The organism is Paenibacillus polysaccharolyticus (genome assembly GCF_900102085.1).
Lineage (GTDB): Bacteria > Bacillota > Bacilli > Paenibacillales > Paenibacillaceae > Paenibacillus > Paenibacillus polysaccharolyticus.
This window is the reverse complement of the sequence record NZ_FMVM01000011.1, coordinates 1-57197: the sequence shown is the minus strand read 5'-3', so window position 1 is coordinate 57197 and position 57197 is coordinate 1. Positions and strand designations below refer to the sequence as shown.

66 protein-coding genes are annotated in these 57197 nt (G+C 42.8%); 11 read left to right on the top strand and 55 right to left on the bottom strand.

The window, feature by feature from the left end; all coding sequences use genetic code 11:
• Positions 1–234 precede the first annotated feature (234 nt).
• Both BLQ13_RS16185 and BLQ13_RS16180 read right to left on the bottom strand, forming a co-directional pair.
• Positions 235–3843, bottom strand: coding sequence for an S-layer homology domain-containing protein (locus BLQ13_RS16185; protein WP_090921906.1), 3609 nt, complete (start codon positions 3841–3843; stop codon positions 235–237).
• Between the two features lie 299 nt (positions 3844–4142).
• The gene (locus tag BLQ13_RS16180; protein WP_090921904.1) at positions 4143–5870 is read right to left on the bottom strand and encodes a helix-turn-helix domain-containing protein; all 1728 of its coding nucleotides are present in this window, start codon (positions 5868–5870) and stop codon (positions 4143–4145) included.
• A 303-nt stretch (positions 5871–6173) separates the two neighbouring features.
• Here BLQ13_RS16180 and BLQ13_RS16175 point away from each other — a divergent pair, with 303 nt between their 5' ends.
• The 4 genes from BLQ13_RS16175 to BLQ13_RS16160 all read left to right on the top strand — a co-directional run bounded on the left by BLQ13_RS16175 (position 6174) and on the right by BLQ13_RS16160 (position 8922).
• The gene (locus BLQ13_RS16175) at positions 6174–6302 is read left to right on the top strand and encodes an epipeptide YydF family RiPP (RefSeq protein ID WP_090921902.1); all 129 of its coding nucleotides are present in this window, start codon (positions 6174–6176) and stop codon (positions 6300–6302) included.
• Positions 6303–6576: 274 nt separating this feature from the next.
• Entirely contained in the window at positions 6577–7524 is a 948-nt protein-coding gene (locus BLQ13_RS16170) for a YydG family radical SAM peptide epimerase (protein ID WP_090921900.1), read from the top strand.
• Positions 7521–8267, top strand: a complete 747-nt coding sequence (locus BLQ13_RS16165; RefSeq protein WP_090921897.1) for a hypothetical protein — start codon at positions 7521–7523, stop codon at positions 8265–8267. Before BLQ13_RS16170 ends, BLQ13_RS16165 begins: the two co-directional genes overlap by 4 nt.
• A 19-nt stretch (positions 8268–8286) precedes the next feature.
• Entirely contained in the window at positions 8287–8922 is a 636-nt protein-coding gene (locus BLQ13_RS16160; RefSeq protein WP_090921895.1) for an ATP-binding cassette domain-containing protein, read from the top strand.
• Between the two features lie 980 nt (positions 8923–9902).
• Here BLQ13_RS16160 and BLQ13_RS16150 read toward each other — a convergent pair.
• The 4 genes from BLQ13_RS16150 to BLQ13_RS16135 form a co-directional block, all read right to left on the bottom strand.
• Positions 9903–10679 carry a (2Fe-2S)-binding protein gene (locus BLQ13_RS16150; protein ID WP_090921893.1) on the bottom strand — a complete coding sequence of 259 codons (777 nt, stop codon included), beginning with the start codon at positions 10677–10679 and terminating at the stop codon, positions 9903–9905.
• 1 nt (position 10680) lies between these two features.
• Positions 10681–11721 carry an ABC transporter substrate-binding protein gene (locus BLQ13_RS16145; RefSeq protein WP_090921891.1) on the bottom strand — a complete coding sequence of 347 codons (1041 nt, stop codon included), beginning with the start codon at positions 11719–11721 and terminating at the stop codon, positions 10681–10683.
• A gap of 163 nt (positions 11722–11884) precedes the next feature.
• Entirely contained in the window at positions 11885–12163 is a 279-nt protein-coding gene (locus tag BLQ13_RS16140) for a hypothetical protein (protein WP_090921889.1), read from the bottom strand.
• Positions 12164–12189: 26 nt separating this feature from the next.
• A complete protein-coding gene (locus BLQ13_RS16135) occupies positions 12190–12759 on the bottom strand; it encodes a TetR/AcrR family transcriptional regulator (RefSeq protein WP_090921887.1) in 570 nt (189 codons plus the stop codon).
• Between the two features lie 177 nt (positions 12760–12936).
• On the opposite strand from BLQ13_RS16135, the gene BLQ13_RS16130 reads away from it, so the two are divergent.
• Together BLQ13_RS16130 and BLQ13_RS16125 are read left to right on the top strand one after the other, a co-directional pair.
• Entirely contained in the window at positions 12937–13638 is a 702-nt protein-coding gene (locus BLQ13_RS16130; RefSeq protein WP_090921885.1) for an NAD(P)-dependent oxidoreductase, read from the top strand.
• A gap of 127 nt (positions 13639–13765) precedes the next feature.
• Positions 13766–14134 carry a hypothetical protein gene (locus BLQ13_RS16125; RefSeq protein ID WP_090921883.1) on the top strand — a complete coding sequence of 123 codons (369 nt, stop codon included), beginning with the start codon at positions 13766–13768 and terminating at the stop codon, positions 14132–14134.
• Positions 14135–14302: 168 nt separating this feature from the next.
• On the opposite strand, the gene BLQ13_RS16120 is transcribed toward BLQ13_RS16125, so the two are convergent.
• The 11 genes from BLQ13_RS16120 to BLQ13_RS16070 form a co-directional block, all read right to left on the bottom strand.
• A complete protein-coding gene (locus tag BLQ13_RS16120; RefSeq protein ID WP_090921881.1) occupies positions 14303–14797 on the bottom strand; it encodes a DinB family protein in 495 nt (164 codons plus the stop codon).
• Positions 14798–14863: 66 nt separating this feature from the next.
• A complete protein-coding gene (locus tag BLQ13_RS16115; protein ID WP_090921879.1) occupies positions 14864–15874 on the bottom strand; it encodes an LLM class flavin-dependent oxidoreductase in 1011 nt (336 codons plus the stop codon).
• Between the two features lie 52 nt (positions 15875–15926).
• Positions 15927–16679 carry an amino acid ABC transporter ATP-binding protein gene (locus tag BLQ13_RS16110; protein WP_090921877.1) on the bottom strand — a complete coding sequence of 251 codons (753 nt, stop codon included), beginning with the start codon at positions 16677–16679 and terminating at the stop codon, positions 15927–15929.
• Complete coding sequence (locus tag BLQ13_RS16105) at positions 16676–17386, bottom strand: amino acid ABC transporter permease (protein WP_090921875.1); 711 nt, start codon at positions 17384–17386, stop codon at positions 16676–16678. The genes BLQ13_RS16110 and BLQ13_RS16105 overlap by 4 nt, the downstream gene beginning before the upstream one ends.
• A complete protein-coding gene (locus tag BLQ13_RS16100) occupies positions 17383–18078 on the bottom strand; it encodes an amino acid ABC transporter permease (protein WP_090921873.1) in 696 nt (231 codons plus the stop codon). The genes BLQ13_RS16105 and BLQ13_RS16100 overlap by 4 nt, the downstream gene beginning before the upstream one ends.
• 27 nt (positions 18079–18105) lie before the next feature.
• Positions 18106–18933: a transporter substrate-binding domain-containing protein gene (locus BLQ13_RS16095; protein WP_090921871.1), complete on the bottom strand. Its 828-nt coding sequence runs from the start codon at positions 18931–18933 to the stop codon at positions 18106–18108.
• 463 nt (positions 18934–19396) lie between these two features.
• Positions 19397–19978 carry a chloramphenicol phosphotransferase CPT family protein gene (locus BLQ13_RS16090; RefSeq protein ID WP_090921869.1) on the bottom strand — a complete coding sequence of 194 codons (582 nt, stop codon included), beginning with the start codon at positions 19976–19978 and terminating at the stop codon, positions 19397–19399.
• Positions 19979–20011: 33 nt separating this feature from the next.
• Positions 20012–20698: a hypothetical protein gene (locus BLQ13_RS16085; RefSeq protein WP_090921867.1), complete on the bottom strand. Its 687-nt coding sequence runs from the start codon at positions 20696–20698 to the stop codon at positions 20012–20014.
• On the bottom strand, positions 20695–21228 hold the full coding sequence (locus BLQ13_RS16080; RefSeq protein ID WP_090921865.1) for a hypothetical protein: 534 nt from the start codon (positions 21226–21228) through the stop codon (positions 20695–20697). The genes BLQ13_RS16085 and BLQ13_RS16080 overlap by 4 nt, the downstream gene beginning before the upstream one ends.
• A 33-nt stretch (positions 21229–21261) precedes the next feature.
• Positions 21262–21987: a hypothetical protein gene (locus tag BLQ13_RS16075; RefSeq protein WP_090921863.1), complete on the bottom strand. Its 726-nt coding sequence runs from the start codon at positions 21985–21987 to the stop codon at positions 21262–21264.
• Between the two features lie 119 nt (positions 21988–22106).
• Entirely contained in the window at positions 22107–22673 is a 567-nt protein-coding gene (locus BLQ13_RS16070; protein ID WP_090921862.1) for a histidine phosphatase family protein, read from the bottom strand.
• 132 nt (positions 22674–22805) lie between these two features.
• Between BLQ13_RS16070 and BLQ13_RS16065 the strand changes: the two genes are divergently transcribed.
• Entirely contained in the window at positions 22806–23420 is a 615-nt protein-coding gene (locus tag BLQ13_RS16065) for a hypothetical protein (protein ID WP_090921861.1), read from the top strand.
• A 125-nt stretch (positions 23421–23545) separates the two neighbouring features.
• Here the strand turns inward: BLQ13_RS16065 and BLQ13_RS16060 are convergent, their stop codons facing one another.
• The 37 genes from BLQ13_RS16060 to BLQ13_RS15880 all read right to left on the bottom strand — a co-directional run bounded on the left by BLQ13_RS16060 (position 23546) and on the right by BLQ13_RS15880 (position 53375).
• A complete protein-coding gene (locus BLQ13_RS16060) occupies positions 23546–24025 on the bottom strand; it encodes a hypothetical protein (RefSeq protein ID WP_090921859.1) in 480 nt (159 codons plus the stop codon).
• A gap of 86 nt (positions 24026–24111) precedes the next feature.
• A complete protein-coding gene (locus tag BLQ13_RS16055; protein WP_090921858.1) occupies positions 24112–24675 on the bottom strand; it encodes a hypothetical protein in 564 nt (187 codons plus the stop codon).
• Positions 24676–24703: 28 nt separating this feature from the next.
• Complete coding sequence (locus BLQ13_RS16050) at positions 24704–25366, bottom strand: hypothetical protein (protein ID WP_090921856.1); 663 nt, start codon at positions 25364–25366, stop codon at positions 24704–24706.
• A 343-nt stretch (positions 25367–25709) separates the two neighbouring features.
• Positions 25710–25970: a hypothetical protein gene (locus BLQ13_RS16045; RefSeq protein ID WP_090921854.1), complete on the bottom strand. Its 261-nt coding sequence runs from the start codon at positions 25968–25970 to the stop codon at positions 25710–25712.
• A gap of 33 nt (positions 25971–26003) precedes the next feature.
• Complete coding sequence (locus BLQ13_RS16040) at positions 26004–26801, bottom strand: hypothetical protein (RefSeq protein ID WP_090921852.1); 798 nt, start codon at positions 26799–26801, stop codon at positions 26004–26006.
• Positions 26802–26875: 74 nt separating this feature from the next.
• Positions 26876–27313 (bottom strand): GNAT family N-acetyltransferase, encoded by a 438-nt coding sequence (locus BLQ13_RS16035; RefSeq protein WP_090921850.1) that lies wholly within the window; start codon positions 27311–27313, stop codon positions 26876–26878.
• 64 nt (positions 27314–27377) lie between these two features.
• On the bottom strand, positions 27378–27689 hold the full coding sequence (locus tag BLQ13_RS16030) for a hypothetical protein (protein WP_090921848.1): 312 nt from the start codon (positions 27687–27689) through the stop codon (positions 27378–27380).
• Positions 27690–27869: 180 nt separating this feature from the next.
• The gene (locus BLQ13_RS16025; protein ID WP_090921846.1) at positions 27870–28379 is read right to left on the bottom strand and encodes a hypothetical protein; all 510 of its coding nucleotides are present in this window, start codon (positions 28377–28379) and stop codon (positions 27870–27872) included.
• Between the two features lie 24 nt (positions 28380–28403).
• A complete protein-coding gene (locus tag BLQ13_RS16020; protein ID WP_090921844.1) occupies positions 28404–28832 on the bottom strand; it encodes an argonaute/piwi family protein in 429 nt (142 codons plus the stop codon).
• Positions 28813–29286, bottom strand: a complete 474-nt coding sequence (locus BLQ13_RS16015) for a CDI toxin immunity protein (protein WP_139168908.1) — start codon at positions 29284–29286, stop codon at positions 28813–28815. The genes BLQ13_RS16020 and BLQ13_RS16015 overlap by 20 nt, the downstream gene beginning before the upstream one ends.
• Before the next feature lie 25 nt (positions 29287–29311).
• Positions 29312–29899 (bottom strand): GNAT family N-acetyltransferase, encoded by a 588-nt coding sequence (locus BLQ13_RS16010; protein WP_090921840.1) that lies wholly within the window; start codon positions 29897–29899, stop codon positions 29312–29314.
• A gap of 35 nt (positions 29900–29934) precedes the next feature.
• Positions 29935–30690 carry a hypothetical protein gene (locus tag BLQ13_RS16005; protein ID WP_090921839.1) on the bottom strand — a complete coding sequence of 252 codons (756 nt, stop codon included), beginning with the start codon at positions 30688–30690 and terminating at the stop codon, positions 29935–29937.
• 146 nt (positions 30691–30836) lie between these two features.
• Entirely contained in the window at positions 30837–31412 is a 576-nt protein-coding gene (locus tag BLQ13_RS16000; RefSeq protein ID WP_090921837.1) for a dihydrofolate reductase family protein, read from the bottom strand.
• A 144-nt stretch (positions 31413–31556) separates the two neighbouring features.
• Positions 31557–32018: an SRPBCC family protein gene (locus BLQ13_RS15995; protein ID WP_090921835.1), complete on the bottom strand. Its 462-nt coding sequence runs from the start codon at positions 32016–32018 to the stop codon at positions 31557–31559.
• A gap of 85 nt (positions 32019–32103) precedes the next feature.
• Complete coding sequence (locus BLQ13_RS15990) at positions 32104–32409, bottom strand: DUF2834 domain-containing protein (protein WP_276326749.1); 306 nt, start codon at positions 32407–32409, stop codon at positions 32104–32106.
• Between the two features lie 95 nt (positions 32410–32504).
• On the bottom strand, positions 32505–32828 hold the full coding sequence (locus BLQ13_RS15985) for a hypothetical protein (RefSeq protein WP_090921831.1): 324 nt from the start codon (positions 32826–32828) through the stop codon (positions 32505–32507).
• Between the two features lie 34 nt (positions 32829–32862).
• Positions 32863–33444, bottom strand: coding sequence for a DJ-1/PfpI family protein (locus BLQ13_RS15980; RefSeq protein WP_090921830.1), 582 nt, complete (start codon positions 33442–33444; stop codon positions 32863–32865).
• Between the two features lie 115 nt (positions 33445–33559).
• Positions 33560–34054, bottom strand: coding sequence for a GNAT family N-acetyltransferase (locus tag BLQ13_RS15975; protein WP_167375760.1), 495 nt, complete (start codon positions 34052–34054; stop codon positions 33560–33562).
• 68 nt (positions 34055–34122) lie between these two features.
• Positions 34123–34542: a DUF7674 family protein gene (locus tag BLQ13_RS15970; RefSeq protein WP_090921826.1), complete on the bottom strand. Its 420-nt coding sequence runs from the start codon at positions 34540–34542 to the stop codon at positions 34123–34125.
• Positions 34535–34954: a hypothetical protein gene (locus BLQ13_RS15965; protein WP_244159339.1), complete on the bottom strand. Its 420-nt coding sequence runs from the start codon at positions 34952–34954 to the stop codon at positions 34535–34537. Before BLQ13_RS15965 ends, BLQ13_RS15970 begins: the two co-directional genes overlap by 8 nt.
• Before the next feature lie 16 nt (positions 34955–34970).
• On the bottom strand, positions 34971–35738 hold the full coding sequence (locus BLQ13_RS15960; protein WP_090921824.1) for a nucleotidyltransferase domain-containing protein: 768 nt from the start codon (positions 35736–35738) through the stop codon (positions 34971–34973).
• Positions 35739–35812: 74 nt separating this feature from the next.
• Complete coding sequence (locus BLQ13_RS15955; protein ID WP_090921822.1) at positions 35813–36235, bottom strand: GNAT family N-acetyltransferase; 423 nt, start codon at positions 36233–36235, stop codon at positions 35813–35815.
• A gap of 45 nt (positions 36236–36280) precedes the next feature.
• On the bottom strand, positions 36281–36769 hold the full coding sequence (locus BLQ13_RS28320; protein WP_139168907.1) for a hypothetical protein: 489 nt from the start codon (positions 36767–36769) through the stop codon (positions 36281–36283).
• Positions 36770–36862: 93 nt separating this feature from the next.
• Positions 36863–36979, bottom strand: coding sequence for a hypothetical protein (locus BLQ13_RS29190; protein ID WP_420848945.1), 117 nt, complete (start codon positions 36977–36979; stop codon positions 36863–36865).
• Between the two features lie 313 nt (positions 36980–37292).
• Positions 37293–38084, bottom strand: coding sequence for a GNAT family N-acetyltransferase (locus BLQ13_RS15940; protein ID WP_090921816.1), 792 nt, complete (start codon positions 38082–38084; stop codon positions 37293–37295).
• 152 nt (positions 38085–38236) lie between these two features.
• Positions 38237–39034, bottom strand: a complete 798-nt coding sequence (locus BLQ13_RS15935) for a phosphotransferase (RefSeq protein WP_090921814.1) — start codon at positions 39032–39034, stop codon at positions 38237–38239.
• A gap of 280 nt (positions 39035–39314) precedes the next feature.
• Positions 39315–39809: a DUF6933 domain-containing protein gene (locus tag BLQ13_RS15930; RefSeq protein ID WP_090921812.1), complete on the bottom strand. Its 495-nt coding sequence runs from the start codon at positions 39807–39809 to the stop codon at positions 39315–39317.
• 226 nt (positions 39810–40035) lie between these two features.
• Positions 40036–40338, bottom strand: coding sequence for a hypothetical protein (locus tag BLQ13_RS15925; RefSeq protein ID WP_090921810.1), 303 nt, complete (start codon positions 40336–40338; stop codon positions 40036–40038).
• Between the two features lie 176 nt (positions 40339–40514).
• Positions 40515–41114: a GIY-YIG nuclease family protein gene (locus BLQ13_RS15920; protein ID WP_090921808.1), complete on the bottom strand. Its 600-nt coding sequence runs from the start codon at positions 41112–41114 to the stop codon at positions 40515–40517.
• A gap of 169 nt (positions 41115–41283) precedes the next feature.
• Complete coding sequence (locus tag BLQ13_RS15915; protein WP_244159338.1) at positions 41284–41652, bottom strand: hypothetical protein; 369 nt, start codon at positions 41650–41652, stop codon at positions 41284–41286.
• 157 nt (positions 41653–41809) lie between these two features.
• Positions 41810–42619: a tyrosine-type recombinase/integrase gene (locus BLQ13_RS15910; RefSeq protein WP_090921804.1), complete on the bottom strand. Its 810-nt coding sequence runs from the start codon at positions 42617–42619 to the stop codon at positions 41810–41812.
• Positions 42604–42897: a hypothetical protein gene (locus BLQ13_RS15905; protein WP_090921802.1), complete on the bottom strand. Its 294-nt coding sequence runs from the start codon at positions 42895–42897 to the stop codon at positions 42604–42606. The genes BLQ13_RS15910 and BLQ13_RS15905 overlap by 16 nt, the downstream gene beginning before the upstream one ends.
• A 132-nt stretch (positions 42898–43029) precedes the next feature.
• Complete coding sequence (locus tag BLQ13_RS15900; protein WP_090921800.1) at positions 43030–45072, bottom strand: B12-binding domain-containing radical SAM protein; 2043 nt, start codon at positions 45070–45072, stop codon at positions 43030–43032.
• A gap of 1113 nt (positions 45073–46185) precedes the next feature.
• The gene (gene recQ / locus BLQ13_RS15895) at positions 46186–48066 is read right to left on the bottom strand and encodes a DNA helicase RecQ (protein ID WP_090921798.1); all 1881 of its coding nucleotides are present in this window, start codon (positions 48064–48066) and stop codon (positions 46186–46188) included.
• Between the two features lie 298 nt (positions 48067–48364).
• Entirely contained in the window at positions 48365–49207 is an 843-nt protein-coding gene (locus tag BLQ13_RS15890) for an Rpn family recombination-promoting nuclease/putative transposase (RefSeq protein WP_090921796.1), read from the bottom strand.
• Between the two features lie 95 nt (positions 49208–49302).
• Complete coding sequence (locus tag BLQ13_RS15885; protein ID WP_090921794.1) at positions 49303–51210, bottom strand: ABC transporter ATP-binding protein; 1908 nt, start codon at positions 51208–51210, stop codon at positions 49303–49305.
• Between the two features lie 302 nt (positions 51211–51512).
• Positions 51513–53375: an ABC transporter ATP-binding protein gene (locus BLQ13_RS15880; protein ID WP_090921792.1), complete on the bottom strand. Its 1863-nt coding sequence runs from the start codon at positions 53373–53375 to the stop codon at positions 51513–51515.
• Positions 53376–53496: 121 nt separating this feature from the next.
• Here BLQ13_RS15880 and BLQ13_RS15875 point away from each other — a divergent pair, with 121 nt between their 5' ends.
• Positions 53497–54390, top strand: a complete 894-nt coding sequence (locus tag BLQ13_RS15875) for an AraC family transcriptional regulator (RefSeq protein WP_090921790.1) — start codon at positions 53497–53499, stop codon at positions 54388–54390.
• A 16-nt stretch (positions 54391–54406) separates the two neighbouring features.
• A complete protein-coding gene (locus tag BLQ13_RS15870) occupies positions 54407–54931 on the top strand; it encodes a DUF5412 family protein (RefSeq protein ID WP_090921788.1) in 525 nt (174 codons plus the stop codon).
• 208 nt (positions 54932–55139) lie between these two features.
• Here the strand turns inward: BLQ13_RS15870 and BLQ13_RS15865 are convergent, their stop codons facing one another.
• Entirely contained in the window at positions 55140–56225 is a 1086-nt protein-coding gene (locus BLQ13_RS15865; RefSeq protein ID WP_090921786.1) for a glycosyltransferase family 2 protein, read from the bottom strand.
• Positions 56226–56455: 230 nt separating this feature from the next.
• Here BLQ13_RS15865 and BLQ13_RS15860 point away from each other — a divergent pair, with 230 nt between their 5' ends.
• Both BLQ13_RS15860 and BLQ13_RS29185 read left to right on the top strand, forming a co-directional pair.
• Positions 56456–56773, top strand: coding sequence for a transposase (locus BLQ13_RS15860; RefSeq protein ID WP_090921784.1), 318 nt, complete (start codon positions 56456–56458; stop codon positions 56771–56773).
• A 47-nt stretch (positions 56774–56820) separates the two neighbouring features.
• On the top strand, positions 56821–57197 hold a 377-nt coding region (locus tag BLQ13_RS29185; RefSeq protein WP_139168905.1), incomplete at its 3' end, for an IS3 family transposase.

Sequence of the window (57197 nt, the reverse complement as noted above, 5' to 3'; positions counted from 1 at the left end):
ATATGATGTTAAGTGATGTTCCTCTTTTGCAAAGCATCCCTATCGAGCATAGTGCAGTTGGATTTTATTAAACCATAACTCATATGGTCTAACTTCCTAGTTCTTTTTTGAAATTTGTACACATAAAAATCCCCCTTCACTGTAGCAGGTTCTAGCTATACACCTGTTACAATGAAGGGGGATAAATGTTTGTTTTATATCTGCTCAGCTTAGAAGCTATGAGCTATTTCATGGTTAACCCAGCAATTGATCTATCGTTGGATTCTCTCTCAGCATGCGCATAATCACCGTTAAGGCTTCCGCCCTCGTGAGATTGGCGTCCGGTTCAAACTGATTCTGGCTCTTGCCCTCCAGTATACCCGCTTTTGCAGCCGTTTCAATGATCTCCTTCGCCCAATGCTTGGGTGCTACGTCAACGAATGTTGCTGCATCGCCAGATACACTATTCTGAAAAATCAGGATTTTTGAGATCATAGCAACCATCTCGGCTCGTGTAATCCTGTAATCAGCGTGGAACGTTCCGTCAGAGTACCCGTTGATAACTCCATTGGAAGCAAGAATTTCTATAGAGTCTCGCGCCCAAGAGTTTTGAATATCCCGTAACTCTAACATTCCGCTTCCTGAGCGCAGAGCAAATGCTTTAACCAGAAGTGTGCTGAACTCTGCCCTTGTAATAGAAGCATCCGGTTTGAATCTGCCGTCTGGGTAGCCATTGATTATACCTATCTTGCTAGCGGACAAAATATCTTTGGAAGCCCAGTGGGACGCTACATCCTGGAACGTTACAGAATTACCGGCCAATGACTTTTGTATAAAAGCTACGAGCCGATCGGTTTCAACAAGAGCTTGAAAATGCTTGGTCTCCTTAGCAGGAGGTATTGAAGGTTCCGTTTTAGCCGGAGTACTATTATCGATTGAAGTGCTTGTATTGGTTGAACTGCTCGGAGAAGATCCTGACCCCGAAACTGGCATGCCAGTTACTGTTATGTTGATATCTACCGATTGGGTTCCATACACAGCACTGACGACAGTACTGCCCGCTGTCTTACCTGTAACCCTCCCACTGCTAACACTAGCAATTGACGGATTACGAACAGTCCAGGTTACCCATGAGGTCACATCTTTTTGCGACTGATCTGAGAAAACAGCTGTAATCGCTACAGAAACCGTTTGTCCGGTCGATACGCTCAACGTATTCGTATCCGTCTTTAAACTGTTTAATCCCTGCAAGGTAATGCTCTTTGTTGCGATGCCGCTCATTTTGTTGACGTCGCTTACGGTAAAGCTGATTGTGCGCGTCGTCATATTCGTAGAAACTTGTGTGTTACTGTAAGTAACTGCTTGCAATGCGTTCTGCCACTGCGCCAACGTTGCGGTTCCACCTGCGGACGTCAGCGTCAGAACACCCATGAGAGCATCATAACTCGCCGTAATATTCCCCATGCTCGCTCCATCATTGGTGTAAGCCAATACGTCTTTTCCCGCGTCCAAGTGGCTCACGATGCTAACCGTTGCACTGGCCAAGGTTGCATTATCCAAATCGGATACCGCCAGACCGCCGTCAATAGCAACCGGAGTCGAAGTTCCAAAGATGTAATTGGTCGAACCATCACTCGTGGTCACAATAGGTGTCTGGTTGGTAGCCATCACCATCACAGTTCGTGTCGCTGGATTGCTCACATTGTCGTCATCCGTCACCATGAAGCTTACTACACGTGTCGCCGCATTTGGCTTGATCGCCGTATTGGTATAAGTAATCGATCTCAAGGCAGCTTGCCACTGCGCCAATGTTGCAGTTCCGCCCGATGATGTCAGCGTCAGCACACCCGTAGATGCATTATAACTGGCTGTAATATTCCCCATGCTCAGCCCGTCATTGATGAAACCGAGCACATCTTCTCCAACATGAAGATTACCTGTAATCGCCACTGTTGCGTTTGCAAGAGTAGTGCTGCTATCTGCTGTTACCGTTATGCCAGAGTCGATATCGACCGAAGTTGAGGGTGCATTATCCCCAGCCACAAATGAAGCCGAACCACTGCTTGTAGTGAGCGTCGGAGGCGTGATCACCGTCACTTCCACAGGATGTGTAGCAGCAACGCTTGCCTTTGTTCCGTCGCTTACGATATAGCTAATATTGCGTTGCCCTGGCGTGGCGCTCGTGCTTGAGAACGAAATTCCCCTCAACGCTCTCTGCCACTGCGCCAACGTTGCGGTCCCGCCTGATGATATCAGCGTCAGTACGCCAGTAGATGCATTATAACTCGCCGTAATATTTCCCATGCTAGCCCCATCATTGGTGTATGCCAATACGTCTTTTCCCGCGTCGAAATTGCTCATAATACTAACCGTTGCGCTAGCCAAGGTTGCATTATCTAGGTCGGATACCGTTAGACCGCTGTCAATATCCGCCGGAGTCGAAGCTCCAGAGATGTAATTCGTCGAACCACCACTTGTGGTCACGATTGGTGACTGGTTGGTTGCTGTGACCGTTACAGCTCTTGTCGCTGTATTGCTTGTGTTAACCCCATCTGTCACATTGAAGCTAACCGTACGTTCGGCCGTGTTCGGCGTGATCGCCGCACTAGTATAAGCAATTGATCTCAGGGCGTTCTGCCACTGCACCCCCGTTGCTGTAGAGCCTGCGGATGTCAATGTCAGCACGCCAGTAAAGGCATTATAACTAGCGACAATATTTCCCTTGTTAGACCCGTTATTAATTAACAATAGCAGATCTTCTCCAACTTGAAGATTGCCTGTAATCGCCACTGTTGCGCTTGAAAGAGCAGTGTTGCTATCTGCTGTTACCGTTATGCCAGAGTCAATAACGACCGGAGTTGAGGGTGTATTATCCCCAGCCACAAATGAAGCCGAACCGCTACTTGTAGTCAGACTAAGAAGCATATTCACCGTTACTTCCACTGAACGTGTAACTGCAACGCTGGTCTTCATTCCATCATTTACGGAATAACTAACGATACGCTGCCCTGACGTAGCACTTGTACTTGAGAATGAAATGCTTCTCAACGCACTCTGCCACTGGGCCAACGTTGCGGTTGCGCCTGATGATGTCAGCGTCATCACGCCAGTAGATGAATTATAACTCGCCACGATATTTCCCATGCTCGCCCCATCATTAGTGTATGCCAATACGTCTTTTCCCGCGTCGAAGTTGCTCGTGATGCTAACCGTTGCGCTGGCCAAGGTTGCATTGTCTAGGTCTGATACCATTAGACCGCTGTCGATCGCCAACGGAGTCGAAGCTCCGGAGATGTAATTCGTCGAACCACCACTTGTGGTCACGATTGGTGTCTGGTCGGTAGCTGTCACCGTTATAATTCGTGTTGCCGTGTTACTTGTATCCACACCGTCCGTCACCGTAAAGCTAACCGTACGTGTCGCCGTATTTGGCGTAATCGCTGCATTGCTATAAGTAATTGATCTCAGAGCGTTCTGCCACTGCGCCAACGTTGCGGTTGCGCCTGATGATGTCAGCGTCAGCACGCCAGTACCTGCATTATAACTGGCTGTAATATTCCCCATATTCTGTCCGTAATTAATGAACATCAGCATATCTTCTCCAGCATGAAAATTACCTGTAATCGCTACTGTTGCGCTTGCAAGGGTATTGATGCTATCCGCGGTTACCGTTATGCCAGAGTCGATCGCAACCGGAGTTGAGGAAGCATTATCTCCAGCCACGAATGAAGCAGTACCTCCAGTTAAAGTTAATAAGGGACCCGTTGCTGCAAAGGTTGTCGGCGTAATATAATTACCGAATCCCGTCTGAAAAGTTAACGCAATGGTGACCAGGACTAACATTTTTCGTAATAAGCTCTTCATCGACTACTCTCCCTATCGTTTAGATTTAATCCTGAATCTCACTATTGCTGAAACATAAACATTAATTAACACCCGAATTAGTTGAACCCCTTATAAAACCTTTACTACATAGACAAAATCCATTTTGCGACATTATCGAAAAGAATTCCTGTGCTTTAAGAACTATCTTTAGAACTTTCGCCCTATTCCGACTCATTAAAACCAAAAAAAACAGGTCACTTATCCTCTTTACGGAGAAAAAAAATGACCTGTCTATAGTCTTAAGAATAGCTATTTGAACCTTGATTAGGGTAAATGCTTTATGTAAACCCCAACAACGCTTTTTCCACCTGATCCACAATTCCATTGATCCCCATCGGTCCATAACAACCAATCCATGTCGCTGCATCCACCGAATGTACTCGCTGCTCCTCTTCCCCACCAAGCATCTCCAAAACCCGCTGCTCTGTTGCCGATATCCCATCCTGCATAAGTTCATTACTCAGCAGAAAGTAGTGACTTGCCTGCACTGCGGGTAATCTCTCAACCGAAATATGATAGGCCGTATCGGAGGTGTCAGCCACAAACAATGGTGCAGGCAGACCTAGATCACGGTACAGCACAGCACCTGTACGATGAGCGGCGGAATGGACACGAACGAGCGAGTCTAACGGACGGATCAGGGCCACACTTTTGCCTGCCAATACTGTAGCTAGTTCCTCAGCCAGCAAAGCCGTTCTGCGAAGATAGTCGGCATTAATCTGCTTGGCCTCTGCTCGCTTGCCTGTCAGTTCACCGAACAGACTAAGGATCGTCTGCCAGTTTTCGTTACGTTTGAACATGAGCACTGGAGCGATCCCACTTAATCGTTCAAGATACTGCTCATGTACCTCGGTGCAGATGATTAGATCCGGTGCAAGTCGTTCCACCGCAGGCAGATCGGGATATTCATATGTCCCCAGTAATTCGGTGTGCTTGAGTCCTGCCTGAAGGGGTTGGGGAAAAGATAACACGCTGCTTCCAAGTCCGACACTCCCTACCGGAGACAAACCCAGCGCAAGCAAATGATCCGCATACTGCACATCAAGGACAGCGATACGCTGCGGTGTTTCAGTGATGATGTATTCCCCTTGCATATGGCAGATGACCGGGCCTTGGGCTGATTCATAGGATGAAGCTGTGCGGTTTTGCAGTAGGGCATTCTCATAATCTGCATCGGTTTTAGAAGCGGCGGCATGCCGGTAATGTAACGGTGGGACGCCAACATACTTTTTAAAAGCCCTGCTGAAATAATACATATCTCGATAGCCTAGCTTGTCTGCAATTTCACCGATCGAAGCATCCGTATGACGCAGCATACGTGAGGCACTTTCCATGCGTAGCTGAATGACGTACTCCATCGGCCCGAGCTGCTTTTCTTGTTTGAAACGACGCTGCAACTGTCTTACGCTACAACCCGCAAGGGCAGCCAGCTCTTTCAGCTCCAGGTTCTGACGATAGTGCGACGCAATATAGGAAGCAACCACATCCACCATATCGGACTCCGCTCCCCCTTGACCACGTTCATAGGCCATGATCAGCTCATAGATCATGCCTTGTAGCAACGCGTTGGCATAGAATCGTTCCAGTCCTTCGCCCCGGCGCCATTTCGCAACGATTTTTTCTGCATTCTCGATCCATTCCGCGTGGGCTGCCGAGTTTTGCACAAAGGACCTGCGCAGCGGATGTTTGCGATACGAAGGCATAACAATAGAGGCTCCCTCCATGGAAGAAGCCTTGTATTTGATCACAATATAATGAATGTCCTCTGATCTGGCCGTCAGCGTGTAGGATGATCCCTTCACCGCATGACAGGCAAAAGAAGCTCCAATGTGGCAACCCTCGCCATCCATTGCAAGCTCCCCTTCCCCTCCGTATGCCAGCAGTAGCACATTAGAAGTTACATTTGTTTCGTGCAAAACGCTGCCTGTCTGCAAAGTACCGCTATATCCGTCCAGCATCTTGATTGCTGTATCACTCCAACCACTTGTCTGTTCCTGCAGCGGCATTTCTCTCATCTCCTGACAATAACATAGGTATAATCATTACTGTTGTCATTGTAGTTGAGATTCTTTCTCATTGTCAATTTTCGGACTCGGCACGGCTCTTCGTCATGCAACTCACCCAGAGCAACGGTACGGACATTATGAAGGAAACGAATATTCAGTTGTTAGGAGAAGCTTCTTCAATATTGATCCAACTCTCGTTAATCCCAATCCTTATCCAAACACTTAATAGTTTTCACATATTTTTAACTTGTCTGTATAACAATTACATGTATAATAGTGGTAATTGAGAGGAGGTGAATACAAATGAAAAAATTAGAGATTAAAGAATTGATTCTTAAATCGGAGAAACTGGCTAAAGTTAATGACTTGTGGTACTTTGTCCGATCTGGAGAAGGTGCTTGGATTATAGGTTCAGGAGGCGGAGCCAAGTAAAATGGCTGTATTGAATCTATGATTCTTAAAAGCTAAAACTCAAATTAGTGGTTGAGTCAATTAAAGCTCCAAGCTTCTTCATCCATTTTGGTACATAACATACGGGAATTACTCATGTGAGCTCTGGCACAATTTGCGCCTGAAGACTGCCAACCACTAATGATGAGGTCTGGCTACTTTATTGGAAATTATTTAGTAGGAGTTTCGAGAGACTCTATATGAAATAGTGCTTTTACATCTCACTTCATTTAAGAACGGTAGAAAGGAAATGTTCATGTATAACAATGCGGTAATAAACCTGGGAGCGAAATGTAATGCAGCCTGCGCCCATTGCTGCTTTTCTTGTTCTCCAGCATCCACTCAATCTATGGATCCAAATTACATAAGACAGCTTGCCCATGAATTGGCTGAAAATAAAAAAGTAAATTTGATTTCATTTACAGGTGGAGAGATTTTTTTGAACTATCCATTTTTACAAGAGCTATTAGAGATCATTAAACCTCATCAGAAGAGAATCACCCTTATTAGTAACGGCTTTTGGGGCATCAGTAGAAAAAAAACAGAACAGTATTTTAACGACATGGAGTATTACAATGTGACTAATCTAACCATAAGTTATGATGAATTTCATGAACCATACGTTAAAGCTGATGCCATTAAAAATATACTGGAATGTAGCAGAGACTTCTCTAGTACGAGCGTGGCGCTAAATATGGCTGTAACAAAAAGTAAAATGTCTAATCGTATATTAGAATATATGGGAGAATCTTTGCTTGGGATCAGAGTGACAAAGTTTCCACTCATGCCAGTTGGAGAAGCAAAGCATGAAGACCCGGACAGCTTTCAACATATTTATAAACTCAGTAACGAAAGGAGTTTGTATTGTCCTGGATTTGAAGTCGTGTATCATTTTGACGGTCAAATATATCCTTGTTGCTCGCCAGCAGTATTTGATACCAAATTGCATTTGAGAGAAAGCATGGACCAAACGTTTGACAGAACCATTGAAAAATTAAACTCCAATCTTTTATTTTACATTATGCGAAAGGAAGGATTTAAATGGTTCATTGATACAGTTCAGAGCAACCCTGAATTTAATCACATTGAGATCCCAGAACAATTTTCATCCATATGTAACATCTGCAACATTCTATTTAAAACGGAAGAGAATATTGATTTGTTAACACCATATATGATGAATTATTATGAGAGCATGGTATGAAGCAGTGTTTTACGTTTGAAAACGAAGAGTATGAAATTTTTGTAGAAAACGAAGTGTTTGTTAAAGATAAGTGCAAAAAAGAATTTTATAAGACAAGCATTATCAATTTGGATGAAACTTTGAAAGAGCAGTTGAGCGTATATAAGAGTAAAATTAATTCTGTAAATTTCACCATTTACATCACACTCTTTTTAGTACTGCTTGTGTCTAATCTTTATTTTATTCATTTTTTCGGTTATACATTTCCTAGATTTGAACATAACTTAAAGAATTATTCTATTTTTGTTTCTTACATGATTTTCAATGTCTTTATTCATGAGCTAGGCCATATAAAATCCATGAATTTTTTCGGAAGAAAACATAACAAAGTTGGATTCAAAATGAACTTTTATGTTTTTCCTTCTTTTTATGTTCAACTAAACGATATTTATATGTTATCCAAAAAAGAAAAGCTCATTGTTCATTCAGCAGGCATTTACATAAATTTATTCATTATTTTAACGATCCAGATCATAAATACGTTTTTCTTGAAAATGGATATGTTATCGGTATCCTATATTTTCTTCTCTTTAGCTTTATTATGGAATGTAATCCCAGTGCTGAACTCTGATGGATACAAAATTTTACTTACAATCCTAAATAAAGATGAATTTGAAAACTCCAAGAAAAATCATTTCATCATTAAAATCATTCAGATTATCGGGGTTTTACTCGCCATACGTTCAGTATTATTGTGGTTTTAAGAGAGGAGGAATTCATGCCATGGTTTTAGATATAAGTGGCTATACGTTAAGAATCAAAAATAATCTCTTGCTTGATCACGCACATTTACATTTTCAACCAGGTGGTGTCAATCATATTGTTGGGAAGAACGGTGTGGGGAAATCCAGACTGGCGAAAGATTTTATTCTAAATAAGAGCGGTTTTTTCCCGAAACACTTGTCCTCAAACCTAACCGTAATCTCAAGTTATTCTAATATACCTGAAGATATTTCCGCCAAATTGCTTTTTAAGATATTAATTAAAAGATATGATCGGATGATGTTGGATCAGCTTAGTGATTTACTGAATATTGAAAATATACCATCCAAAATTCTCATAAAAAATCTAAGTGATGGACAGAAACAGAAGCTTAAGCTGGTATCATTTCTTTTAGAAAATAAGGAAATAATCATTCTCGACGAGATCACTAATTCTCTAGATAAAACAACAGTCAATGAGATTCACCAATTTCTTAACATTTATAGCAGACAGCATCCAAACAAAATCATATTGAACATCACTCACAATTTATCAGATCTCAAAAACATTGAGGGAAGATACTTCCTCTTTCAAGACAAAAAGCTAGTGCAATACGAAAACAAAGATCAACTAATAAAAATATATATTGAGGAATAGTGACTATGATTGAATTTGCAAAAAGCCTATTTAATAAAGTATTTATGTTCCTGGCACTTATTTTTGTGTTGTCGTTCTTAATCGGTTGGTTCCTTCCTATTGGTCTTGATAAAGTTACATCCCTAAGTTATCGAGAGTATCTCTTCAGTACCTATACTGTCTTTACTCAATTTGGATTTTTAATGTTCTCGTTTATCATTGCTTTCTTCGTGAATAAGGAATATTCGAATAAAACCATTCTGTTTTATAGGCTGTTATCCTATGACAGTCTTAAATTCTTCTTGAATAAATTTGCCGTACTATTTATTGAATCACTTATTTTAATCACAATATTCCTTTCCGTTGTATCTATGGTGTACCAGGATTTTAGTCTGTTTTTGCTCATGGTATTTTTGTTGACGTCTGTAGTCACACAATACATTCTTATCATTGGAACGATCAGTTTGCTTTCTTCTAATATCTTGATGAGTATTGGTTTAAGTATTGTATACTGGATATTGAGTGTCGTTTTAGTAGCCAGTTCGGATAAATTAACATATGTTGCTGTTTTCGACGCTTCGAATTACCTTTATAGACACATCAACCAAGTGTTTGCACAAGGAAACAATTTCATTTCTTTAAGCAATGTATTAACGGTTATTGTGTATAATCTTATCTTATTTTTAGTGAGTGTTCTGATCGGTAAACTGATGAACAAACGTTGGTTAAAGCTTGGAATTGACTAAAAAGTTGATGTACACGTTGGAATTTGGGGCAATCTGATAGGAACTTTTTTTACACAATTATGTGGATTGTCCCCTCTATAACAGGCAAAAGAAGCTCCAATGTGGCATCCCTCGCCATCCATTGCAAGCTCCCCTTCCCCTCCTTATGCCAGTAGCAGCACATTAGAAGTTACATTTGTTTCGTGCAAAACGCTGCTCTTGCAGCGGCATTTCTCTCATCTCCTGACAATCGCATAGATATAATCATTGCTGTTGTCATTGTAGTTGAGATTCTTTCTCATTGTCAATTTTCGGACATTTGAGGCAATATTCCCCTGACATCTGGTACCAGAAACAGCAGGTGAGCCGCTCACTTTTGGCAACATGTACATTGTCCTTACAATCGGTAAAGCGGGTCAACGGATTCTTTCTCTCACCAAACACTTGCCCGGACGCCACCTGCGTCAGATAGGCAAAATCCGCCTGAATTTGCTCTCTTTCCTGCTCCGTCTCACCTTCATCAGGAGCGAATAGTCGCCCGATCCGTACCATGATATTCTCCCAGAGAATACTCATCGAAAGGGGTGCAATCGCAGCAAGTGTCTTTAAGAGAGGTGTGAGCTGTACTGCAAACATCTCTTGGACTGCCTTTTCCCGCCAAACGTGTCTATCTCCCGTCAGCTCTTCAGCCCGAAGCTCGTTCACCGCTAGAAAAGGAAATCGTGTACCCTCCTCATGTTCTTCGAGCTTCGGATGATAGAGAAAGCTGTTCTCCAGCTGAAAGGTTACATGCTGATGATGAAATGTCATCGCCGTCACGAGCGGAGTCGTCCATAGATAGCCAAGTCGCTTGGCTAACATGGAAGCGGCAACCTTCATGTCTGGTGCATCGATATAATGTTGAAACCAGCGGATATACTCTCGGCACGCCTCTTCGTCATGCAGCTCACTCAGCGCAATGCTACGGACACTATGTTCAGGCGGCTCGCCAAGCAAAATCGAATGATCCTCCACCGTCTCTTTCCATGCGTCTGTTGAGAGATATCGGCTCATATTAGTTCGATCCTAGCAGGGCTTCCGATGCCTGATCTACAATCAGGTTAATCGCAAGCGGTCCGTAGTATGCGATCCATAGTGTAGAGTTTACATCATACGTGCGGTTATTTTTCACAGCATCCAGAGACTTCCATACCGGATTATTCACCATCGCCTCAGCTTCTGCGGCAAACAGTTCATCCGACAGTACAAAGTAACGATCCGCCCCAATTTCAGGCACTTTCTCCATCGAAATCTCTACGGAAGTATCATCCTTGATGCCTTCAACAAGTGCAGGCATTTTCAAGCCCAGGTCATTATACAGAATGCCACCTGTACGGTGCTCGATGCCATGAACACGGATACCTTCTTTACGCGGACGAATCAATGCTACTGTCTCATCACCCAGCTTCTCAGCCAGTTTTGTTTTCATTCCTGCCACTTTCTCTTCATACGCTGTACGTACTTTCTCTGCCTCGTCTTGCTTGTCCGTAATCTTAGCTACTGTAGCTAACGTATCACGCCAGTCTTCGTAGAAATCGAGTACCAGGGTAGGTGCAATTTTGCTTACACTCTCGTACTGCTTTTCTTGGAAGTCGGTCATGATGATCAGATCCGGGTCGAGTGCAACAATCGCTTCCAGGTTAGGCTCGTCCCGTGTACCCAGAACTTCAACGCCACTTGCCTGATCACCTAAGTATTCTGGAAAATCAGTGTTTCCTCCAGCGATAACACTACCTGCTGGCTTTTCGCCAACCGCTAACATTTGATCCAAAAACTTAACATCCAGCACGGCCACTTTCTTCGGTTTTTCGTTTAGAGTGATGTCACCCTTCATACCCTTGATCGTTACTGGAAAAGCGCCGTCGGTCTTCGTCTCTGTACTCGCAGGTGTATCCGAAGGCGTTGCCGCGGATTGTTTACCGCTATCTGTACCTGTTCCGGCACCGCACGCCGTCAGGACTAGAATCAGGGCCAACATCAAGCCCATAAGTAATCGTGATTTGTGAGCAAAATAGCCTTTGCTTCCGGCAGCTTGCCCGTTTGTTCCTTGTTTCATTTGTAAATCCCCCTTATGTATACTAGTGATAATGATTTTCATTATCGAAACATAAAGAGAGTATAAACGATCTGTGTATCGTGTTACCATGTACTTTTGCGACATTTCAGTCGGACTAATGCGACATCACACTTGATATTTCACCTACACCTACACCTATCCACTATCCGCCTTTTAATTTCTCAGCAATGTAAGCCTGAAGACGGTAAATGTCTGCAAGAAGTTCTTCTTCCTCCGGCGTATTGCCATACTCCCCCAGCCAGCGCGGTGTACGGAACTGCCAATCCTCTGTCAGGTATTGCTTTTCATCGCGATACTCCCTAATATGTCCCAGAAAATATTCTAGAGAGCCGAAGGATTGCTTTCCTTGATCGTTAATGATGGATTGTGCGTTCTCAATGATAGTATGTAACATTTGCTCAATATGCTCTTCTGGATTCATAGTGGATCTCCTCCAAAGGAATATTTTTAAGGATTTGTATCCAGATTTCGTTCAAGCATTGCTCCTATACGTTCAGACATTACGGAAGGTGGGAGAGGTCTTTCATGCGTAAACCACCATTCGACGACCCCAATGATCGCTCCCCCCACAAACTGAACCTCCACAATCTGGTCTTTCATTAATTCGGTGTTCATAACAGCTGGTTCGCTCTCGTTTCCGTTCTGTAATTCATGAATAAAAAAGTCCAGAAACTGCTTACGAAAAAAAGAACTGCCTTTACTCGCCAGCAATGCGTAGAAAAATAAAAAATGCTTCTCAAAATACTCAAACCACACGAATACCATGTTGTTATAACCCGTGTCCATCTCCGTAGATTCACAGATTTCACGCAAATTCTCAATATGCTCTGTGATGAGTTTATTCAGAAGATCGAATTTATCTGTGTAATGAAGATAGATCGTTCTGCGGCTGATATCCGCTTTGCCTGCAATGTCCTGGATCGTAATATGATCAAAATCTTTGTTCATCATCAGTTCAGTAACCGCCGTTTTGATCGCTTCTTGGGATTTGCGTATCCTTCGATCCACCTTGACCACTTCAGATCACCCTTTTTCTTCATTGTTAATACACATTTTCAAACCATCTGTGCACAATTGCACGCAATCCAGCTTTTTAGCCATTGTAAGATTTTTATTTACGTATACCATTATACATAGTTGATAAATAATACACTACTGTGCATTAATTCACAGTGAGAAATGGAGTTTAACCATATGAAAATCGCAGTCATTGGGGCTACCGGAGGAACAGGAAAAAAAGTGATTGAACGCGCCCTTGCATTGGGGCATGAAGTTATTGCCGTTGCTCGTCGTCCCGAAGGCATTGCTCCAACAGAAGGACTTACCGTTAGAAAAGGGGATGTGTTCGATTTACCTGTTATGCTTCAGGCGATTTCCGGGGCAGAAGCTGTCATCAGTTGTATAGGTCCTCCCCTCAATGTATCATCCACCTCCGCCAAGAAGGGCTTGGGTAATCTCAGTGCCGGTTTACGTACAATGAAGGCTAATTTCTCACCAGGTACGGTCATGTCTGTGGGAATTCCAAATATTATTGCGGCCTGTCAGCATACAGGGGTTAAACGTATGGTGATGCAGAGCGGCATTAATTTGTGCGATGGGAGAGAGCTTTCTTATGTCAACCGTCTCGCCGTGCGTCTGATGCGCCGTATTTTTTGGAAAGCCATTCAGGATAAAAGTATCGCGGAACAAGCGCTCATCCAAAGTGATCTCGAATGGGTCATCATGCGTGCATCCGTGCTTCAGTATGCGGAAGGGAACTTGGAATATACGGCTGGTCCACTCGCTCGCATCAATCCGGTTGCTGCACTTCCTTTTGCAGATTGTGCGGATGGGCTAGTACGTGCGGCAGTGAGCCGGCTCGATTGGACCGGAAAAATTGTGAATATAGGGAGATAAGTCGTTCGGATTGGAGGTTCGTTCAATTTCTTATATACTCTATGTAGGCCTTTGTTTAAAACCCAAAGAATCGATACCCCATAATGACGGAGACATCGATTCATATGATCTAACTATGAGGTGAATCATGAGCATGCGACTAAAAAGGAAGTATATCATTACCGTTTTCACCGTTGCCATTATTGCTTTTCCTATCATTGGATCTTATATGTTAAACAAGGTTGTCGATCCAGAAGAGATCATGGTTACGAAAACTGAGGTTTCTTCTGAGCTTGTTACGATACAAGGTGGATTTGGAGACAGTATCCGCAGATATCACGGTTATAACATCTCACCTCATGATCATTCACTATTCATTCAGATCAAGGGTAGCAAGCTTCCCATTGGAGGTCATAAGGACTTCAACATCTCGTTCCCTAATTCTTATGGGAATATTGATGAAATCTACTTAGTAGGGAATGACAATGCTAAAAGAAAGATTTGGCCCCAGCCCTGACTTTCATCTGAAGCCAAGTTGAGCTAAGCTCCTTCTGGTTACTTCCGGGTTACTTCTGGGTTACCTCTATTCAATTCCTGATCCTTATCCATCATAGAATCATAGAAATAACGGACTTAGACATAGAGTATGCCTGCATTCCCTTAGCTCTCACCACCACACTCCCCATCACTGCACCTGCTTTTCAACCAACTCTTGTTTGATTCTGCCAATCTGCTTGAGATGGTTCTGCACATGAGCGACAAAACCCGGAATGATCGCGGCTAGAGATACCGTCTCGCCTTTGAAGTTAATGCCGGTTTTCTCCCATTCTTCGTCGCTCAGCCGCTCTAGTAGTCCTGAATTGTACTGAACCAGACCATTAGCAATCGTAATCAACTGAGAAATCTGCTCTTCGTTTGCTTTTTGTCCTGCGACCCATGCATCTTGGTTAAACCCAGGCAGCGTCGCCGGTGATCCCGCTAATATTTCACGGATGCGGAAGGATACAACGATACTGTGATCCACCAGATGTGCGAGCACTTCGATAACACTCCAGGAGGATGGAGAAGACTTCCACCTCAACTGCTGCTCGGTCAGGCCCGCAATCTCCTGTTCAATCTCTTCATAAGCGTGTACATAAGCCGATATGATTGATTCCGTCTTCACTGCTGTGTTCCCCATGATTACCGCTCTCCGATCTATATAAGTTTAACTTAAATAAGGTTATAGGAACTGGAATTGATGTGCTTACACCAGTTCCCCTGTAAATACTTCTTTCAGCAATTGAAATGAACGTGTCCGTTGTTCAAAATTAGGAATAATCGTTGTAAACACAAAGCTGTTCACGTTATACTCCTCAGACAGCTCAAGCAACCGCTTCCGCACCGTTTCCTTCGTACCGCGTGTAATGTCCGCTTCACGCTCCACCACCGTATACGTTTCTCCCGCTTGCCTTGCGAATTCTGCTGCTTGCTCCAACGTCTGCACATTTATGGTTTTGCCACTCGCCAGCGTGGCACGCACCGTTTTGTGCTGTCCCGCCAGCGCATTTGCCTCTTCTTCCGTATCTGCCGCTATGACCGACAAGGCCAGAATGGCTTCAGGCTCTCCGCCATGTTCCGTATTAAACTGCGTGCGGTACGTATCCAGTGCGGTGCGTGCCGTTTCGGGATCACTGTTGATAAACAGCGCAAACGCATAAGGTAGCCCCTGCTTGGCTGCCAGTTCCGCACTGGAAACACTCGTGCCCAGCATATAAATACGTGCCGGCTGTCCCGGTAACGGATGCGCTGTGAGTCCTGGCTGCGCATGAGTTTCACTCGCCGGAGCGTTCAGAAAGTTTCTCAGTTCCACCAGTTTGTCATCCAGCGTTTCCGGCTCGGCTATTCCCTTTTGCAACGCCTTTGTGGAACGAGGCAAGCCGCCTGGGGCACGACCGATCCCAAGTTCAACTCGTCCCGGAGCTAGTGTCGCGAGCACATTGAAACTTTCAGCCACCTTATATGGGCTATAATGCTGGAGCATCACACCACCGGAGCCGATCCGAATCTTTTGAGTCTGTGCAAGCAAGTACGACACGAGCACTTCTGGCGATGATCCGGCAACCCCCTCCGAGTCATGATGCTCCGCTACCCAAAACCGATCATATCCAAGTGATTCACCAAGCTTCGCCAGTTCTACGGTATTTTTCAATGCCTCCGCAGCCGACTGGCCCGGAAACACAATGCTCTGATCCAAAATCCCTAATGTAAATGACATATCTCTTCCCCCTCAGCTCGCACTTAGAATGAATGTTTCTGATCCCGTTTTCTTATATGGAATATGCAGTATCCGGTGTAATGCGTTTGAGAAACTGCTTCGTACGTTCTTCCTTCGGATAGCGGAACAGCTGCTTCGGCTCTCCTTCTTCCACAATGACCCCGCCATCCATAAATACAACATGGTTCGCCACTTCTTGGGCAAAACCCATTTCGTGAGTCACGATGATCATCGTGATGCCTTCCTCTGCAATCTGGCGAATAACCGCCAGCACTTCACCTACAAGTTCCGGGTCCAGCGCCGAAGTCGGCTCATCGAACAAAATGACCTCTGGGTTCATCGCCAGAGCCCGGGCGATCCCAACACGTTGTTGCTGTCCACCCGAAAGTTGGCTGGGGTATGAATCGAGCTTGTTTCCGAGACCTACCTTTTCAAGCAAAGCGATACTCCGCGTCCGCGCTTCCTCTTTAGCCACTTTGCGTACAGCGACAAGTCCTTCCATGACATTTTGCAACGCTGTTTTGTGCCGGAACAGATTATATTGCTGGAAGACCATCGCTGATTTTTGGCGTAAGGCATGGATATCCTTTTTGGCGTGTTTGCCGTAATCCAAGTTGAAATCACCGAGTGTGATATGCCCGGAGTCCGGTTTTTCCAAATAGTTAATGCAGCGCAGAAGCGTTGTTTTGCCTGATCCACTCGGCCCCAGAATCGCAACGACCTCTCCGCGGGCCACGTTTAGATCAATTCCTGAGAGCACCTTATTGTCTCCGAAGCTTTTGTGTATTTGCTTGAGTTCAATCATGACACGCCTCCCCGGTTGTACGATCTGAACCGCTTCTCTGCCACTGCGGTCAGTCTTTCAATCATGACGGTCAGTCCCCAGAAGATGAGGGCCGCCGCCACATATGCCTCGAAAAATTTCCAGTTGGTCGATGCGACAATTTGCGCCTTGGCGTTAATCTCCACCACCGAGACCGCAAATGCCAGTGTAGATCCATGCAACATGCCAATCAGCATGTTTGAAATATTGGGTAGACTGGCTGCAAAAGCCTGCGGCAACACAATTCTGCGCAGCGCCTTTGTCGCTGTCATACCCAGTGAATACGCCGCTTCAATCTGACCGCGATCCACCGCGAGCAAGCCGGATCTGACAATCTCTGACGCATAAGCACCAGCCGTAATCGAGAATGCCAGGTAAGCAAAGCCAATCAATGGAATGGACGACGAGTTGAACCCCAGTCCGAGTGATGAAGACACGCTGTCAATGATCATCGGCAGTCCGAAATAGATCAGAAGCAGATGTGTAATCATGGGTGTACCGCGAATAAAGGTGACATAAGCCGTCGCCAGCTGGCTCAGTACAGGAATCCGAAACTGACGGAGAAGGGCAACCGCTGTCCCGATGATAAAACCAAGCACCACCGAGACCACCGTGATCGCCAGTGTAATCGGGATGACACCGAGAAGCTGCACGAACGCGGTCCATACAAAGGAAGCATCAAAGCTCATATCGGAGCAAACCCCCTCTTCTGCACTTTCCGCTCAAGTACACCGAACACCCTCTCCAACACAAAACTCAAAACAAAATAAATGAGCGCCAGCGAGATATACGCTTCAATAAAATGACGAGAGATCGTTGCAAGCGTAGACGATTTGCCCGTCATCTCCATGACACCCACACTGAACGCAAGGGATGTGTCCTTCAAGCTGCCAATCACCATGTTGGCGAATATAGGCAATGCCGTCACATAGGCCTGCGGCAAAACAATCCGGAAGAACGCTTGCGGGCCAGACATGCCCATGGCATAAGCTGCTTCGACCTGTCCCCGATCCACGGAAGCGACGGAAGCCCGAATCATCTCCACCATAAACGCTCCACTATTGAGCGAGTAAGTCATAATGACAAAGTAGATGGCAGGTGCACGGTTCGCATTAATCCCGAACAGACCCAAAATTTCCGGCACGCCGTAATAGAACAAAAACAGCTGAATCAAAATCGGAGTTCCGCGAAAAAAGGACACATACAGCTTAGACAGCTGTTTCAGCACCGGAATATTGTACATCTGCGGCAGTGCCGCGATGGAGCTGATGATTAGACCAAGCACCATTGCACTAACTACAATGAGAAGCGTAGTACTGATGGTGGGTAGGAGCTTTACAAAGTAGTCGATGACATAACTGAATTCAAATGGTGCACCCATCGTTGCGACCTGCCTTTCCTGTACGTGTTATTTCGTTTCCGATTGCGTAGCATCAAAGCCAAGCCACTGCTCACTTAGTTTCTTCAATGTACCGTCTGCCTTGATTTCCTTGAGTGCTTCATCGATGCGATCCGCAAGTTTCTGTTCTTCAGGATCATCCTTGCGGAACATAAACAGGGTATCCGATTCACTGAGTGGTGGACCCACCAGTTTCAGCTCGCCGCTTGGATCAATGAGTGGAAGCGTAAAATCCGCTGCTACAAACGCTGCAACCCGTCCAGCCTTGAGCTGTGCGATGGAATCGTTGGCCACACCGCTTGAATACACAATATCTAGTGCATTGTTGTTCTGCTTGTTGTAGTTTTCCAATAAAATGGCCTGGGCACTTGTTGCTGTCGTTAGCACTTTTTTGCCTTTCAAATCATCAATGGAATGAATGGTGTTGTCATCTTTGAGAACCGCGATTTTGTTCTTCCAGTGGGAATATGCTTCTTTATTGAATAAATATTTCTGTTCGCGCTCCGGGTTTTTCTCCATCTGATGCGCGACCATGTCAATTTTGTTCGTTTCGAGGCTGAGCAACAAGTTCGTGAACTCCATCGTCTGCAGATCGAACTCGTAATCATCCAGCCGTTTATCAATTTCTCTGACGAGTTCTACATCATATCCCGTCAGCTTGTTATTTTCGTCAATAAAAGCGACATTCGGAAATTGCGTGCCTGTTCCCACAATAATCTTGGTTGGTTCTTTCGCTCCGCCAGCTCCCGATGCTGTCTTCGTATCTCCCCCGGTGCTGCATCCTGTGAGCGCCAATACGATTGCAGTTGTAAGTGTTAGAACAGACCATTTTTTCATGTTTTTCTCCCCCGTTATGTGTGCGATTATTTTAAACCACTAATTCTTACATGTTAACTAGGAATTAATTGATCTAAAAATAGCATTCCAACAGGAACATCGTCAACGGGTTTACTTATAGAACAATTCTATATATAAATAAAATATTCGATGGGTGCGATTACAACTCGCCTTAACATTACCATGAGTGTCCACTTGCAATAATATAGACGACTTCTACATTAAATCTGATCGTTATCTAACGGTGATCTCGGAGAAACAAGCAAAAAACCTAACGAAGAATCGTTAGGTTCAACATGTCTAACACCCTTATGAAAGTATAACTAGCCGCCCCTTCTCCTTCACTTATCCTCTATATAAGTTGAACTAAAGATGTTTACACGAAGCACTCCGACGACAGAATAACCTTCCCATCGCTGTTATCCCCGGATTTTTTTGATTCCCTTTTCTTCAACTTATATAGTTATCTTCGACTTAACTTCTTAAATGCCGAGAACTCTTGCCCTGAGTTCATATAACTTAAAATCTTTTCCGCACATGCAGCTGAACTGAGCTCTTCCGTGTTCACTTCCAGATCATACTTATCGTAAGCATAAATGTAATCGAACTGGGAATGAGCAAGCCCGATCTCGCGATCCCCCCTGCTTTGCTCTCTTCTGGTAAGTTCTTCTTTGGAGCATTGTACACCAACAAACAATATCGGATAATCCGCAAGCAACTCATAAAAATCATTGAACAACTTGTCATCGCTGATCACCGTATCCACAATTACATTCAGACCCAGCTCCGAAAACAGTTTAATGGTTGAGTAGTACAATGAGCCAATCGGGCCAAATAGGATATCTGACATCACACCCGGCTCCACTTCTCTTGTTGGCTTCATATCCGGATATGTCGTATCAATGAAATGATCGTAGTTCTGAAAAAATTGATCTACGGACAGATGATGCAGCGGCATTTCCCCCTGCTTTTTCATTTCCAGCGCAATGCTTGTCTTGCCTGAACTTGACGTTCCGTTTAAAAAGATAATAAGTCCTCGTTCCATATGGTTCACCCTTATCTATTAGATTGGTGTTGCCTAGCTGAGCCCTTCTCCCTTTAAGATATCCTTTGAAAATTGATCTACAGCGAGCCAGGTAGACACATCTTCTTCTACATACTTCTTCCAAGCGATTACAACATGAATTTCACATATATCATCCGATTCCATCTGTGACATGGGCACACTAATCCCTTTTCCAGAACTCAGGATGTACCCTTGTGCTTCAACATCCATACCTTCACCATAGGATTTCGGAATCCGATCCCCTTGGTTTCTCCTCATCATTAACAGCGTTCCGTCTTGTGTACCGATATGTAACTGAACCGTTTGATTTTTATATTCAATTGCTTCGAGTCCTTCTCCAGTATCCGATCCACAGCTTGTCCAGTTATATCCCTCTTTCCACGAGGCTGTGAAGCTACACTCATCAATCTGGTGTCCACTCTTCGGTTGGATTCGGAATACAGCTCCCCAGCATTCATCTACTGCCTGATCGCAAGCAAGTTCTACATCCACTCTACAAATTGCGAGTTCGCAGTCCCATGAATCGTAGTCATACTTATACAACCATCCACCACTGTTGAGCTTGGCGCAATCTGTTGCAAGATAGGATTGGTTGGAAACCGAAAGTGAGAATTCCACGGTGCCCAGAGGTGTACATATAGACGACATCGCAGGCATCTGCGGTACATCGTTGGTTTCTTTTCCATGAAAAAGCTTCATGATTCTCTTTCCTTCCTAATATATTGTTTAAAATACACCCTGAACACATCATAGATCTCCTGCATTTCCATGATCTCGTTCCGAAACGTATCCCGAATCTCTTCACTTTGTTTGTGCTCAAGCTCCACATCGAACTCTTCAGCCTCATATTTATTTAAGAATTCGTAGAAATATTCGCACTCCACTTTCACTGCCTGGTAAAGATCAGCATATTGTCCGGAAGCGAGCAGAAAGCTGGCCCAGGATATTTCTCTTCGATCGTACTTCATATATAAACAAGCGATGTAATGATCGTATAATGAGTTAAGATATTCATCGACAAAAGGTTCGGAGTGAATATATCTGTTAACGATTCCAATCGCGTCACCTTGATATTTCACTGTTGCTAATTCGATAATCCAGTATGGTGGCTTCTCATATTCCAGAATAATGTCATCACAAAAGAGTTGAAAGTGTTTGTACCAGATTAATTTACTCTCAAGCATGATCCCCAGCTTACAAGCAAACTCTTTGGTAGGTTCAATCTTCATAAATATATACTCCTTCTATACGCTCTAGTAGGATCAACGCTTGCCAATGAATAATGTCGTCTTAGTCCAATGAAGATTATACCCATAACGGTACAGCTCAAAGTATGGATACAGGCAGTTTTCTACTTCCTGCAAACCTTCATAACGGGGCCATTGCAAGTAATACGCTACCCAATAATCACAAGCAATAGAATAATAAGCTTCGCTTAGGATTTCAATCGCTTCATCGTAGTCACTGCGTGAGCTAAGGAGGTCTCCGAGAGCTTCGTAAACTGCCTCGCTATCTTCTTCGTCCGTGCCTTGGATGGCTCTTTGCTCTAACTTGCCAAGTTCACCCTGCGGTAACACAACCACTTCCTTCACACAGGCCAGATCTTGTAATGCTTCCTGAGCGATATCCGCTGATTCGTCATCTTCTGGCACAATGGAGAACAGACTTTTCAAGCCTTCAATTAGCTCCTGACCCAGTTTTCGCAACGTTTCTTCGGGAGCAATTTCATGTCCACCATTAAAATACCCTGGTACATATTCACCGGTGAAGTCTCCGGGATTCAGCATCTCATAGATTGGACGTATTCGGTCCAAAAAACGCTCGCCGCCTGGAATCGGCTCAAACACTCGGTCAACACCCTCTCCCGATGGCATAAACCATTGAAAGAAGCCGTAAAGATGGTCTGCCTCAACCTGCTCATCCACTGCTGGTTCAAACTCTTCCCCGCCCATGGCTAATAAATAACGACCATATTCCTGCTGATCCATCCATATTCTCTCCCCTCATTTTTAAGCAGCCCTACCACTCTCTTCATTCTTCCGTAATATCTTCATTCTACTTCATGTGCAAACCAGCCAATCTAGCCGCCTGCCATCGGAATCATCTCCTATTCTTCCCACAGTCTAGTGACTTTCTCTAATCTCATCCCGTCAAATTGCAATTGATAGATATCCGGTTTCTTCATCTGATTGATAAAGTCCACTCCGTACGTTGGATCAAAGGCATTTATCATTAACGTCATGACATGTCCGTGTGTGCCGATCGCTACTTTTTTCCCAGAATACTCTTTTAAAATCTGTTTCAAACCGCTCACAGCTCTATGCTGGCACACCTTGTTAGACTCGCCTCCGGGCAATGCATACTCAGGGTCAGCAAACATTCTTTCCGTGATAGCAGTAAAGTCCTCATCCGCAACAGCCTCATCTGAAAAATGCCTTTCTCGGAGATCCTCCATGAGCTGGATATCTACCCCTAAAGCTGTTGCCAGCCCCTCCAAAGTTAGAACAGCCCTGGCATACGGACTCGAAATGATGGTATGTATTCCTTCTTCCTTTAATATCTCGGTTACTTTGGCCGCATTCTCCCTGCCCTTCAAGGTAAGTCCTCTTGTTCTTTCCGTTCCTTCATTGTAAGGGGACTCGGCATGCCTAACCATATAGATGATCGTTTTCATAAAAAAACTCCTTTGGTTTCATCTCCTAAATCCATTCATCTATCAGTTTTTACTCCTATAAATAATTTGCAATAATTCTCATTTATGTAATAGTAGAAGTGGAGAAAAGAATATCTAAGAGAGGATAAGCTAATGTTTTCATTTCAAAAAAAATCTGTTCTGATATGCGTTGTATGCATAGTCGTCGTCACTGTATCAATCATCACATATATGAATGTTCAATCCAAACCGGAGCAAAACGTTTATACCGTAGTCCATCTACCGGCCAACTCCATCACCTTCAGTGAAGTGGAAAAGCTCGATGCGTTTGCTGAATTAATCGTGATTGGATATGCAACAGACGGGTTTGCGGATCGTGAGCATGTCATAACTGCATTTGATGATGGAACCATGCAATCCTTCCACACCAATACCAACATCAAGATTAAGAAAATAGTAAAGAAACCTGAGGATTTCCCTTCAGATCAGAATGAATTAACCATCATTGAACCTGTTAGCTTGGATGGAGATATTAAGTATACAGCGAATGATTATGTAGAACTACAGCAGGGTGAGACAAGTGTGATTTTTTTGCTGAGAAATTCCTATGGTGATTACGGTTTGATTAATGATAACTTGGGAAAATTCAGCTTGGAAGGCATAAGCCAATATAGCTTACCTGAATCCTCCACATCACAACAATTATCTGAGTATTCGACGTTCCGTGACTTCGTTATGAAAAAGTACAACCTGAATCAGGATTCCTAACCATGTGACTCTATCTTATCCCTCCCATGGGCCTTTATCGATGAATTAACATCAAATTGGAGTTAGCCCCAACGTTGGGGCTTTTTCATTTGGATTTATTTATACCTTGGTTATCACGACGGATCTCACAATCGTTTATTCCGATCATACTCCGTCAATTTCTCCTCAATAAATGTCCAGGCGCTGTTCAGATCACGGTGCACCCAGTCAATATCATCAGTGGTCTGATCACTGTATACCCCTAATATTAACGTTCTGATCGCTTCTTCCGAGTGTTCGCCTACAATAAGTGCTACAGGAAAAGGGATGTTACGATACTGATCCTCACCAATATAGAACACATCTTCTAACTGATCTCCCCATTCATAGGTTAGTTCACTGAAATCAAGGATCAACCCCGATGGTTCCCATGCTTCCAACACCGCTTTGCCTATGGCACACATATAGATGGCATCTGAATTCCCACCAGAACCATAACCATATTCACCCACGAACTTTAGAATCATGATCTTGCAATATTTCACTGCCTCGGAATCTCCAATATGGACTTCATATTTCAAATCACTAAGCTCTTCCAGCTTCAGCTGCTTGGTTACAATATCCATGATACCCTCCATATATAGCTACTTACATCCTCCATCCACCTCATGACAAGGCACATCAGATCGCTGAACTCAGTCATGATGAGTTGCTATTTTTCCATATAATTGTAAACATTAAAATCATTATACTTCACATAAAACCCTTCCTTGATAAGCTTCTGTTGTTCCTCCTCAATTCCAAAGGAAAATGCTGCACCTGGACCAAGTCCTGTTTGACTTACTGCGATTTCTTCACCATTTTCATCGTACAATTTCACATTTGTATCCGTATAAGTTTGAATTCCCTCTTCAGTAAAGTATCCATTATATATAAATGCTCCCGAAGGATTGTTCATATTAAAGATCGTTCTAAACGAAAAATAAATATCGTTACCTCTGTTTACCACATCCAGTAGTAGAGTCGAGTTGTGGATCTCGGCTGCTTGGATATCTTTTTTCATGGGTTCATCGACATTAAAATTAATCCATTCGGGTTTCACAAAAATTTCAACAGGAATATGTTCTGATCTCAGCGTGACGGTATACCCATCTTGGTTCAAAACCTTCTCTGTTATTGCCTCGCTTGGGGAGTCTGACTTGTAATACTGATAAATAAATATTGCTGCTATAATCAGGATAACCGTTGAAAGTACTGCCCATCTTCTGTTATTCATATCTGTTCCTTTCCTTTTCGATGCTTAACTAAGACTCTATGCTCATCCCTTCAGCGATTTGAATTAAAGCTGCTGCGGACTGCTGCTGCCCGATCAGTTCATACTGCAGCGCCTTTCCGTTACTTCCAACCTCAATCCAGATCAACCGGTCCATTCCGTGATTCGAAAAATAAAATGCTTCCGCGTCCCGAACGCGTAGCGGTTTCACCTGAGACAATTCATCCTCAGACAGGTAAACTCGACTTTTGGTTGTGCCAAAAATGTGAAGGGTCAGTGCCCCTTCTCCTTGATACTGGATTCGGATACCTACAAGTTTGTTGTTTGGATGCAAATCGCGGATCACGACCTGCTGTCCAGTGGTTCTGCTCTCTTCAGCCATAGCTTCAATCTCATCTGGTGTCAGATTATCGAATCCATAATAGACCTGAATGCTCTCAACTTCCGCATGGGCCGGAAACTGCGGCTGCCACTCCGTCAGTGTTTCCTTCAACTGCTCCAGTCCGTGCTCCCATTCAACGGCAGCATAATTCGTCTGCTGGGTGAATTGGTGCTCTCCAGCATTTGCAATGTAGATGGCCTTTCCATCACCTGGTTTCAGAGTACGTATAATTTGATCTACGACGTAATCACTTTCCTGCGCTTCCATCTGAATTCTACCAAGAAAATCACCATTTTGATTATTAATATCCAACCATGATCACTCCTCAGATTTGATATGTATCAATTATCAGATCAATGTACCTGCCAACAATTGAATTACATATGAATTTCAGTCAAACCATCCCACCATCTTTTACACCTAATTATCAATTATTTTTCAAATATCTCTTTATGACATTGCCCCGGTTACTCAACATCTCATCATCGTTCACAATAAAAATATGACATTTCTTCTCTATCTTACCTTATGAAGAAACCCCGCGACAATGAATCGCGGGGCTCATGTTTGACATCACAGTTGTATGGATGAGATGTCAGCATAGATGTGACTATTTTAAAAGATGACATCCATGGTTCAGTTTTTTATTCTATTTTCATTGTTGATTACCCTTTATCTCCTGAACAACTATAAATGCACACTTCAAGCAACTCAATAGATTTAATTCAATGCCCGTCTTTTCTCTAAATGTTGTATAAATGATTTGAGCTATTTGAGTTTCGTTCGTTGCTGCGTTTACTTGTTTGCATATCACTTTTATCTCAATATCATATTCATTACTTGGTGCCCCACCAGCCAGAAGTGCAAGTGGGTCCCATGCGTTGATAATCCTTGTGAGTATTTCTTCAGTCTTCAAATAGACCTCCATATAAAATTTTATAATTTCATATTATTTCTCATTATTTTTTCTAAATATTCTCTCAATCACGTTGCTTTTTTTCTTAATGACAGGTTCATCCTGGAACTTTGCGCTAAGCCAGAATGAACCAGAAATAATGCCACCGACTATCATTTCCTTGTTAACGAGTTCTTGATCAATGACAACATCAATCTCCCCACCTAATGTTCTGACTAATGCCCAGGTGAAACGTAGCTTCGACTGCTCATTAACAATCTCTGCCGTTTCTACGATTCGCCCAGTAAAAATGGCTGTTGCACTTGGCGTACCTTCACTATCAAATAGTCCGGATGGGATAAAAGATTCCACTGCAAATTTCAATTCACTATCTTGGGACAGGTTAAACTCTTCTTCATCTTTATAGATCGTCACTTCATGTGCGAATGCAGATAATTGTACATGTATACTCTGAGGAGTCAGAATTTGCCCGTAGACGCCTCGGTTAGGTACATCAAAAACGAATGGATAACTCCCAGATTCCATCGAATCATCGGGTTCAGCCCAAGCATGAAAACTGCCATCTAGTTTATTGTTTTCGTCTGGCTTTAATTCTGCAGTAAGTCCGATATTCATACGAGATGAACCTGAAAAATGTGGATTCAATCCGATAACCTGATTTTTTTTATCTATTTGAAGCCATATCTCAATCCCTTCTCCTGCCAGAGCAAAAGCATATTGCCCATGTTTAGCTTTAATTCTGGTTCCTGTTGAGAGTGCATACTCGGCGATATTTTCAAAATCTTCTGGAGAATGTACACGAAATCCCAATGTGGTCATATGATTTACCATTTATGCATAACTCCTTGTATATTTACGTTGTCTGTTATGTTTCGCCTTGTCTAATACTCATCCATTGGACTGATTCACCTTACCGCTTTAGTGAAACAATAGGATAATCTATCAAATCCTTTAGATTCATAGAATTCATGTGCTTTTGTACGTTGAAATCCACAATTTAATATCATGTAAGAAAGTCCTTTCTTTGAAGCAAAATCCTCGGCATGGTCAATTAATTTAGTGCCTATTCCTTTTTGTTGAGCATTTTTTTGAACAACCAGACCATTAATTTGTAAGTATCCTATCTCATATTCCAATGCCATGATTTGCACCATTGAAATACAACCAACTACCTTGTTATCTGATACGGCGACTATTATTTTGTAGTTTTCATCTGAATTCAGTCTTTCGATCCGTGCAGATATATTATCAGAAGTAACAGTCGGACTGCCTAAGTCATTGTTCCATAACATGACTACATCAGAATAGTCCGTCTCTCGGATTTCTCGAATCACAACGTCCATGGTTTACCTCCGATCTCTGAAATGATACCTTATATTATTGAACCTACGAGGATTGATGTTCTTATCATTCCTTCAACCATTCTATCGTTCCTTTGGCAATGGTCTTATTCGTTTTTAGTGAGAAACTGTTGCCGGGTTCCAACAGATGATTCGGCACTTCTTCTGAATTGTGGAATAGATAATACATATCAGCCCTGGCTTCCCTATGTTCATCCGGTTGACTATGTAACTTCACGACAGCACTCCAGAGTCCAAATTGCAAATCTGGATCCACATCAAAAACGATAGGTGCCGAAAAGTCCTCCGTAATTGCTGCCTTCTGTCCGCCTTCTACCTCACTCAAAAAATACAAGCTAACAACCGCTAAATTCTTCACTGAAGACCACTTCCAATGTATTAGATTGATTAAAGCTCGATATATACCTCTTGTTTTTCCTCTTCCTTATGAATCCGCCAAAATTCATACTGCTCTATTCCACCTATATTAATGCCAGAGAGAAAAGTTGGATCGAAAAACAGCACTTGTTCATTCTTCAACAATAACTTTTCTTTATACTTAGTAAGAAATCGACCTATAATATAATTCGTCGTTGATCATGAAACGCTTAAATCTTATGTTCTCAAGATCTATAACATTCGTAGCTTCCCTTGAATGAAAAACAATCACATTGAAATATTCCAGCAAGAAGTTAAACATTAATTGATACAAAGCTTGGATCATGACTTTTGTACAATCTGAATTACATTTCATATCCAAATCATATAACTCTACAACACCAAAAGGAGGCAATACATCCTCATAATCAAAATCATCATTCGATGTATCTGTTACATAACTATTTTTGATCCATGCGATCTTTGGTGAATGCTCCTGGTATAAATCAATCACTTTACATTGAAAAGACAAGTTATCATAATATTGGACATGTATATGTGCAATATTTTCACTTTCTCCTTGTGTGACATTAATATGATGATTGACCACCACTGCTTTGATTTCTGGAGACAAGTATTCCACATCTTTAAAGCTAAAATCTTTTTCTTCAAGAAATGTACTTACTCGCAATATTTCCCCTCCCAACATCCTTGGTTAAATCCCCAGAACTGAAATATATTCTTGAGTTCTCAATTGTTCTTTCATCCATGTTTCAAATTCTATAATTAACTCTCGAAGTCTCCGAACATTATGATCAAAATCTTGTTGAAACTCATCTTCAGAGCTACCGAAGAAAAAATATACACGTTCGTTGAGCACACCCATTGTTACCTTCTCATCAAGTAGAGCAACAAGCTCATTTAATTTTTCAAGAATTAACATCCAGGTATCTCGATGTATTTCAGTAAATGCATAATGATCATATTTAGGATATATATCATATATGGCTTTTTCTAAATAACCAAACACTTCTTCATCGAAAAAAATAGAGTGGTCATTCCAGCACGTTTCCAGATACTTTCCTGGTAAAACTTCAATATAACAAGTGCCTTCGAGTTCTTCTTTATCTCTTATGATCTTCATTTTTACCACCCTCAATCATCAGCGTATACAATCTTTCTTTCTTTTGCATCACTCTTACGATTCCATCATGGAAGAGTTCAATAACCTGCCTCTCTTCTCGATAGACCCATATATCTGGGGAAACAGCAGTAACATCCTCCAGGTTTTTAACGATCTGATTCAACCTTGCTTTGATTACAGGATCTGATCCATGACTCCATAATATATAATAATATTCTTCTTGGTTCATATATCGATTTCCAAATGTATTCTCATCCATTTCCTCATACGCTTTATATGAATCCCATTCTATTCGACCATATAAATTGATTTTAAATTCCGCTTCAAATAATTTATATATTTCTTTTGACCGTTCATCGGTCATAACAATCACATCACTACCTAATACTGCCAAACATTCTTCAAACAACACACTTGTTAATCTTTCCTCATTTTTTAGTTTGTTTCTTTTCAACAATGTCTGAAGCCTTCTTTTTCTGTCAGATGGCAACGTTATCTTCCACTCTTTTCGCTGAATTCTCGTTTATGATTGAATACGTTTTGAGGTCTTCGAATTTCCCTTTAATGAATACATGCCTTCTATGAATCCCTTCAAACTCCATGCCTGCTTTCTCCATGACTCTTGAAGAACCCGTGTTCGCTGATATACATCTAGCTTCAATTCGAACCAAGTCCATATGTTCAAAACCAAATTGGATTATTTTCTCCACACACTCCGTCATATAACCTTGTCCCCAATAATCTCTTGACAATGCGTATCCAATCTCAGCTTTGTGGTGATGGATTTCCCAGCCTACATAGTCGCAAGTTCCGATGATCTTGCCCGTTGTTTTATCTTGTATCCCCCATGGGCTAATCTGGCTTTTATTATATTTATCTATGATGAAATCAACAAAATTCTCGGTATCCTCTATTTTCATATGTGGATGCCACGTTGTATATTTGGATACTTCCGGGTCACTACAGTAAGAATAAATATCCTGCACATCATTCTTTTCAATTTTTCTAAGTATCGTTCTCGAAGTCTCAAGCACAGGTAAATCGTTGTAAACATCTTCAATCTTCATTTTCCACACCTCCGGTTTGTTGTTTGACTTTAATGCTAATCAATCATTTCACTTTCGATTAATTGATATTGGTTATCAAATTCTTTACCATTATTCAATCCATCAATTAACTGGAGAAGTCCATCCTTTCCCACCACTTTGAACCAACGGGTAACTTCGTAACATGCCAAGTTATAGTTAATCCAAGCCTCTCGGGTTCCATAATTATTAAATGCTTCATGTGATCCCAGTGTTTGATAATCAATAGGCTTCTCGCCATTATTCGTATGTTCTTTCCATACGTCTTCGTTGTTGACATATCGACCGTCTATCATGGTTGCCAGTCCTTCATCAAACCAAGCAGGAACTTTGTCTTTATGATCTAATCTTTCTCTCAACTCTGCATGCGTGAACTCATGTGAAATTACATTTTCATTTAATCCCTTCGGTCCTATAACTATATAATTCTTCCATGGATAATAGTACGTTTGACCCGTTATATTTTCCGCATATTTATTTAATGCACTCTGACTTAATGCAACTATTACATAAGGAGAAGCAACTCTACTACCGAATATATTAATCACTTTATCTTCTGATGACCTGACAAACTCAAGCAGTTGAGTTTTCACGTCGCTCCCGGCGTCAGCTTCTATGAATACATTTTTTTCGATTCGTTCCATGGCTGAATAATCCACTAACACAGCATTCACAGGTTTTGCGTAGACTTTTAGAGAAACCGCTATAGTTGAAAATAGGAACAATAACATGATCAATCCAGCAATCTTGAATTTGCTTTTAAATAGCTTCATATGATCTCCATCCTCTTCGTGATTCTATGTAATTACGTTCTTGTGAATAATTCTAATACGAAATGACCCAGCCTTAGATCATTTTATCTTAGACTGGGTGTGTGTGATGGGATTCTCTCCCTTTATTCTACTTTAAGATGATCCCTTCATTTTATCGCCCGATAAAAGAGACCTAGAGCACCGGAATCAAAGGTTTTATTTTCAATAAGTTGAAGATTGATCTTCTGGTTGAGACCTTGGAATAACGGTAATCCACTTCCGATTAAAACGGGAGACACTGTAATTTTATATTCATCTATTAAATCAAGCTGCATAAGGTAGTGTGCGAACCTTGGACTACCGAGTATGACTATATCCTCGCCTGGTTGTTGTTTGAGATGTTTAATCTCTTCTTCGATATTTTCTTTTACCAATCTGGAATTGTTCCACTCGACGTCGTCCAGCGTTGTGGAAAAAACAATTTTGGCTGTCTTCTCAATCCACTCGGCATGCTCCCGTTCATGCTGAGAAGCTGATGCGTCCGAACGTACAGATGGCCAGTAAGCGTGCATCATCTGATACGTCCCACGTCCCCAAATGACCGTGTCAGCAGTACTCAGAACTTCTTTCGCGTATTTCTCCAAATCGGCATCGTAAGAAACCCAGCCAATATCCATCTCACCATTTGGTCCTTCTACATAACCGTCAAGCGACGAATGCAGAAATAAAACGAGTTTTCTCATCTTCACTTCTCCTTGTTTATGAGGGATATCTCCGCTAAATCTGAACTGAACTCTGACATGATTCATCTTGTTTTCTCATATGGTTTGCTAACCACAAATGAAATATACGACTATTCCAAAAAGATGTATATAACAATTCTTCTATTATTCACTTTGCATCTCTATTAAGATTTTCAATTGTTGATTTCGATACATGAGGAAACGCTTCATATATGATTTTAATATAAGTCTTTCGGTGACCCAGCCTATAATCCCAAACGGAGCAACCATAGTAAGCCGGTCTTTCATAAGTGTCTTGCCGTTTTGTTCTTCAAAAATATGCTCATGGCGCAGGCTTTTAAACGCGCCTTTCAGCATTTCATCTACAAAATAATAAGGAGCTTGGTACGCTGTGATCCTTGACGTCAACTTTTGCCTAATCAAAAAATGTCTTGCCTCGAAGGTTACTGTATCATCATGATTAATCTTTCCAGAAGTAACTCCTGCGACAGCTTTCTCTTTCGTATGTTTCCAGACCGTTTGTGTATGAACATCAATATCTCTAGCCCTGTCAAAACATAAATCTATTGGAGCATCGATTAGAATCTCTGTCTCAACTATAACCACTCCACAATCACCTCGATACGTAACGAATGATTTATTGAATTAGAACTACATGAATCTGCCACTGACTTATAATCCATTTCCCAGTTTATCTATTCTTCATTTTATCCATATGAATTTCACGCAATAATAAAAATAATGGCAGTCCAAAAGAAACGCCAACGGTTAATGTTCCAATGATCGGTAACCACATATGCTTTACTCCAATTCGTTTTCCTTCATATATGATAAATCCAATCGATACAACTGCTGATATTAACACATCCAACCAAGCGAACTCGCTAATCCGATTCTGTCTTGCTTCACTCAATAGCATCGTTAGATTGAATCCGTTTTCACCAATCCAAGGAATAAATGCCATGTAGGGCAGTACTATTCCTAAGATAGTTAACACTCCGAAGAAATACTTCAAATTTCTCACCTCAATTATATATTGTATTCATCTAAATTTACCTATTGGAAATGACTCTCGTGCACCTAGGCAGCGATCTAGAATGCCCATCTATGTTCCTCCGGCAAACACTCATCACAGAGTAATCGATCATCGACAACTGCTCCATTGTTTAGTTCATCTATATGATCTGGTTTTTCTCTGTCGGTCACCCACGAATTACATTTTGAACACCTACCGCAATTCATTGTCTCTGGATCAAGTAATATAGTAGAACTGCTCTGCCAATCTAATTTTAGATTTCCCATAACAGTAATTTCATTCTCAAGTTCTGGAATCAATTGGTCACCCATTTCTTTGTATTCTTCATCACTTAGATCAATTAAATAAGCAACCTTAACAAGATACGTTTTCTTATTCATTTCCTTCACCCTTTAATTTGTCCTCTGCAAAAACCTAAACTTCAACTATTCCTACTGCAGTGTAGGGATAATCAATCTGCTTCTTTACTATATTGGCCTCTTCTTGGCCTGCAAATAATTCAATCAAATATAGTCCCAAATCAATCGATGTCGCTACGCCTCCCGCAGTGATCACGTTTCCATCTTTAACGATTCTCGTTCTAACTACTTCTTTGCAGTAAGGCTGAAGTAATTCATATGCATTAGGATGGGTTGTTGCTATCTTGTCCTTTAAGAAACCAGCAGCGCCTAATAAAAGCGAACCCGTACAAACCGAGATTTTGTAACTTACAGATTCGGCAGTTCGAATCCAATCCACAAATTCAATGTCTTCTTTTAGTTTTCTAGTCCCCATGCCTCCTGGAACAAAAACAAGGTCATATTGAGATAAATCAGGTTTTATGACATTCACCTTTACGCTCATCCCAAGTTCATCCGTCACTTCCTCAGTCAATCCACAGATGTCCCATGTCGTTCCTTTGGTTTGGTCAAATAAGTTCAATCGATAGATAACGTCATAGAAACCAACAAAATCAAGAAATGTTACTCCATTGAATAAAATAAAGGCCATCTTCATAGAATCATTCCTCTCCAATCGCCTGCAGTAGAGGATGAAGTTCTCTCCCTCTCACTCGATTTAATCAATCACAGGCTCCATAAAGTTTTCATCGGGATTTGCAACCTAAAGGTCGTCACCTATGTAATTCAAGTCTACATCCTGTCTTATCTTTAAACTTGCCAGCTTCAAAAATAAAGTCATTCACTTTTTTAAATCCGTTCTTCTCAAGGACCTTTAACGAGCCTTTATTACTCGTCAAACAAGCACTTCTAAGAATTTGAAGATCCAATTTATGAAACGCAAATTCAATAGCCTTTTGGGCTGCGACTGTGCCTATGCCTTGATTCCAGAAAGGAACTGCAATCCAGTAATCCAACTCTGCTGTTTTCTCAGTCAGATCCACAGCATTTATAGACATGACACCCGCAAATTGATCATCCGATAAAATAGTAAATACATAAGATATCCCTTGTTCACGTCTAGCCATCACCATGTTCACCCATGCTTCTCCTGCTCCGTCTGGATAAGGATATGGAACGTTGCTTGTCTCTGAAATTTCAGGGTAACTTGCATATTGCTGTACATATTCAGCATCACTAGGTAAGACAAAGCGAAGTGTGACTTTCATACGAATCATCTCCTTTTCGGGCTTTTGAATGATTCTAGGGTTGCTTCTAAATCACCAACATCAGAAAATTATGATTGTTCCTTAATCGGTCCTCCAATGTATGGAGTCTTCCCATTCCAATAATCAATTACATGATTCCACCACCGTTTGGATTCTGGTCTTAAACATTTTTCAAATTCAATATACTCAATATTCTCATCAAGCAATTGATTCTGCAATGATTCCAGAATACCGACTGTAGCAAATTCTTTAACAAATGAATCTCCATTCGTATGAAGCTCTTCAATGACTTCGAATAGTGCATCGAATTCATCCGTGTTTTTACGTTGATAACACTCAATAACATGTTTGACGAAGTCACTTATATCGACATAGATCAATCTCTCTTCTCCAAGTTCATAGTTCGCTTGGATGTACCGTTCGTATCTATTCGTATAGGAGGGCACGGCTATTAATAACCTCTCCATGATTTCTTCTTTTTCAATCATTGTCGTATTCACCTTCGTTCCAGGTTCGCATCTCTCTAACATAGGGTGTGACTGCAAAACAGTCTTCCAGATCGCTCTCATCTTGAGCCCAATAATTAATAGTATGGATATGTAACTCATAGTCTTTACGTAGATTTTGTTTTATTCTATTCCATAGTTTGTGATCATCCGTTCCTTTTCCTTCGGAAAGGTAGTCATCCAATGAAGAGATCATAATGATCATCAGTGTAAATTTCTCATTGTCGTTTAATGGATGATTCTCGTAATACCTAATAAATTCATCTAATCTCGATGCATCGGCCGACGTATACTCCCAGTCCTGTGAAAATGGAGTGAGTGGCGGCAGATTCAACTTTTGTATGAGACTTTCCATGGATGCTTGTTCAACATATTTAGGAGTAGCCTCCTTCATCTGTCCCACCTCGCATTCATTTTGAATTTCTGGATGCAGCCATTGTATGTAAAGCATTCTCGAAATAGCGATAAACTTCCTCTGCATTTCTAAGAAACTCTTCAACAGGTACATGACAACTATCCAAGTAACAAGCATACAGATATTCAACTAAAGCGGGGTCAATCTCGCAATAGTCTAATATAGCATTTTTCATCTTAGTTATGTCATCTTCCCATATCCCTGTATCTTCGATAACCAATGAGTATAATGCACGAAGTAATCTCTTCGAATAACCTTTCGTATATCTCGTTTTCATCGCGTCATCACTAGCATTAGCAAGTGAACGACGTACACGATCCACTTCCTCCTTGGTATCTGTATTTAAGTCTAAGATGAATTCTGGAGAAATGATGATCGGGGGTACTTTTTCACCAATGTCCTCCCCATGTATGCAAACACAAATGATCTTAACCCAAAAACCCCAATCATTCGGTCTACTTAATACATCATCCATCGAGCAAATGATCGTATCCATCTTCGTGACAAATGGGTATTCTTCCAAAAGCTTATCTTTGATATTCAACAATCTTTCGTAATCAATGTCTTTGGGATTTGCACATACAATCGTAAAATCTGCATCTGACTTATAAGGTTGAGCCGTTCCTTTCGGAATCGAGCCACACATATAAATGCTATGAATCTTATCTTTGAATTCGTTCAGGATATGCTCTACATACGTATCAACCAAATCCTTATATTCACTTTGTATGGTGATTTGATTTATAACTTTTTCTAATATCATATAGACTCCTCCTAAACGTAAAAACTTCTTTCAGCTATGTGTCCGGTGAATTTCTCTTGCTCGAAACGCCTCTACTATGGTTTCGTTAAGTATTGGATCATTCCTGCACCATAACCTTCATTGGGTCTCTCCACGAATCCAAATTTCTTATAAAAATCCTCTTTGCCTTTTGCTGACATGAGTCCGACTGAACTTCCTGGCGGATAAGTACTTGTAATATACTCCATGAGTTCCGTCATTATTTTATTGCCTAAACCGAGCCTCTGATAGGAAGGTAACACGATAATATCTTGTATGTAAAAAGTAAACCCACCATCGCCCACGATTCTTCCATATCCTATCGTCTGCTCCTCAACCTCTATACAGATGGAATATAAAGTGTTCTTTAATCCACGTTCAATGGCCTCTATATTTTCAGGATTGCCCCATCCCACGATTTCCCTCAGATTCATATAATCTTCTACACTAATTTGTTTTTTGAGTATTTGTACTTCCATTGAAATCACCTCAGATAAATTTATGTTGAGATTCCCTGCAATCCTCTACTGCACTTTGAATTCTTTGGATTCACTCGATAAGCTTATTTTCTTTGGCTTGCCATCATTATTCATCATAAATTCGACATTCGTTTTAACTTTGTAATTGCCTGGCTGGTGGATAACGAATTCATAATATTCCTTACTTCGTTGATCTTGTCCATTATTTCTATATTCTTCACCTGGTTGAAGCTCAACCTGATAGCCAATAGCGTGTTCTAATAACACATTTCCGTTTGGAAGGATTCTTTCGCCATCTTCATTATAAATCTCATAACTAAACATACCTGAGCCATGAGATATCTCCACTGACCTATTTGATGAGTTTTTCAAATACCCTACGATTTGAAAGGGTTTGTTGACCTTAATATTTGCAATTTCATCTACGCCAACCTGAAAGATGGAGTCAGAAGGATCTTTTTCATTACTGGCCGAACAGGAAGGCAAAATTAATAATAAGATCAAGCTCAATACTTTTATATTTAATTTTATCATTTGATACATTCACCTCATGCAAAAATATCAGATAACGTTTGGAATTCACGAACTCGAGAAGCTTAAAAGACGTATGCTTCAGCCGTGACCTGGTTAGATCCTCAATGTTGTCCACTGCAAACGACTCATCTTTTTGCTCATTATAAAAAAATCAATGATTCTATCGATGGTTTGATCAGAATAGTTTTGATTCGCTTTTGAAGGATTCATCATAATTTACAGTTACATTTTTACTGCTTGAAATCTTATTCAAACCTACTTGCAACAAAGATCTGACATTGCAATCTTCAATATCGGGTTGTACCTTAATAATATCTATATCAACTTGATTTTTTTATACTCCATTGCTAAAGCCCCTTAAGTAAATTGTTTATGAATTGCAGATAACATTCATGTATTCACGAACCCCGAAGGGGTTGTCTGCTAAAAAGCCTCTTCGAAATCCACCTCGCAGACCAAGGCTCCGAAGGGCTGCTACTTGAATATTATGTTAGACGATGCCAGCCTAAATTTCCCCTCACAATTAATTTCTTGTCCATGTTGCCCGGGTATATCCAATTCTCATACCTACTCTTTCCATGTTCCGATGGCTTTGCGAACCATATGAGCACTGACTAACAACGAGATTACAATTTTTATAGGCATCATGAATTCGTCTAAGTAATAAATTCGTTTGAAATCCTTTATTTCGATATTCCGGTAGTGTTGTCGCAAAAGTTAATGAAGCAACACTATCCTCTACATACATTACAGCTACTGCAGCTGGGCACCCCTGATCCAACCCCAAATAATAGCGCCATCCAGGACGGGAAAACAGTACTCGGTTATTTGCAGCTACGTGTTCTTTCCCATCAAGAGATAATCCTGTACCTAAACAATGAATTTCTGCATATATATCGAACTCATCTTCGTGAAGTTCACGAATTTCCAGTTTGTCATTATCGAACGAATCTTGATTTCCAGGTTCACAAAAAAGCGTTGTATGGAATCCTGATTGATAAAAGCCTTTATTATGGAGTTTTTTCATTACTTCTTGATTTATGTTACCGGGGATAACTTGAATCTCAAAATTCATTTCGCGCTCATTATAAAAGTCTAAGATATCTTCTATGACATCTTCAGAAATTTTTCCCTTTACATTATTAAAAAGACCCCAGGGCATGGTTTTACTATAAAACGCCGTGCTCTCCCCGAATCGTTTAATTTCGATACCCTCAGGGTTTCCTTCTCGTTCTTTGATTGCAGTCATTCGATCAACCATATAATTAATTTCAGATTTTTCTAAGATATCTGCTAGTTCCAAATTCAATATCATCAAATTTATCCCCTTCCTTGACAGCATACAATTATACAATTCATCCTGCGTGGTTTACCTAACGTTACCATATTCACGAATCCGAGAGGCTTAAGGCCAGCCGCGTCAATACGTTGTAATACAATGTCAGTTCATCCCTTGAGTTTGGATGTTCACAACAATAAAGTATCGATGATTTGATGAAATTTCATTCTATTCTCATCTAATTCAGAAATTCCATATCCTTCCACAAACTCCTCTACTTCTTCTTCCTTATCCGTATAAAATGTAAGACTTTTTACAAGATAATAAATATCATAGTACGGATCGGATATCCCCGATGCTCCTACATCAATAAATGCTGCAATACGCCCCTTATGTATCATAACGTTTCCCGAACCATAATCACCATGCGTAAAAACCAGTTCTTCTGTCGAAGCTTTATACATTTCCAAGAAATCCATCAATTGCTCAGTTGTATGATTGGGAAATGAATGGTTAATAGCATCCATGACCTCATGTTTTCTATCAATACTATTCTTCCTTACCATATCAATAAGCTTATCCGGCAAATTATCGTTGAAATGACAATTATGAATGGGCATATTGTGTATTTTTCTTAAACCCTCTCCTAAAATAAAACCAAGACTTTTTTGACCCTCTTCCTGCTTGTATTCTTCTGCGGCACAGCCTTCTATGTAGGTCATAACTAAATGTTCCTTGCCGTTCTCCTTTAGATAACCAATAACTTTAGGAACTGGAACTATATCATTGAGCCAATTTAATCTTTCTGCTTCGTGCATCAAACTACCGGAATCTTCAACATTTTTTTCTTTCAATACATACTTTACAGAATTACTAAACTCCAAAATGCACACCGATTGATAATGTCTTCCTTTTTCAATGGCTGTGGCACTAACTAATTCGGATAGATTGATTAATTCACTTGGTATTGATAATCTGTTATCCATGGTTTTGTACTCCTTAATTTTGTGTCATGCACTGATTTCATTTAACGTTCCTATATTAATAAAATGACCCAGCCTTAGATAGTTCTTATCTTAGGCTGGATCGTTTGTTGTCTGAGCTTCCTTCCATGATTAGCATCTGACAACCAAGGGATGGCATGTATCCGGCTGGACAGGCAAATACTAAATTGCCTCATCTTGAACTCACTGGACCTAGGACAACGAAGTCGACCCGATGTGTGAATATGTTGTTAGGCAGTGCCAGAGCCGCCCTGAAGTTCCTTCAAATGATGTTGTAGTTGTTATTATTCCATAAGCATTCTTTAAAATAATTAATCGGTTCCTTGTAATCTATTGGTTTATGAATCATTCTATTTAGCCACTTCATGCGTTCAATGCTATCGTGAAAATCATCTTCAATAAACCACGTAACTTCTTTCATCGTTCCTAGGACGCTTCTATTGTTTGTTTTCGAGATAACTACTCCTTCGCTATTCGCAAAATATCTATTGATAAGACTTTCATTAACGCCCTCTCGGAGTAAGTATTCCCGAAGAGTTATCATAAATTTTTCTTTCAACCGCTCTATTTGCCCTGTTCTAATTCCATCAATGATAATAGCTAATCTAGTTAAATCGTTCACAAAAACAATGTGTTTTCGTTTGTTCAAGTTATAAATATTTACATGCCAGCTTAAAAATAGAGCTGCATTGATATCTTCAACTGGAGTCACTTTCATATCTTTCAATAAGTCTTTGGTAAGTCTTAGTGCAAGCATTATGTTGTCCCCTCTCTTACTGATTTTACCTAACGTTCCTGTATTCACGACCCAGCGCATGCCGGACCAAGGGCGTATGCCCGTAGCATGAATATTTTGTTATAAGATGTCAGTGTTCTTCTTTGAATTACCGTCAACCATTCACTTCGCACTTCATTTAGTTATATAGCTTTTGAATTACTTTACATTCTTTGAAATATTCACTTCCGATTTAGTTTCCACTAGATCAATAGCTTTCAGATATAGTGTTGAATATATTTATGGCGACCTCGGCCATTTCTTTTAATTTAACAATATCTAAGCCTTCTATTTCAAAACCTTCAGCTATGCTTTTAAAGTATAACCAATCGTTATTTGTCTTTATGATCTGTATCTCTTTTATTAGATTAAAAAATTCGTCAATTCCTTCTATATCTATGTACAACTTTGCTAGTTTTTCAAATCCAGCTTCATTTGGCATATAACCTATGCCTGAAAAACTAAAAATGTAGTGTTCAAAGTAATGCTCGGGATACTTATTATTTTCCATTACTACTCTCCTCAGTTTTTAATTCATGGAATGTAATACCTTGTAGAATTTAAATCACTTTTTTTGATTTGTACATTTTTCACTGATTTCTTATACCGTTCCTGTAATCACGACTCGACATATGCCCGCAGCGTGAATATCATGTTATCTGATTGAGACGACTTCTTGATCTGCATTCAACCAATCTTTAAAGATTTATTCCATTCTGGCTGATATTTTTTTATTAAGGATTTTTCCAGTTCTATGATCTGAAATTCATTCTCAAGTTCTAGTATATAAAATTTGATCTTTTCTTGATTTTCACTTATTAAGTTATTTAAATGACAATTTGTTGATTGACCATCTATATAACAGTTTTTGGGATGAATTTTTCCATAGCCTTGATTAATACGTTTTCCAAATGAGTCTCTGCATCTTCCGAGATACTTAACTTCGTCCTCAATGCAATATAAATATATTCCTTTACTTCTTTGAGCTATCTTATCTGCAATAAAAAATTGAGAATATACTTTATCTCCGTTCTTATTTAACATCTCTTTATAAAATACATCGCCATTATCTTTTAGCGTAGCAAGAAAAGCCCCTAACCCAATATCCAAATAGTTGGTATATCGACTCTCAATAATCTTTCTGAATTTAATATATCTTCTGTGCTCAATTGTTTCTCTAAGAGTTTTATTATTCTTCTGAGAGAAAATGTCCAAATAAATTGAAGGAACGAATTCAAGAGAGATTTCTCGAAACACCAAATCATGATTTTCAACTACTAACTTCATAACGTTCTCCCTTAAATGGATTTTGTCTCTCTCAGATAACGTTCCTGTATTCACGACTCGACGCATGTCGAGTGTCTGGCGTATGCCGGACCCAGGGCGTATGCCCGCAGCGTGAATATTATGTTATGTGAAGTCAATCTCCTCTTTGAGCTACACAATAAATTTCTACTTATATTCTTTGTTGTTCTTCCATCCATTCTTCAAGTACCTCTTTTATTACAAAACGATCTTTAGAAGAAATGCTTTTGATTTCATTCCATTCTCCATCTACAAGTTGTAAACTATACTCTCCGTTAATATTTGAATCCGGATACCATCCTATATCGAAAAGGATCGTGTCTTCTCTTTCAGGCACATACCATTTCCCTTTTTTTATTTTCAATTTAATTATTTGTAGTAAGTCTTCTGTGAAGAAACCCCAATTCTCGATGAAATCGTCACTGTCTTCGCTAAGAATAGGTTCTACATCATAAAATTTGTTATAGACTACTGCGTAGCCTGCTGGAACCTTAAGTTGTATTAAATTCAATCTCCTCATCCTCTTACTAAATTTCTCATTGATTTCACATAACATCTAATTTATGTACTTCGTAAATACCACTGGTCCGTTGTAATATCTGAACTACGTATATGATAACCTATGGGGCGATATATGCGAAGAAAAATTTGGTGAAAAAGGGAGAAGTTTGAGATAATCAATCTCCCATGTCCATCCGATCGAGTGGGCTCTGAATACGCTGAATATTTTTCGTGCTAACATGCGTATATCGTTGGGTTGTTTGTGCAATCGTATGACCAAGAAGCTCCTGAATATAGCGCAGGTCTGTTCCGTTTTCCAGCAAATGTGTAGCGAAAGAGTGCCGCAAAGCATGGATGCTACACTTTTTTACAATATTCGCTCGTTGTCTAGCTTCTTCAAAAACCTTTTGTACACTGCGCTCCGTAAGATGTCGATCAGTGGATTGACCTGGAAACAACCAACGCTCGGGTTTATATTCGGCGATGTACTTCTGTACAATCTCCCAAGCAAGATTAGAAAGAAGCGTTCTTCGATCCTTTTGACCTTTTCCCTGCCTTACGATAATGGTCTGACGCTCAATATCTAAATCGATATAGCGTAGACGAACGACTTCGCCGACACGAAGCCCTGCCGAATAAGTGAGATACAGGATTGTCTTATGCTTGAGATTAGTCACAGCTTTCAGCAATAGGGTAACTTCTTTTTCGGACATAACATTGGGCAGCTTCACCTGCTTTTTGGGACGTATATATTGAAACTCGGCAGGATGAAGTAACACATGTTTACAATAAAATCGGATCGCACTAATCGTCTGATTCACACTGGAATGGGAAATCCCTCGCTCAAGCAAACTCAAACAATATGTCTGAACATGAGATGCACGAATTTCTGTATTCATCTGAGGAAGACTGGCCACAAATCGTTCAATCTGACTACAGTATGCTTTAATCGTTTTGCGAGTGTATCCTCTTAATTTCTTTTCCATTGTGTTTGCTCTCCACTTAACTTCCACTTTCTCAATATGTCGCTCTCCACCCACAACTCCGGGGATATCTCTACATCTAGCGCATCAAAATGCTTTGTAAACTCTTGAAGAGATGCATCTGAGTAAGGGATGATCCAGCGTTTCGTATCAGTCTCCCACCTTCTCCCTGTTACCTGACGAATGGACTGAATATGTACCGTATTATATGGAATTTGCACATACACTGTATCTGAGGAACCTTTGGTTAGTATGATGGTGCTATCTGCTTTATCTTTCATAAAAAAATCTCCCTTCAGCTCAATTGGATATATGAATTCTATTGAATTTAAAAAATAAAAAAAGGAAGATCATCTTCATCCCGTAGGGAATCCAATGATCTTCCGATGCTTTCGGACATATGGCCGCTGCATCTACATGGCAGCGGCTTCTTCTCCCAGCGGCAGCATGTAATATTGCGCCTGCTGGTCTTCGTGCTGCTGGTATACGACGACCAGCAGCGTTTGGCCTTTCGCGGCAAGCGGGCTGGCGCCAGCTAGCACACGCTCAAGCCGGAACGGAAGCACGTCCAGTACGGCGTGCTTCTGCAGTTCCTTTTCGCCGAGTCGCAGATCGGCGAAAGCACGGGCACCCATGACCGTCTGTGCGGTCATGGCCGAGGTCATCGGCAACGCAAGCGAAGCGTTGCCGTGCCCCAGGTCCGCCGCTCCATCCGCGGCGGACTCCACTGCGTCGCGCGCTGCAAGCGACGCAGCATCCCCGGCATGGCTGCCGATCACACCCGCCGCATCCGCGGCAGTGTTCTCTCCGGCAGCCGCCGAAGTTCCCGCAGCGGCCGCTCCACTCGCGCCGCTGCTTTCCAGCCATGCCGAGCCAGAGGCTCCGGCAACACGTGGCAAGCGAACGTCTTCTGGACGTTCAGCCAACGTTTTCATATAGCCCGCCCATTGATCTTTCTGGAGCACATCGTCCCACCAGATTTTACGCGGCTTGTACTTATGTCCCAGGAAATAATCCAGCTTCATCAGACCAAGCACGATATCCATATGCGGCGTATTGCGTGACTCCAGGAAGCTGTGCAGACGAGTAAACAAATCCTCTAACTGATGCCCGATCTTCTGCCAGCCCTGACCCTCCCAGTAATCGCCAAAGGCCTGGAAGAAATCAAACGGTGAATCAAACTCTTGCTCCATCAAATACTTCAAAGTATGATCCATCCGGTGTGCGTTCCAGTATTTCTCCAGCACATCCTCCAGGCGTTTCAGGCGAACGATGTCGCTGAACGGCAACACGTCACTGCCCAAAATCTCATACGGCGCGTGATCCATGTACGTATAATTATACTTTTCCGCATCCAGACGCAGCCCCGTACCACGAAGCATTTTGAGGAACCCAAGCTGTAACTCTTCCGGCCCCAAAGCAAACACATCATTAAACGTCTTGCGGAACGTATTATAATCTTCCTCCGGTAGTCCTGCGATGAGATCCAAATGCTGGTCAATCTTGCCGCTGGCTTTGACCTTGTTCACCGTACGGCTCAGCTTCGCAAAGTTCTGACGGCGTTTCACCAGTTCATTCGTTGGATCATTCGTGGACTGCACCCCAATTTCGAAGCGGAACGTACCCGGCGGCGCATTTTCTGCCAAATAGTCGAGCACCTCAGGACGCATAATATCAGCCGTGATTTCAAACTGAAACACCGTTCCCTGATGATTCTCGATCAGAAACTTAAACATCTCCATCGCATAATCCCGTTTAATGTTAAACGTACGGTCTACAAACTTAATCAGCTTCGCACCCTTCTCGATCAGGTACAAAATGTCCGACTTGGTCCGCTCGATATCATAATACCGCACACCGACCTCAATACTGGACAAACAGAACTGACAACTAAACGGACAGCCACGGCTAGTCTCAAAATAAACAACCCGCTTCCCGAGATCCGGGATATCCTCTTCAAATCGATGCGGCGAGGGCAGATCATTCAAATCCGCTTTCGGGCGTCCTGGCATGAGAATAACCTCTTCCCCTTTGCGATACGCCAGTCCATAGACAAAATGGAACTTTTTACTGCCCTCCAGCTCCGTCAAAAGCTGATGTAACGTTTCTTCCCCTTCACCCATGACGATAAAATCGACATTAGGAATCCGGTTCATCCAATATTCGGTGTCGTAGGACACCTCCGGCCCGCCGAGCAAAATTTTCACGTCAGGCATAACCTTTTTCAGATTATCAATCACCTTGATCGTCTCTTCAATGTTCCAGATGTAACATGAAAACCCAATCACATCCGCCCCGCGCTGGTACAGATCCGACACAATATTCATGACCGGGTCTTTGATCGTATACTCCGCGAGCTCAATATCAAAATCCTTCTCACTGTACGCCTTCAAACACCGCAGCGCCAGCGAGGTATGGATGTACTTTGCATTCAAAGTCGACAAAATTACCTTCATGGTTCACAACCTTTGCCTGGACACCCAGACCACATATTTTTTTGGAAAAGTAAAGCTCCACAGCCATCCTGCCCCGGATGCTGTTCAGACAAACCTCTAATGCAAGTCCGAGCCTTATCTCTCGCCACACTTGCACAAATTCACACCAGGATCCGCGTCAGCACGCGCGTCACTTACCAGTACCAATACACGCTCAGGAGCTATTAACAAGATCTAAAAACAAGATCTTAAACAAGATCTAATAACCAGTCCTTATGTTATAACCGTCCACACCTCATAAACAAATTCCTATTTTGTCTTTCAAAGAGTGGACACCTCTTTTAAAAACACATACACTCTCCGCCCGAATATAGACACAATATATAGACTTGAATCCCATTAAAACAACTATATACTGTGCCAACACTCGTTAACAACTTTTAACGTCCATGTCCACCCTTTGAAAGACATTCTCGCCCATTTTGTCTACTCTGAAAGGACGCAATTCATGAGATACATGTATTACTTTTTGAATTCGTTTCTATTCTGAGCTTGGCTCTGATCCTGTTACTGGTTCTAATTCTAGTTGTGTTTCTTGTTGTGTTTCTAGTTCTGTCCTATTCTTGATCCCGTTGTGCTTCTTCTTGTGATCCTTCTTCTAATTGTGCTTCCGGTTCTGCTTCTGAACTATATAAGTAGAATATAGAACGTACACAATCCACTCCAATATTGATCATCAATCCATGCACATTAGTCAAATATCACCCTTCGCCTATGGCTAGTGCAAGTCCGCTGCCCTCTACTACGAGCGCTAACGATCAGGAGAAGCCTTATTTCGGCATATTCGGGCTTTTGAAAATTCTAACGATCCCCAGAGACGCTATTCTGTTAAAATCAGCTTGATCAGACTCATTTTTCAGAAGTTTGAATGAAATAAGCCTTCTGGAGATCGTTAGCTTTCAAATGTCCCCGATTCAGGGCAAATAAGCTCCATGAGGATCGTTAGCTTTCCATCCTCTACTTGAGCAGCCTGTCAAGTCTGTAGGCCTCGGTCACAGATCAGATATCACTTATCTCTTGTCATTTATCCTCATCACTCACGAAATATTCACTATCACATATCGCTAACATATATCACTCATATTCATAAAAGGCATCATCGTCCGTATCCACTTCTTCACCCGATTGTTTCTGGAAGAATTCCAGGAACGGCAGTCCATACTTGCGGTACTTGACCTCACCGACCCCTTTAATGGTCAGCATGTCACGTTCTGTCTTCGGACATACCACACTCATCTCGCGCAAGGTGGCATCGTTAAAGATAATATAGGATGGCACATGTTCTTTGGCAGCCAGATCACGGCGGATCAGACGTAGCTGTTCGAACACCGTTTCGTTAACAGCCGATGGCATTGCATCACGTCCGCGGCGTCCGCCGTAGTTTGTACCGGAAGCTGTAGCCGCTGTTTTCCGTACGACACGCTGCATGACTTCGCGTTGACCTTTCAGTACTTCCACCGCCAGCGGTTGCAAACGAACCACTGGATATTGGCCCTCGGACAACATCAGGTAACCTTCGGATACCATCACGTTGATGATCTCGGCAATTTCGCGCTCTGTGCGATTGCCCATAACCCCGTATGTCGGCAAGGAATCGAAGCCGTAGTCCAGCACTTTTTTGGCACGGGAACCCTTAAGTACCGAAGCAACCAGCGATACCCCGTAGCGTTCACGCATGCGGTGAATGCAACTGAATATTTTTTGCGCATCAATAGTCATATCCACCAGCTCGCGGTCATCTGTACATGAACTGCAAATGCCGCATGGCTTGTCCTCATGCACCTCACCGAAATAATCCAGCTGCGCACTGCGTAAACAACGAGTGGTGTAACAGTAATCCACCATCTGTTGCAACTTGCGGTAATCGTTCGCTTTGCGGTCACCCTCCATCGGGTTCTGCTCAATCAGGAACTTTTGGGTGATGATATCCTGTGCTCCGAATAGCAAAATACACTGACTCGGCTCACCGTCCCGTCCTGCCCGTCCGGCTTCCTGAACGTATGCCTCCATGTTTTTCGGCATGCTGTAGTGAAGCACGTAACGCACGTTGGACTTATCGATCCCCATTCCGAACGCATTGGTCGCAACCATCACGCGAATATCATCGTACAAAAACTGCTCCTGGCTCTGTGCACGCTCATCGTCCGTCATGCCCGCATGGTAACGTCCTGCCGGCAAACCAGCCTGCAACAAACGCTGATGCAGATCGTCCACGTCCTTACGGGTCGCGGCGTATACAATACCCGGCTCGCTGGCATGCTCGCGCGCGTAGTTCAAGACAAAATCCTTTTTGCTCTCGCCGCGTAGCACGCTAAACGCGAGATTATCTCGCCCAAGTCCGGTCACATACGTTTGCGGGTCCTGCAAACGCAGGAGCCGCAAAATATCGCCCATGACCTCGGGCGTCGCCGTCGCCGTAAAGGCCGCAACCACCGGCCGCTCCGGCAAACTGTCCACAAACGGCGCTACCGCCAGGTAGCTTGTCCGAAAATCATGGCCCCACTGCGACACACAGTGGGCCTCATCCACTGCCACGCACGAGATCGGCAGTTGCCCCATCTCATCGCGGAACCAGTCCAGCTCCAGTCGCTCCGGCGCGACGTAGAGCAACTTCAGCTCACCGCGCTGCGCCGCGCGGATGCGCTCATTCACTTCTCTGCCGCTTAACGTACTATTAATATAAGCGGCGGCAATGCCCGCGGTCGTCAGCGCATCGACCTGGTCTTTCATCAATGAGATTAACGGGGAGACGACCAGCGTCAGCCCCGGATATAACAGGGCGGGAATCTGGTAACAGATTGACTTCCCGCCCCCGGTCGGCATAATGCCCAGCGTATCCTCATATTCGAGCAGGCTGGAAACGATCTTTTTTTGACCCTCGCGAAAATCGGGGTAACCATAATATTTTTGCAGGAGACCCTGCGCTTCTTCTAAAGTAGGTGCTTGCACACTCATGTAAAGACTCCTTACTTGTCACCGGTGTTCCTGCACCAGCTTGGTTCTATCCGATTCTGACATCCAAACGCGGCATCAACGCCGCATCTCTGACAACAAAATGGCGTTCTCATGACTTGTCCGTCAAGCAAAACGCCGCTCCCTTTAGTTTAACGGGCACAGCCCGAATGAGCAACCGCGTTTTAATGTAAAATGGTCGACCCTTCTCAAACGCAAATAAAATAACCGTTCATCCCGGGTGGAGACAAACGGCTGCTTTCCGTTATTAAAACAAACGATTTTTTTGTAACGTACGGCTTTAGTTTTTAAGCGCTTTGACCTCGGACTCTGTTAAACCGCTGGCTTTGACGATGACCGAAACGTCAATTCCTAGTGAAAGCATGTTTTGGGCAATCTCCAAAGCTTTTTTTTGTTCTCCTTGAGCCAATCCTTTTTCCGTAGCCCATTCAATCATCGAGGCCTCATCATGCAAGTACTTTTGACGCGCCTCATACAAACGACGCGCCTCCTGATCTTGACTTAGAAACTCCAATGTATCCATCGCTTTTTTCAATGTCGGCTCATTCATTTGCAACACCTCCCAATTGGATTTGTCAGCACCCTTTAAGAACAAGAGCCAGTTAATTAACCCTCCTACAATAGGGACTGATTGAGCGTCAAGCTTGGAAAGTTCCATAAAGTGTACTTCTATATCATCACTCAGTTCAAGTCCAGTGTGATCTTCTCTTAGATGAAAGATATTATGATATCGATCGTTGGAAATAAATGAATAATTTAGAATATTAATCGTAACACACTTCTTCAGTTCTTTATAGGACTGTCCTTCCTGCAACTGGCTAGAGTAACGCTTACTCCAATAGTACAGGGTTCTTTTCTCAATATCGTATTTATTAAACAGTTGCATCTCAATGTTTATCAGCTTACCTGCTGCCGTTTTAGCCCAAATATCAAAAATCGACTGTTTGTCTAGAGGAGCATCTTTATTTGTATACGGGTTGAGAAGTACAATCTCCGTCAATGGTGGGTCACCTGATTCCGCAAACGTTCGGTTTAAGAATACAAGCAACACATCTTTGTTTTCCTCACTACCAAAAATACGCTTGAAAACAAAATCGTTCCGTGGATCAAGCAAATCAGCCATCTGACCATCAACTCCGTTTCTATACATTATACCACGTCCGATCTAGTTAATTGCATAATGAACTAAGTATTGCAAGTTACTTCCTTGTTCCAGTCTTACTCCCCCGATGCTGCATCCCTAACATTCATGCGATAGTATAACCCTTTTTGCTCCATCAGCTGCTCATGCGTGCCATCCTCGGCAATTCGTCCTTGGTTCATCACTAGAATCCGGGAACATTGACGAGCGAGCTCCATGCGATGAGTCACCAGCAATCCCGTTTTCTCCTGCACCAAACGACGAAGTTGTTGCATGACAAACTGCTCGGTCTGGTTATCCAGCGATGATGTCGGTTCATCCAAAATATACACATCCGAGGATCTCAGCATGAGCCGGGCAAGGGACAGCCGCTGACGCTGTCCACCGGACAGATTCGCTCCTTTTTCTTGCAGGATCGCATCATACTGGCCTTCCTGGGCCTCAATAAATTCATGTAGACCAGCCTGTCCCGCTGAGAGTTTTACTTCATTCAATGTAGCGTCCCTGCCAAGACGTATATTCTCTTCGATCGTGCCTGTAAAAAAAGCCGGTGACTGCGGCATATACGTTAGCCGGGATTGCTGATCCCGAGCCATAATCTGCTCTACATCCTCTTTCCCCAGCATCACACGTCCAAAAGTCGGCTTGATCAGCCCCGCACACACTTGGCATAGTGTAGACTTCCCGGCTCCGCTGTTGCCCACTACAGCCACCAGTTCACCGGGTACCAATCTGAGCGTAATCCGATCCAGGATAGTTCGACCGCTGCTTTCATCCGCCACAGTGACCTGATCCAGTGTCAGGATAGGCTGTTCATTTTGCGGAAGTCCTCTGTGCCCTGAATTGTATTCTTTTACTTCATTTTGTTCCGCTCGCTGCGCTAGATTCAGCCATGTGGAGATGCGACCAAATGCGCCTATACTCGACTGCATTTGGCTCCACTGACTGGACAAGCCTAGTACAGGCCAGACCACAAGTTCAAACAGCAAGCTACTTGCCACTACCATTCCTGGAGACAATACTCCTCTCGCTGCAGCTAAAGCAATTAGAAATAACGCTGCTAGTTGAGCCAGACCAAATACGGCCATCGCCACATTATCGGATATGCTTAAGGTCATCTGCAGCTTCGCCTGTACTCGGTTAAGTGATTGTTGCTGCATGCGCAAGCGTGTGAGAAACCATGGCGAAGCGTTATATGCCTGGATCACAGGAACACCTTCCATGTATTGCTGAATCTGCTGCTGTGACTCACCCTCCATAGACTCCACTTCATCCGACAAGCGCACAATGCGTTGGTCATATACTCTGGCCGTAAACCAAATCGCAGATGCACTGACCAAAGCAATAACTGCAACCCATGCATCTGCTCGATACAAGTACCCCAGCGAGAGCACGATAATAAAAACGACCGTCACTCCTTCTGCTATGGCCTCGATCACTTCCGCACCATGTTTCGTATCTTCCTTGATTCGTAGCATCACATCCCCGGATTTCTGTCTACGCGCCCACGGATAAGGCATCTGGTTGAAAAGCTGGAGCAGGTTCATTGACATATCCCTATGCATGGATTCTTTGAGCCGTACTAGCACATAGCGATGCATCGCCAGTAGTACGATAAACCCGATCAACACTGCGAAAAAGGTTATCGCCGTAGCATTCAGTTTCTCCTGTCCGCCATCATGGATTGCATCAACGAAAAATCCCTGCACAAAGGCAAGGCCCCAATCGAACACCGCGTCCGCCGCAATGAAAAGAAACATAATGATTACCGCCCATCTATAGGGCTTCATAAAGCGCACAATAATCGGCCAAACCTTGCTCAGAGATGCTGTTTCCTTGGCCTTATTCACATCCTGATCTCCATCACTGCTATGATGTCCCTCTTCATTTATGCGCTTATGTTCCTTTCCCTCTGCACGCTTATATTCCTCTCCATCTATATGCTTATTTCCCCCAACATCATTGTTCTTATAGTGCTCTTCCATCTGTGCTCTTGCCCTCCACCTCTATGCACTCATGTTCATTTTCCATCGACACTGCTGCTTCATGCTTCATGTGCATCTCTTTTGTGGACACGCTTCATTCCCTTTCTGCTCTTCATATTCATATGACATGCTGTTCCCCCAGTTCCACTTATACTTCTACCTTTACCTTCGCGGGCTATCTCAATCTAATTCTTCACATTTACTTTTAAGAGTACTTCAGCTTTTTTGCCCTGTTATTTATTCAGACGTCTTAACTATATCGATCTGGCTACTCTTTCGATCCGTTTACTCTTTCGATCTGTTTACAACTGTTCCGGCACTTCTCCGTATATTCGTTCTTCGGCACCCTGCTCCGCAAGGTAAGCAAGGTAACCATTCTCACGATTCAACAGTTCACGGTGAGTACCGATGTCAACAACTTCTCCATCCTGCATGTAGATCACCTGATCTGAACGCTCAATCAAAGATAACCGATGACTGACTGCGATGATCGTTGTATCATACTCCCCAGCTAACACAGTGAATAGTTCGTTCAACTGTTGCTCATGCCACGGATCTTGTGAAGATGTAGGTTCATCAAGCAATAAAATCTCCGGTTTTCTTAACAACGCCCTAGCGAGGCTAATTCGTTGAAGTTCACCGCCAGACATGTGTCCACCTTGAGGCTGAAGTTCTGTCTTGTAACCTTCCGTCTGGTTCATAATGGCATCATGTGCATGAGTCATACGGGCAGCAAGCTGCACCTCTTCAGCAGACAACCCTTCTGCGCCAAATCTAATATTCTCCTCTACGGTTCCTGAGAAAATGAAGGCTTGTTGTGGAACATAAACGTGTTTTATATCCCTTTCTATATCCTGATCAGGGTATTTAAGGGCCGCCAATCCCACAGAGTCCTTATAGGCAATTGCTGAATTATTTGAGTGATTTGAATCATTTGGATTATTCATCTGGATTGAACCGCTCGCAGGCGCATTTAAACCAGCTATCACGTTCAGTAAAGTCGTTTTTCCGCATCCGCTAGGGCCTGTAATTACCGTAAGTTTGCCTTTGGCAGCTGTAAAAGAAATGTTCGATAACACTTCTTCTTGCTCTGAATATCTGTAGAAAATCCGGTCTACATGAACACCTTCGGTCATAAACTTGTGCTGCGGCTGAACGGCAGCCGGTTTCTTTTTTTCCAAATCCAATATTTCAAAAATACGAGCAGCCTGAGACGCCGATCCAATGATCTGACTCCATAGTCCTGACAGTGCTTCGATCGGTCGTGTCAACTGACTACTTGCGACGAGGAAAGCCGCCAATCCGCCCACATCCATATGTCCATGCAGAACTTGTAATCCACCGAGATACAAGATCAGGATCATGCCCCCGTAAGTGGAGACCCGCCCAGCAGCCTCCGTCAAACGCTGTAATACCGAAACAGACATCGTACGCTTAAATACCTGATTCATTCGTCCGCTAAACTGCCGCTGCATATAACCCGAAAGTCCGTAACTGCGGATTTCCACCGGGGCTTGAATGATATCTGTCAGCAATTCATCCCTCGCCGCTGCACTTGCATTCAATCGGTCATGTTCTCGCTGCAGTTTTCGTCCAAGCCCTGCTGTTACCAACGGATAAATGAGCGTGAACGCAATAATGGCCATAGTGAGCGGCAAGCTCACCCAACTGAAATAGGCAAAAGCCAAAACCAATTGTATGATATTTTTCGTAAGCTCAATCCCGTGCTGATTGATGCCTTTCTGAGCCTCCGTAGCTGAAGTCCATACTCTGGATGTGAGATCCCCCGTATGATACTTTGCCAGTTCTTGTGTGTCTGTTCGTGCAAGGGAATGTAGCAGCCTGGACTGTACAAACACCTGTGTTTTCTGTTGATATATCGTCTCCAACCATGTTGTGAATAGGCTTACAATGGCACGCAGCACGACAATAAAAACGCCGATGATCAACCCTGAATAAATAAGAGAAAACTGTGATTCCGCTGCTCCTTTGACCAATCTGCGAATGGATTCCAGATACCCTACTTCTACCAGTGAGGCGGCCAAAGCTGCAATGAGCAGTGGGATGATAAACATGCGATATTTTCCAGTTAATGTCCATAACCGTAGTAGTATTTGGGCGGGCTTATATGTTCTTTTGTCTGTTATGGTTTGGTCGGCTAACATGTGTAATTACTCCAATCTTGTCATCAAATTAAGTATCTGGTTATGATATCATCAGTGATAAGGAAAAAATGAACATTTCTTGCTATCCCCTATAAATCAGGACGAAATAAGGAGTTTCTATATGCAACCAGATCTACTACAGACATTGGATACGTTGTTTGATTACATAGAAGACCATATTCATGAGAAGCTGACACTCGATCATCTTGCATCGATAACCCATATCTCCAAGTTCCATCTGCATCGTATGTTTAAGCATGCCAGCGGCCAGTTACCTGGAGAGTATATTCGTGCTCGAAAATTGGCGCGCAGTCTGGAGCAGCTGGTCGATCTGAACTGGAAAATCATTGATATCAGTGGGCATTATTCTTTTGAACATGAGCAGTCTTACATTCGGGCTTTCAAACAGGCCTTTGGCATAACCCCTCTACAATATCGCAAACAGGGTGCTGGTGATTTACAGTTTACGGCTCGTATGACTTCGTCGATGATTACGATCCTTCCGTATGGATATATTTTTCATCCGATTTATGTACGGAAACCTGCGATGAAGCTTATCGGTCAGCAATCTCAGATTCGATATGTGGATAACGAGGAATATTATAAATCCAATTCTGCAGGCAACCTTTTTTATGAAAAATTCTTTCATCTGATCCCTAACGTGCTGCACGATAACGTATACATTGGATTGACCAATGAGATTGAAGAACATTACAGTACCTATCAGCCATCTGTTGAAGTTACGAGTTTGGAAGAGATCCCGGAAGAACTGAACGGCATCGAAGTGCCTGCCAATCAGTATGCCGTTTTCAAGTTTATCTGTGATTTCCATCCAAGCCTGATTAATATCGATCATCTGGATAGTGTCTGGACATTTATCGATGAATACTGGCAAAGTCATTCCGGATACAGCAAAAGTGATGCTTATTATTTTGAAAGAATAGACGGCAGCCTCGCCCAGGAGCATTACGGAGAACTGGATATTTATATCCCTGCCAAACAGATCACGCTCTAAAGGAAGGTGCATGATTATGACAAAAGATAGAACTCCTCGCCCGGATTCATCTCCGATAAACGCACACCAATCTTGGGTTCTCAGGCATCCAAACACTTCAATATTCATCGCCTTGTTTATGTTGCCCATCGTGGCGTTAACGCTTTTCTTCACGCTTCGTCCCTACCTCTCCACATTCGATCGTTCGGGCGAGGGCGATCTGAGCTCGTCCATGTCATCCCCAAATGGGGAATACACTGCGGAACTATACGGTGTTCCTTACGGCGGCTCAGCAGGCGGGGTGACGATCTGGGTAGACGTACGGAAAACAGCGGATACAAGCGCTTCGAATGCCAAAAGCATCTATCGCGCAGAGTTTCATGGCGGAAATCACCTCGAATGGGAGAGTGACAATACCCTTCGCATTGAAAACTGGAGCGAGTATAGTAACGAGACGGTTACCTTGAATATAGATGAAGAAATTTATGATGGATGGGGCTGGGCTTGCAGCAGCTTGCGTACAAAGGACCAGTATGTAAGATGTTTGGAACCTGAAACTTGAGCAAAGAAGCCCGTTAACCGCTTTTCTCGGTTTAACGGGCTTCTTTGTATTGTCGGTCTTCGTAAGAAAAATACCGCTGTACAACCAGAAGTGCTCTTTGAGTTGCTTTGGAGTTGCTTTGGAAATGCCTCACTTAACAGAGAATTTAATGTCACAACCTTAATTCTCTCTTTTTCACCTTCTCTTTCAATCTTGATTCTTACGGGCGCTATCCTTCTCTCTCTTTCCTCTGTTTGCGAATCACGGCTTCGAGCTTCTCTCTATTTCCGATCAGACCTGGATCATCCGGCAGATACTTCCGAGCTTTCGTGTTATGCAACAACGCCTGCTCCCAGTTACCCAGATGGGCATAACAGAGCGATAACCGAGCATGCGGCAGCCACGTTCGGCAGGCAGCCGGTACAGGTCGCAGACCCGGATCACGGCTGCTTACATCCACCGCCTGCATATACCAATAAATGGCGGTGACGATCTCTTGCCGCTCATGGAAGCAGGCGGCAATGGCGCAGCAGAAATCGGCATGCGGCAAGTCGTACTGGAACGACTGCAGCAATGCGCCCAGCTTACGGCCCGGCTCGCCAAGCCGCTCATAACATTCCGCTAGCCTTGCGCAGGCAATGAGCCGATCTTCGCGGTAACCGCTGGGCTGCTCCAGCAGCTTCGCGTAACCGCGTGCCGCCGCTGCGTAGCGCTGGCGGTCATAACATTCGCCTGCATAGTAGAACAGCAGGCGTCCTTGGGCTATGCCCTCTTCGGCGATCCATTTGCGCAGAATGCGCACGTTTCGCGCCGAATGATTGCCCGCCTCGCGGCGATGAGTGACGGCAATATCTGCCGTAATGACCTCGCCTTGCGGGAAGCGCAGCTGCTCGTGCAGCCGGCCATGCCAGCGGCAACCGGCATCCCGCTTGACCATGCGAAGCCGGCGGTCCGCCACCAGCGGGCTTCCCTCCGGCCCCTCGGCCAGCGTATAGCCCATAATCACACCCGCCGTCTTACCTCCAGACGGCAGCTGCTCCTTCAACATCGCAAGCTTTGCCCGTTCATCGGGCAACAGCACATCATCCGCATCGAGCCACAGGATATACTCCTGCGTAGCCCGAACGAATGACTCATTCCGTGCTGCGGCAAAGTCTTCATTCCATGTATACGTATAGACACGGTCGGTATACTTTGCAGCGATGTCCATCGTGCGATCCGACGACCCCGTATCCAGAATGATAATCTCATCCATAAGGTCAGCCACCGATTCAAGACACCTTGCCAGTGTGCGTTCTTCGTTCTTCACAATCATACACAAACTGATAGTGACCACGTTTTGAGCCCCTTCCTGCCTCACGCGTACTGATTCACAAAAGAGATTAAGCAACTTGTAAAAATCTAAAATTTCTAACGATCACAGATGACGCTATTTAGCACATTTCAGCGCTTTTGGAAATCTAACGATCACAGATGGAGCTAGAATAAAAAGTGGACACCCGCTAACGGACAGAAGGATAATAAGGCTAACGGAGGTGTGTCCATATGGGAGAACAACGGCAACGATACAATGAAGAATTCAAGAAACAAACGGTAAAATTTATTCAAGAACAGACCAAGACACTCGGAGACTTGGCAGAAGAACTCAACATTCCAAAAAGTACATTACACCAGTGGATGGGCAAGTATCGTGAACTTAAACATGAGCCCGTAGCTAGTGTAGATCGAGTGAAAGAACTGGAAGCAGAGCTTAAAGAAATGCGCCGGTTACTTCAAGAGAAAGAGCATACGCTTGCGGACACACAAGAGGAACTGGCTATTGTAAAAAAAGCAGTGCACATCTTCAGCAAACCAAAGAATTAAGATTTCAGTTTGTGGAAGACCATCGCTCCCTGTTTTCTTTGGAGAAGATGTGCACTCTGTTACACGTGTCACGGAGCGGATATTACAAGTGGCGGATGGATCTAACCAGTAAGCAACAGCGCCGGAGAACTGAAATCATGAAGCGTATTCGGTTTCATTTCTACGACCACCAGAAGCGGTGTGGAAGTCCGAAAATTACGTATGCGCTCCATCTGGAAGGATACAAAATCTCTTCCCGTACCGTCAGTATATACATGCGTCAAATGAATCTTCGTTCCGTGCACAGTCCTCGGTATCGTGTCCAGACGACGGATTCTAACCATCATCATCCCATTGCACCAAATACGCTGAACCAGCAATTTCAAACGTCCAAACCGAACACCGCATGGGTCACCGATATCACCTACATTCCCTGCCGAGGAGG

What these genes read in the sequence shown, in the direction of transcription:
- BLQ13_RS15865 (WP_090921786.1), bottom strand. Translation starts at nt 56,225, where the DNA reads ATGATTGTGAAGAACGAAGAACGCACACTGGCAAGGTGTCTTGAATCG.
- BLQ13_RS16075 (WP_090921863.1), bottom strand. Translation starts at nt 21,987, where the DNA reads ATGGATCAGCAGGAATATGGTCGTTATTTATTAGCCATGGGCGGGGAA.
- BLQ13_RS16005 (WP_090921839.1), bottom strand. Translation starts at nt 30,690, where the DNA reads ATGAAGCTATTTAAAAGCAAATTCAAGATTGCTGGATTGATCATGTTA.
- BLQ13_RS16010 (WP_090921840.1), bottom strand. Translation starts at nt 29,899, where the DNA reads ATGAAGATTGAAGATGTTTACAACGATTTACCTGTGCTTGAGACTTCG.
- BLQ13_RS15955 (WP_090921822.1), bottom strand. Translation starts at nt 36,235, where the DNA reads ATGGAAGTACAAATACTCAAAAAACAAATTAGTGTAGAAGATTATATG.
- BLQ13_RS16100 (WP_090921873.1), bottom strand. Translation starts at nt 18,078, where the DNA reads ATGGGTGCACCATTTGAATTCAGTTATGTCATCGACTACTTTGTAAAG.
- BLQ13_RS16150 (WP_090921893.1), bottom strand. Translation starts at nt 10,679, where the DNA reads ATGAGCCGATATCTCTCAACAGACGCATGGAAAGAGACGGTGGAGGAT.
- BLQ13_RS16095 (WP_090921871.1), bottom strand. Translation starts at nt 18,933, where the DNA reads ATGAAAAAATGGTCTGTTCTAACACTTACAACTGCAATCGTATTGGCG.
- BLQ13_RS15915 (WP_244159338.1), bottom strand. Translation starts at nt 41,652, where the DNA reads ATGAGGAGATTGAATTTAATACAACTTAAGGTTCCAGCAGGCTACGCA.
- BLQ13_RS15905 (WP_090921802.1), bottom strand. Translation starts at nt 42,897, where the DNA reads ATGAAAGATAAAGCAGATAGCACCATCATACTAACCAAAGGTTCCTCA.
- BLQ13_RS16170 (WP_090921900.1), top strand. Translation starts at nt 6,577, where the DNA reads ATGTATAACAATGCGGTAATAAACCTGGGAGCGAAATGTAATGCAGCC.
- BLQ13_RS16080 (WP_090921865.1), bottom strand. Translation starts at nt 21,228, where the DNA reads ATGAAGATTGAACCTACCAAAGAGTTTGCTTGTAAGCTGGGGATCATG.
- BLQ13_RS16060 (WP_090921859.1), bottom strand. Translation starts at nt 24,025, where the DNA reads ATGGATATTGTAACCAAGCAGCTGAAGCTGGAAGAGCTTAGTGATTTG.
- BLQ13_RS15885 (WP_090921794.1), bottom strand. Translation starts at nt 51,210, where the DNA reads ATGGAAGAGCACTATAAGAACAATGATGTTGGGGGAAATAAGCATATA.
- BLQ13_RS15870 (WP_090921788.1), top strand. Translation starts at nt 54,407, where the DNA reads ATGACAAAAGATAGAACTCCTCGCCCGGATTCATCTCCGATAAACGCA.
- BLQ13_RS15875 (WP_090921790.1), top strand. Translation starts at nt 53,497, where the DNA reads ATGCAACCAGATCTACTACAGACATTGGATACGTTGTTTGATTACATA.
- BLQ13_RS15920 (WP_090921808.1), bottom strand. Translation starts at nt 41,114, where the DNA reads ATGAAGTTAGTAGTTGAAAATCATGATTTGGTGTTTCGAGAAATCTCT.
- recQ (WP_090921798.1), bottom strand. Translation starts at nt 48,066, where the DNA reads ATGAGTGTGCAAGCACCTACTTTAGAAGAAGCGCAGGGTCTCCTGCAA.
- BLQ13_RS16185 (WP_090921906.1), bottom strand. Translation starts at nt 3,843, where the DNA reads ATGAAGAGCTTATTACGAAAAATGTTAGTCCTGGTCACCATTGCGTTA.
- BLQ13_RS15960 (WP_090921824.1), bottom strand. Translation starts at nt 35,738, where the DNA reads ATGATATTAGAAAAAGTTATAAATCAAATCACCATACAAAGTGAATAT.
- BLQ13_RS16110 (WP_090921877.1), bottom strand. Translation starts at nt 16,679, where the DNA reads ATGATTGAACTCAAGCAAATACACAAAAGCTTCGGAGACAATAAGGTG.
- BLQ13_RS16160 (WP_090921895.1), top strand. Translation starts at nt 8,287, where the DNA reads ATGGTTTTAGATATAAGTGGCTATACGTTAAGAATCAAAAATAATCTC.
- BLQ13_RS15860 (WP_090921784.1), top strand. Translation starts at nt 56,456, where the DNA reads ATGGGAGAACAACGGCAACGATACAATGAAGAATTCAAGAAACAAACG.
- BLQ13_RS16040 (WP_090921852.1), bottom strand. Translation starts at nt 26,801, where the DNA reads ATGGTAAATCATATGACCACATTGGGATTTCGTGTACATTCTCCAGAA.
- BLQ13_RS15980 (WP_090921830.1), bottom strand. Translation starts at nt 33,444, where the DNA reads ATGAAGATGGCCTTTATTTTATTCAATGGAGTAACATTTCTTGATTTT.
- BLQ13_RS16085 (WP_090921867.1), bottom strand. Translation starts at nt 20,698, where the DNA reads ATGAAGCTTTTTCATGGAAAAGAAACCAACGATGTACCGCAGATGCCT.
- BLQ13_RS16130 (WP_090921885.1), top strand. Translation starts at nt 12,937, where the DNA reads ATGAAAATCGCAGTCATTGGGGCTACCGGAGGAACAGGAAAAAAAGTG.
- BLQ13_RS28320 (WP_139168907.1), bottom strand. Translation starts at nt 36,769, where the DNA reads ATGATAAAATTAAATATAAAAGTATTGAGCTTGATCTTATTATTAATT.
- BLQ13_RS16105 (WP_090921875.1), bottom strand. Translation starts at nt 17,386, where the DNA reads ATGAGCTTTGATGCTTCCTTTGTATGGACCGCGTTCGTGCAGCTTCTC.
- BLQ13_RS16065 (WP_090921861.1), top strand. Translation starts at nt 22,806, where the DNA reads ATGTTTTCATTTCAAAAAAAATCTGTTCTGATATGCGTTGTATGCATA.
- BLQ13_RS16000 (WP_090921837.1), bottom strand. Translation starts at nt 31,412, where the DNA reads ATGAGAAAACTCGTTTTATTTCTGCATTCGTCGCTTGACGGTTATGTA.
- BLQ13_RS29190 (WP_420848945.1), bottom strand. Translation starts at nt 36,979, where the DNA reads ATGAATCCTTCAAAAGCGAATCAAAACTATTCTGATCAAACCATCGAT.
- BLQ13_RS15935 (WP_090921814.1), bottom strand. Translation starts at nt 39,034, where the DNA reads ATGGATAACAGATTATCAATACCAAGTGAATTAATCAATCTATCCGAA.
- BLQ13_RS15970 (WP_090921826.1), bottom strand. Translation starts at nt 34,542, where the DNA reads ATGATTGAAAAAGAAGAAATCATGGAGAGGTTATTAATAGCCGTGCCC.
- BLQ13_RS16055 (WP_090921858.1), bottom strand. Translation starts at nt 24,675, where the DNA reads ATGAATAACAGAAGATGGGCAGTACTTTCAACGGTTATCCTGATTATA.
- BLQ13_RS16120 (WP_090921881.1), bottom strand. Translation starts at nt 14,797, where the DNA reads ATGGGGAACACAGCAGTGAAGACGGAATCAATCATATCGGCTTATGTA.
- BLQ13_RS16035 (WP_090921850.1), bottom strand. Translation starts at nt 27,313, where the DNA reads ATGGACGTTGTGATTCGAGAAATCCGAGAGACGGACTATTCTGATGTA.
- BLQ13_RS15985 (WP_090921831.1), bottom strand. Translation starts at nt 32,828, where the DNA reads ATGAATAAGAAAACGTATCTTGTTAAGGTTGCTTATTTAATTGATCTA.
- BLQ13_RS15930 (WP_090921812.1), bottom strand. Translation starts at nt 39,809, where the DNA reads ATGCTTGCACTAAGACTTACCAAAGACTTATTGAAAGATATGAAAGTG.
- BLQ13_RS16175 (WP_090921902.1), top strand. Translation starts at nt 6,174, where the DNA reads ATGAAAAAATTAGAGATTAAAGAATTGATTCTTAAATCGGAGAAACTG.
- BLQ13_RS15965 (WP_244159339.1), bottom strand. Translation starts at nt 34,954, where the DNA reads ATGAAGGAGGCTACTCCTAAATATGTTGAACAAGCATCCATGGAAAGT.
- BLQ13_RS15890 (WP_090921796.1), bottom strand. Translation starts at nt 49,207, where the DNA reads ATGGCTGATTTGCTTGATCCACGGAACGATTTTGTTTTCAAGCGTATT.
- BLQ13_RS15925 (WP_090921810.1), bottom strand. Translation starts at nt 40,338, where the DNA reads ATGGAAAATAATAAGTATCCCGAGCATTACTTTGAACACTACATTTTT.
- BLQ13_RS16070 (WP_090921862.1), bottom strand. Translation starts at nt 22,673, where the DNA reads ATGAAAACGATCATCTATATGGTTAGGCATGCCGAGTCCCCTTACAAT.
- BLQ13_RS16125 (WP_090921883.1), top strand. Translation starts at nt 13,766, where the DNA reads ATGAGCATGCGACTAAAAAGGAAGTATATCATTACCGTTTTCACCGTT.
- BLQ13_RS15880 (WP_090921792.1), bottom strand. Translation starts at nt 53,375, where the DNA reads ATGTTAGCCGACCAAACCATAACAGACAAAAGAACATATAAGCCCGCC.
- BLQ13_RS16165 (WP_090921897.1), top strand. Translation starts at nt 7,521, where the DNA reads ATGAAGCAGTGTTTTACGTTTGAAAACGAAGAGTATGAAATTTTTGTA.
- BLQ13_RS16090 (WP_090921869.1), bottom strand. Translation starts at nt 19,978, where the DNA reads ATGGAACGAGGACTTATTATCTTTTTAAACGGAACGTCAAGTTCAGGC.
- BLQ13_RS16180 (WP_090921904.1), bottom strand. Translation starts at nt 5,870, where the DNA reads ATGCCGCTGCAGGAACAGACAAGTGGTTGGAGTGATACAGCAATCAAG.
- BLQ13_RS15910 (WP_090921804.1), bottom strand. Translation starts at nt 42,619, where the DNA reads ATGGAAAAGAAATTAAGAGGATACACTCGCAAAACGATTAAAGCATAC.
- BLQ13_RS16115 (WP_090921879.1), bottom strand. Translation starts at nt 15,874, where the DNA reads ATGTCATTTACATTAGGGATTTTGGATCAGAGCATTGTGTTTCCGGGC.
- BLQ13_RS16140 (WP_090921889.1), bottom strand. Translation starts at nt 12,163, where the DNA reads ATGAATCCAGAAGAGCATATTGAGCAAATGTTACATACTATCATTGAG.
- BLQ13_RS15940 (WP_090921816.1), bottom strand. Translation starts at nt 38,084, where the DNA reads ATGATATTGAATTTGGAACTAGCAGATATCTTAGAAAAATCTGAAATT.
- BLQ13_RS15900 (WP_090921800.1), bottom strand. Translation starts at nt 45,072, where the DNA reads ATGAAGGTAATTTTGTCGACTTTGAATGCAAAGTACATCCATACCTCG.
- BLQ13_RS15975 (WP_167375760.1), bottom strand. Translation starts at nt 34,054, where the DNA reads ATGAAAGTCACACTTCGCTTTGTCTTACCTAGTGATGCTGAATATGTA.
- BLQ13_RS16020 (WP_090921844.1), bottom strand. Translation starts at nt 28,832, where the DNA reads ATGAAGATCATAAGAGATAAAGAAGAACTCGAAGGCACTTGTTATATT.
- BLQ13_RS16145 (WP_090921891.1), bottom strand. Translation starts at nt 11,721, where the DNA reads ATGAAACAAGGAACAAACGGGCAAGCTGCCGGAAGCAAAGGCTATTTT.